Source organism: Nocardia sp. NPDC050175, assembly GCF_044459885.1.
In the GTDB taxonomy this organism is placed as follows: domain Bacteria; phylum Actinomycetota; class Actinomycetes; order Mycobacteriales; family Mycobacteriaceae; genus Nocardia.
Map to the genome: position 1 here is coordinate 450,694 of NZ_JBITJI010000007.1, position 57,671 is coordinate 508,364.

At 67.6% G+C, this 57,671-nt stretch carries 49 protein-coding genes (2 of these 49 only partly in view); 31 read left to right on the plus strand and 18 right to left on the minus strand.

What is annotated here, in order from left to right:
* Positions 1-310: the 5' portion of a glycine cleavage system protein GcvH gene (gene gcvH, locus ACIBK2_RS26110; RefSeq protein ID WP_396970658.1), read on the minus strand. It extends 89 nt beyond the left edge of the window; the window shows 310 of its 399 coding nt (coding positions 1-310); the start codon lies at positions 308-310; its stop codon lies beyond the left edge, outside the window.
* An 82-nt stretch (positions 311-392) separates the two neighbouring features.
* Positions 393-962 (minus strand): CDP-alcohol phosphatidyltransferase family protein, encoded by a 570-nt coding sequence (locus ACIBK2_RS26115; RefSeq protein ID WP_396970830.1) that lies wholly within the window; start codon positions 960-962, stop codon positions 393-395.
* A 246-nt stretch (positions 963-1,208) separates the two neighbouring features.
* On the opposite strand from ACIBK2_RS26115, the gene ACIBK2_RS26120 reads away from it, so the two are divergent.
* The 3 genes from ACIBK2_RS26120 (at position 1,209) to ACIBK2_RS26130 (ending at position 5,382) form a co-directional block, all read left to right on the plus strand.
* On the plus strand, positions 1,209-2,903 hold the full coding sequence (locus tag ACIBK2_RS26120) for a GMC oxidoreductase (protein ID WP_396970659.1): 1,695 nt from the start codon (positions 1,209-1,211) through the stop codon (positions 2,901-2,903).
* An 85-nt stretch (positions 2,904-2,988) separates the two neighbouring features.
* Positions 2,989-4,386, plus strand: coding sequence for a DUF2252 domain-containing protein (locus ACIBK2_RS26125; protein ID WP_396970660.1), 1,398 nt, complete (start codon positions 2,989-2,991; stop codon positions 4,384-4,386).
* Between the two features lie 102 nt (positions 4,387-4,488).
* A complete protein-coding gene (locus tag ACIBK2_RS26130; RefSeq protein ID WP_396970662.1) occupies positions 4,489-5,382 on the plus strand; it encodes a nuclease-related domain-containing protein in 894 nt (297 codons plus the stop codon).
* A gap of 6 nt (positions 5,383-5,388) precedes the next feature.
* Here ACIBK2_RS26130 and ACIBK2_RS26135 read toward each other — a convergent pair whose 3' ends face one another.
* Complete coding sequence (locus tag ACIBK2_RS26135; RefSeq protein WP_396970663.1) at positions 5,389-7,764, minus strand: ATP-binding protein; 2,376 nt, start codon at positions 7,762-7,764, stop codon at positions 5,389-5,391.
* A 300-nt stretch (positions 7,765-8,064) separates the two neighbouring features.
* On the opposite strand from ACIBK2_RS26135, the gene ACIBK2_RS26140 reads away from it, so the two are divergent.
* On the plus strand, positions 8,065-8,724 hold the full coding sequence (locus tag ACIBK2_RS26140) for a phosphatase PAP2 family protein (protein ID WP_396970665.1): 660 nt from the start codon (positions 8,065-8,067) through the stop codon (positions 8,722-8,724).
* Here ACIBK2_RS26140 and ACIBK2_RS26145 read toward each other — a convergent pair.
* Entirely contained in the window at positions 8,659-9,228 is a 570-nt protein-coding gene (locus tag ACIBK2_RS26145; protein ID WP_396970667.1) for a cytochrome b, read from the minus strand. The genes ACIBK2_RS26140 and ACIBK2_RS26145 overlap by 66 nt on opposite strands.
* 172 nt (positions 9,229-9,400) lie before the next feature.
* Here ACIBK2_RS26145 and ACIBK2_RS26150 point away from each other — a divergent pair, with 172 nt between their 5' ends.
* Positions 9,401-10,249, plus strand: coding sequence for an LLM class F420-dependent oxidoreductase (locus ACIBK2_RS26150; RefSeq protein ID WP_396970832.1), 849 nt, complete (start codon positions 9,401-9,403; stop codon positions 10,247-10,249).
* A gap of 59 nt (positions 10,250-10,308) precedes the next feature.
* On the opposite strand, the gene ACIBK2_RS26155 is transcribed toward ACIBK2_RS26150, so the two are convergent.
* Genes ACIBK2_RS26155 through ACIBK2_RS26165 form a run of 3 tightly spaced genes read right to left on the minus strand, consistent with a single transcriptional unit; the run spans position 10,309 to position 13,537 of the window.
* Positions 10,309-11,943: an ABC transporter permease gene (locus ACIBK2_RS26155; RefSeq protein ID WP_396970669.1), complete on the minus strand. Its 1,635-nt coding sequence runs from the start codon at positions 11,941-11,943 to the stop codon at positions 10,309-10,311.
* Positions 11,940-12,884: an ATP-binding cassette domain-containing protein gene (locus tag ACIBK2_RS26160; protein ID WP_396970671.1), complete on the minus strand. Its 945-nt coding sequence runs from the start codon at positions 12,882-12,884 to the stop codon at positions 11,940-11,942. Before ACIBK2_RS26160 ends, ACIBK2_RS26155 begins: the two co-directional genes overlap by 4 nt.
* Positions 12,884-13,537, minus strand: coding sequence for a TetR family transcriptional regulator (locus ACIBK2_RS26165; protein WP_396970673.1), 654 nt, complete (start codon positions 13,535-13,537; stop codon positions 12,884-12,886). The genes ACIBK2_RS26160 and ACIBK2_RS26165 overlap by 1 nt, the downstream gene beginning before the upstream one ends.
* 106 nt (positions 13,538-13,643) lie before the next feature.
* Between ACIBK2_RS26165 and ACIBK2_RS26170 the strand changes: the two genes are divergently transcribed.
* A complete protein-coding gene (locus ACIBK2_RS26170; protein ID WP_396970675.1) occupies positions 13,644-15,575 on the plus strand; it encodes an acyl-CoA dehydrogenase in 1,932 nt (643 codons plus the stop codon).
* A gap of 285 nt (positions 15,576-15,860) precedes the next feature.
* Here the strand turns inward: ACIBK2_RS26170 and ACIBK2_RS26175 are convergent, their stop codons facing one another.
* Together ACIBK2_RS26175 and ACIBK2_RS26180 are read right to left on the minus strand one after the other, a co-directional pair.
* Positions 15,861-16,610, minus strand: coding sequence for an SDR family NAD(P)-dependent oxidoreductase (locus ACIBK2_RS26175; RefSeq protein WP_396970677.1), 750 nt, complete (start codon positions 16,608-16,610; stop codon positions 15,861-15,863).
* A gap of 23 nt (positions 16,611-16,633) precedes the next feature.
* The gene (locus ACIBK2_RS26180) at positions 16,634-17,398 is read right to left on the minus strand and encodes an SDR family oxidoreductase (protein WP_396970679.1); all 765 of its coding nucleotides are present in this window, start codon (positions 17,396-17,398) and stop codon (positions 16,634-16,636) included.
* 103 nt (positions 17,399-17,501) lie between these two features.
* Here ACIBK2_RS26180 and ACIBK2_RS26185 point away from each other — a divergent pair, with 103 nt between their 5' ends.
* The 3 genes from ACIBK2_RS26185 (at position 17,502) to ACIBK2_RS26195 (ending at position 21,831) form a co-directional block, all read left to right on the plus strand.
* Positions 17,502-18,347: a helix-turn-helix transcriptional regulator gene (locus tag ACIBK2_RS26185; RefSeq protein WP_396970681.1), complete on the plus strand. Its 846-nt coding sequence runs from the start codon at positions 17,502-17,504 to the stop codon at positions 18,345-18,347.
* An 85-nt stretch (positions 18,348-18,432) separates the two neighbouring features.
* Positions 18,433-21,273 carry a tetratricopeptide repeat protein gene (locus ACIBK2_RS26190; protein WP_396970683.1) on the plus strand — a complete coding sequence of 947 codons (2,841 nt, stop codon included), beginning with the start codon at positions 18,433-18,435 and terminating at the stop codon, positions 21,271-21,273.
* Positions 21,274-21,378: 105 nt separating this feature from the next.
* Entirely contained in the window at positions 21,379-21,831 is a 453-nt protein-coding gene (locus ACIBK2_RS26195; RefSeq protein ID WP_396970685.1) for a DUF6294 family protein, read from the plus strand.
* A 69-nt stretch (positions 21,832-21,900) separates the two neighbouring features.
* Here the strand turns inward: ACIBK2_RS26195 and ACIBK2_RS26200 are convergent, their stop codons facing one another.
* Together ACIBK2_RS26200 and ACIBK2_RS26205 are read right to left on the minus strand one after the other, a co-directional pair.
* Complete coding sequence (locus tag ACIBK2_RS26200) at positions 21,901-22,158, minus strand: hypothetical protein (RefSeq protein ID WP_396970687.1); 258 nt, start codon at positions 22,156-22,158, stop codon at positions 21,901-21,903.
* Positions 22,159-22,269: 111 nt separating this feature from the next.
* Complete coding sequence (locus ACIBK2_RS26205; RefSeq protein WP_396970688.1) at positions 22,270-23,778, minus strand: ABC transporter substrate-binding protein; 1,509 nt, start codon at positions 23,776-23,778, stop codon at positions 22,270-22,272.
* A 199-nt stretch (positions 23,779-23,977) separates the two neighbouring features.
* Here ACIBK2_RS26205 and ACIBK2_RS26210 point away from each other — a divergent pair, with 199 nt between their 5' ends.
* Positions 23,978-25,327, plus strand: a complete 1,350-nt coding sequence (locus ACIBK2_RS26210; protein WP_396970689.1) for an LVIVD repeat-containing protein — start codon at positions 23,978-23,980, stop codon at positions 25,325-25,327.
* A gap of 9 nt (positions 25,328-25,336) precedes the next feature.
* Here ACIBK2_RS26210 and ACIBK2_RS26215 read toward each other — a convergent pair whose 3' ends face one another.
* The gene (locus ACIBK2_RS26215; RefSeq protein WP_396970691.1) at positions 25,337-25,969 is read right to left on the minus strand and encodes a TetR/AcrR family transcriptional regulator; all 633 of its coding nucleotides are present in this window, start codon (positions 25,967-25,969) and stop codon (positions 25,337-25,339) included.
* A gap of 126 nt (positions 25,970-26,095) precedes the next feature.
* On the opposite strand from ACIBK2_RS26215, the gene ACIBK2_RS26220 reads away from it, so the two are divergent.
* From ACIBK2_RS26220 to ACIBK2_RS26230, 3 genes are all read left to right on the plus strand, one after another.
* A complete protein-coding gene (locus tag ACIBK2_RS26220) occupies positions 26,096-27,733 on the plus strand; it encodes an FAD-dependent oxidoreductase (RefSeq protein WP_396970692.1) in 1,638 nt (545 codons plus the stop codon).
* 132 nt (positions 27,734-27,865) lie between these two features.
* Complete coding sequence (locus tag ACIBK2_RS26225) at positions 27,866-29,392, plus strand: threonine/serine exporter ThrE family protein (RefSeq protein ID WP_396970694.1); 1,527 nt, start codon at positions 27,866-27,868, stop codon at positions 29,390-29,392.
* Positions 29,393-29,498: 106 nt separating this feature from the next.
* Positions 29,499-30,155, plus strand: a complete 657-nt coding sequence (locus ACIBK2_RS26230) for a heme oxygenase (biliverdin-producing) (RefSeq protein ID WP_396970696.1) — start codon at positions 29,499-29,501, stop codon at positions 30,153-30,155.
* On the opposite strand, the gene ACIBK2_RS26235 is transcribed toward ACIBK2_RS26230, so the two are convergent.
* Positions 30,149-31,660 carry a sugar transferase gene (locus tag ACIBK2_RS26235; protein ID WP_396970698.1) on the minus strand — a complete coding sequence of 504 codons (1,512 nt, stop codon included), beginning with the start codon at positions 31,658-31,660 and terminating at the stop codon, positions 30,149-30,151. The two genes, ACIBK2_RS26230 and ACIBK2_RS26235, sit on opposite strands and share 7 nt — an antisense overlap.
* A 493-nt stretch (positions 31,661-32,153) precedes the next feature.
* On the opposite strand from ACIBK2_RS26235, the gene ACIBK2_RS26240 reads away from it, so the two are divergent.
* The 4 genes from ACIBK2_RS26240 to ACIBK2_RS26255 are packed head-to-tail and all read left to right on the plus strand — an operon-like array spanning position 32,154 to position 35,909.
* Complete coding sequence (locus tag ACIBK2_RS26240) at positions 32,154-33,440, plus strand: class I SAM-dependent methyltransferase (RefSeq protein WP_396970700.1); 1,287 nt, start codon at positions 32,154-32,156, stop codon at positions 33,438-33,440.
* The gene (locus tag ACIBK2_RS26245; RefSeq protein WP_396970701.1) at positions 33,437-34,213 is read left to right on the plus strand and encodes a glucose-1-phosphate cytidylyltransferase; all 777 of its coding nucleotides are present in this window, start codon (positions 33,437-33,439) and stop codon (positions 34,211-34,213) included. The genes ACIBK2_RS26240 and ACIBK2_RS26245 overlap by 4 nt, the downstream gene beginning before the upstream one ends.
* Positions 34,210-34,860, plus strand: a complete 651-nt coding sequence (locus ACIBK2_RS26250; protein WP_396970703.1) for a PIG-L deacetylase family protein — start codon at positions 34,210-34,212, stop codon at positions 34,858-34,860. The genes ACIBK2_RS26245 and ACIBK2_RS26250 overlap by 4 nt, the downstream gene beginning before the upstream one ends.
* A 2-nt stretch (positions 34,861-34,862) precedes the next feature.
* Positions 34,863-35,909 carry an NAD-dependent epimerase/dehydratase family protein gene (locus tag ACIBK2_RS26255; RefSeq protein ID WP_396970705.1) on the plus strand — a complete coding sequence of 349 codons (1,047 nt, stop codon included), beginning with the start codon at positions 34,863-34,865 and terminating at the stop codon, positions 35,907-35,909.
* 13 nt (positions 35,910-35,922) lie between these two features.
* On the opposite strand, the gene rfbC is transcribed toward ACIBK2_RS26255, so the two are convergent.
* Positions 35,923-36,474, minus strand: coding sequence for a dTDP-4-dehydrorhamnose 3,5-epimerase (gene rfbC, locus ACIBK2_RS26260; protein ID WP_396970834.1), 552 nt, complete (start codon positions 36,472-36,474; stop codon positions 35,923-35,925).
* 130 nt (positions 36,475-36,604) lie between these two features.
* On the opposite strand from rfbC, the gene ACIBK2_RS26265 reads away from it, so the two are divergent.
* Both ACIBK2_RS26265 and ACIBK2_RS26270 read left to right on the plus strand, forming a co-directional pair.
* Positions 36,605-37,642 carry a transferase gene (locus ACIBK2_RS26265; protein WP_396970836.1) on the plus strand — a complete coding sequence of 346 codons (1,038 nt, stop codon included), beginning with the start codon at positions 36,605-36,607 and terminating at the stop codon, positions 37,640-37,642.
* Between the two features lie 235 nt (positions 37,643-37,877).
* Positions 37,878-38,477: an MspA family porin gene (locus ACIBK2_RS26270; protein ID WP_396970707.1), complete on the plus strand. Its 600-nt coding sequence runs from the start codon at positions 37,878-37,880 to the stop codon at positions 38,475-38,477.
* 55 nt (positions 38,478-38,532) lie between these two features.
* Here ACIBK2_RS26270 and ACIBK2_RS26275 read toward each other — a convergent pair whose 3' ends face one another.
* From ACIBK2_RS26275 to ACIBK2_RS26285, 3 genes are all read right to left on the minus strand, one after another.
* Positions 38,533-39,372: a glycosyltransferase family 2 protein gene (locus tag ACIBK2_RS26275; protein ID WP_379291459.1), complete on the minus strand. Its 840-nt coding sequence runs from the start codon at positions 39,370-39,372 to the stop codon at positions 38,533-38,535.
* 3 nt (positions 39,373-39,375) lie between these two features.
* Positions 39,376-40,755: a polysaccharide pyruvyl transferase family protein gene (locus ACIBK2_RS26280; protein WP_396970710.1), complete on the minus strand. Its 1,380-nt coding sequence runs from the start codon at positions 40,753-40,755 to the stop codon at positions 39,376-39,378.
* A gap of 126 nt (positions 40,756-40,881) precedes the next feature.
* Positions 40,882-41,574 (minus strand): TetR/AcrR family transcriptional regulator, encoded by a 693-nt coding sequence (locus tag ACIBK2_RS26285; RefSeq protein WP_396970712.1) that lies wholly within the window; start codon positions 41,572-41,574, stop codon positions 40,882-40,884.
* 94 nt (positions 41,575-41,668) lie between these two features.
* Between ACIBK2_RS26285 and ACIBK2_RS26290 the strand changes: the two genes are divergently transcribed.
* From ACIBK2_RS26290 to ACIBK2_RS26340, 11 genes are all read left to right on the plus strand, one after another.
* Entirely contained in the window at positions 41,669-43,474 is a 1,806-nt protein-coding gene (locus tag ACIBK2_RS26290) for an FAD-dependent oxidoreductase (RefSeq protein ID WP_396970713.1), read from the plus strand.
* 150 nt (positions 43,475-43,624) lie between these two features.
* Positions 43,625-44,695, plus strand: coding sequence for a glycosyltransferase family 4 protein (locus ACIBK2_RS26295; protein ID WP_396970715.1), 1,071 nt, complete (start codon positions 43,625-43,627; stop codon positions 44,693-44,695).
* On the plus strand, positions 44,692-45,873 hold the full coding sequence (locus tag ACIBK2_RS26300) for a glycosyltransferase family 4 protein (RefSeq protein WP_396970717.1): 1,182 nt from the start codon (positions 44,692-44,694) through the stop codon (positions 45,871-45,873). Before ACIBK2_RS26295 ends, ACIBK2_RS26300 begins: the two co-directional genes overlap by 4 nt.
* Entirely contained in the window at positions 45,866-47,230 is a 1,365-nt protein-coding gene (locus ACIBK2_RS26305) for a lipopolysaccharide biosynthesis protein (protein WP_396970719.1), read from the plus strand. The genes ACIBK2_RS26300 and ACIBK2_RS26305 overlap by 8 nt, the downstream gene beginning before the upstream one ends.
* Positions 47,227-48,231: a glycosyltransferase gene (locus tag ACIBK2_RS26310; RefSeq protein ID WP_396970721.1), complete on the plus strand. Its 1,005-nt coding sequence runs from the start codon at positions 47,227-47,229 to the stop codon at positions 48,229-48,231. Before ACIBK2_RS26305 ends, ACIBK2_RS26310 begins: the two co-directional genes overlap by 4 nt.
* A gap of 9 nt (positions 48,232-48,240) precedes the next feature.
* On the plus strand, positions 48,241-49,641 hold the full coding sequence (locus tag ACIBK2_RS26315; protein WP_396970722.1) for a hypothetical protein: 1,401 nt from the start codon (positions 48,241-48,243) through the stop codon (positions 49,639-49,641).
* A complete protein-coding gene (locus ACIBK2_RS26320) occupies positions 49,632-50,912 on the plus strand; it encodes a GNVR domain-containing protein (RefSeq protein ID WP_396970724.1) in 1,281 nt (426 codons plus the stop codon). The genes ACIBK2_RS26315 and ACIBK2_RS26320 overlap by 10 nt, the downstream gene beginning before the upstream one ends.
* The gene (locus ACIBK2_RS26325) at positions 50,909-52,276 is read left to right on the plus strand and encodes a glycosyl hydrolase family 28-related protein (protein ID WP_396970726.1); all 1,368 of its coding nucleotides are present in this window, start codon (positions 50,909-50,911) and stop codon (positions 52,274-52,276) included. The genes ACIBK2_RS26320 and ACIBK2_RS26325 overlap by 4 nt, the downstream gene beginning before the upstream one ends.
* 5 nt (positions 52,277-52,281) lie before the next feature.
* Positions 52,282-53,652: a GNAT family N-acetyltransferase gene (locus ACIBK2_RS26330; RefSeq protein ID WP_396970728.1), complete on the plus strand. Its 1,371-nt coding sequence runs from the start codon at positions 52,282-52,284 to the stop codon at positions 53,650-53,652.
* Positions 53,653-53,875: 223 nt separating this feature from the next.
* Entirely contained in the window at positions 53,876-55,243 is a 1,368-nt protein-coding gene (locus ACIBK2_RS26335; RefSeq protein WP_396970730.1) for a glutamate-1-semialdehyde 2,1-aminomutase, read from the plus strand.
* Positions 55,240-56,349 carry a glycosyltransferase gene (locus ACIBK2_RS26340; RefSeq protein ID WP_396970732.1) on the plus strand — a complete coding sequence of 370 codons (1,110 nt, stop codon included), beginning with the start codon at positions 55,240-55,242 and terminating at the stop codon, positions 56,347-56,349. The genes ACIBK2_RS26335 and ACIBK2_RS26340 overlap by 4 nt, the downstream gene beginning before the upstream one ends.
* Positions 56,350-56,362: 13 nt before the next feature.
* Here ACIBK2_RS26340 and ACIBK2_RS26345 read toward each other — a convergent pair whose 3' ends face one another.
* On the minus strand, positions 56,363-56,872 hold the full coding sequence (locus ACIBK2_RS26345; protein WP_396970734.1) for a hypothetical protein: 510 nt from the start codon (positions 56,870-56,872) through the stop codon (positions 56,363-56,365).
* A gap of 200 nt (positions 56,873-57,072) precedes the next feature.
* Between ACIBK2_RS26345 and ACIBK2_RS26350 the strand changes: the two genes are divergently transcribed.
* Positions 57,073-57,671, plus strand: the 5' end (the start) of a protein-coding gene (locus ACIBK2_RS26350) for a bifunctional metallophosphatase/5'-nucleotidase (RefSeq protein WP_396970735.1). It continues 1,105 nt past the right edge of the window; the window shows 599 of its 1,704 coding nt (coding positions 1-599); its start codon is at positions 57,073-57,075; its stop codon lies off the right edge, out of view.

The window sequence follows — 57,671 nt, forward strand, 5'->3', positions numbered from 1 at the left end:
CGAACAGCCATCCGTCGCTGTACGGATCGGTGTTCAGCGTCTCCGGCTCCTGCACCAGAACATCGTTCACCGCAACAACTTTCGCCGCGATCGGCGCGTAGATGTCGGACACGCTCTTGGTCGACTCGACCTCCGCGATGCTGTCCCCAACGGCGACGTCCGTATCCGTTTCGGGCAGCTGCACGAACACCACGTCACCGAGTTGGGACTGGGCGTAATCGGTGATGCCTACCCGAACCCGGGTCGGGCTGATCCGCTGCACCCACTCGTGCTCTTCGGTGTAGCGCAGATCTTCGGGGGTCTGGGTCACAGGCCGTCCGTCCTTTCCGTTGTGATCGTGTGCGCGCAACTCTATGCGAGGGTTGAGACAATGTTCGACCCGACGCCGTCGGTCAGGTCGAGCGGTGTGCCACAGCCGGTATAGAGCGAGCGATGGCGATCGCCTTACCGGTGTAGAGCAAGCCGGTCCATACATACACCGCCGTGCCCCAGACCAGTAATGCCCCGCCGAAGGCACGCCCGAAACCGTCCAGCGCCCAATCCATCTCCCCGGCCAGCAGCCAGACGAACGCGGACATCAGCGCGAAGGTCGCCGCCTTGCCCAGATAGATGACCTCGGGCGGCGGTAGGTCGCGGCGTTTGTAGACCGACAGCGTGAGCGTGAGGATCAGGTCGCGACCGACCAGGATCACCGCCACCCACCACGGGATGAGGCCGCGGATCACGAACGCCGCCAGGGTCGTCACCAGGTACAACCGGTCCACGAACGGATCGAGCAGGGCGCCGAGGCGCGAGGACTGATCGAGCAGGCGGGCCAGCTTGCCGTCCAGGAAGTCGGTCAGGCCGCTGGCGAAGGCCAGCACGAACGCCCAGCCGTCGGCATGCTCGACCAGCAGCAGCCACAGGAACACTGGAACGCCAAGCAGGCGCACGAAACTCAGGACATTCGGGACCGTGAGGATGCGGTCGTCGAAGACGCCGCCGGTCGCGCCGTCGGTGTCGGCGCGCTCCTCCGGTTCCGTTGTGCCCGATTCGGTTGTCACGCCCCGTGCTTACCGCACGGACCCCGGTCCACGCCATCCGGGCACGCCGGTTTTCTCGATATCTCCGTGCAAGGATGGTTTGCACCACAGCCGGGCGGTGACAGAATGAGTATGAAATCATCTCATCTGTCGGTACGGTGGACGTCCGGTGAGCGAGAGGAAGTCATGCCCGCATTCGACTACGACGTGGTGGTGATCGGCTCCGGATTCGGCGGCAGCGTGAGCGCGCTCCGGTTGACCGAGAAGGGGTATCGGGTCGGTGTACTCGAGGCGGGCAGGCGCTGGAATGCCGAGGACATCCCGAACACCAATTGGGATGTGCGCAAGTCGATTTGGGCGCCGCGACTGGGTCTGACGGGCCCACAGCGGATCAGCATCCTCGGCAAATGCGCGGTATTCTCCGGCGCGGGCGTCGGCGGCGGCTCACTCATCTACGGCAACACCCTCTACGAGCCCCTGCCGAACTTCTACACCGATAAGCAGTGGGCGCACATCACCGACTGGCGGGCCGAGCTTGCCCCGTATTACGACCAGGCGCAGCGGATGCTCGGCGTGGCGCCGAATCCGCGAATGACCCCGGCCGATGAGGTGATCCGCGAGATCGCCGACGATCTCGGCGTCGCGGACACCTTCCATCCGACGAATGTCGGGGTGTTCTTCAACGAGAGCGATCCAGGCACCGAGGTCGACGACCCGTATTTCGGTGGGGTCGGCCCGCGCAGGAACGGCTGCGTGCACTGCGCGCGTTGTTTCACCGGCTGCCCGAACAACGCCAAGAACACCACCACCACGAACTACCTCTACCTCGCCGAACAGGCCGGCGCCGAGGTGCATCCGCTGACCACCGCGACCGTGGTGCGGCCGCTGCCGGACGGCGGCTACGCGGTGGACACCGAACGCTCGGACCACTGGATCCGCAAGCAGCGCAAGACCTTCACCGCCGAGCAGGTGGTGTTCGCCGGCGCCGCGCTCGGCACCCAGAAGCTGCTGCACAAGATGCGCGACGACGCGGTGCTGCCGCACCTGTCGCCCCGGCTCGGCGAGCTCACCCGCAGCAACTCCGAGGCAATCCTCAATGTGGTGAGCCGCGCGCGCCGCGACTTCGCCGAGGGCATCGCGATCACGTCCTCCATTCATCCGGCCGAGGACACCCATATCGAGGTGTGCCACTACGGCAAGGGGCAGAACGCGCTGTTCCCGATGTCGGTGCCGATCGTGGACGGTGGCGCGTTCCGGTTCCTGCGCTTCCTGCTGGCGATGGTGCTGCACCCGTTGGTCTTCCTGCGCAGCCTCAATGCCAGGCATGCATCGGAGAAGTCGGTGATCCTGCTGGTCATGCAGTCGCTGGACAATTCGCTTACCTCGTTCCGCAGGCGCGGGCTGCTCAAGACGAAACAGGGCACCGGCGAACCGAACCCGACCTGGATCCCGATGGCGCACGAGATCGGACGTCGCTTCGGCGAGAAGGTGCAGGGCGATACGCACGGGCTGGTGATGGATGTGTTCAACATCCCGGCGACCGCGCACTACATCGGCGGCTGTGTCATCGGCGACACCCCGGAAACCGGTGTGGTCGATCCGTATCAGCGGGTGTTCGGCCATCCCGGGCTGCATGTGGCGGACGGATCGGCGGTGACCGCGAACCTGGGCGTCAACCCGTCGCTCACCATCACCGCGCAGGCGGAGCGGGCAATGGCGTTCTGGCCCAACAAGAACGAGGCCGACCCGCGTCCGGAGCTCGGGTCGGCGTACCGGCGCATCGCCCCCGTGGTGCCGAAGCAGCCGACGGTGCCCGCGGCCGCGCCCGGCGCGCTGCGGCTGCCGATCAGCCCGGTCGATCCGCCGGTGCCCGCGAACTGAGACGTCCGGGCGGCATGCCCGGCAACGGTCGAACGTGGCGAATCCGACACCGTCTCAGGCGCTGACACCCGCTAGCGTCGGCAACGTGTCAGACAGTCCTATCGATCTACGCTCCTATACCCCCGCGGCAGACGTGCGCGCCCGCGGCAAGACCCTGCGCGACCGGGTCCCGGTCACCGCTCGCGATCGGGCGGCCGAAGGAGCGCGGCGGCCCGAGGTGCTCGACTTCATCGAGGCGAGCAACGCGGGCCGGCTCCCCCACCTGGTGCCGCTGCGGATGGGCCGGATGATCGCGTCCCCGTTCACTTTCTACCGCGGCGCGGCCGGACTGATGGCCGCCGATCTGGCCGACGGACCCGACACCGGGCTCACCGCGCAGCTCTGCGGCGACGCGCATGCCGCGAATTTCGGCCTGTACGGCACGCCACGCGGCGAAATCATCATGGACATCAATGATTTCGACGAGACCATCGTCGGGCCGTGGGAGTGGGATCTGGACCGGTTGGCGGCCAGCCTGGTGCTCGCGGGCCGGGAAAGCGGTGCGGGCGAGGACGATTGCCGCGCCGCCGCGCACGACGCGGCGCGCGCCTATCGCCTCGCGGCAGCACATCTTGCCGCGCAGCCGTTCCTGGAATCGTGGAGCGCCCTGCCCGACGAGTCGGTGCTCGATCAGGCCGCGGCGCACGACCTGATCGACGACTTCAAGAAGGCCGCGAAAAAGGCGCGCAAGAACACCAGCGCCAAGGTGGTGGCCAAGTGGACCGAACACCTCGAGGACCACCAGACCGGCGTCAAGAAGCACCGATTCATCAGCGACCCACCGATTCTCACCCCGGTCGATGAACAGGTCGCGACGGCGATCACCGACGGGCTACAGCGCTACGCCGACACGCTGCGGGCGTCCCGGCGCAACCTGCTCGCCCGATTCGCGGTGTCCGACATCGCCTTCCGCATCGTCGGCACCGGCAGCGTCGGCCTGCACACCTATGTCGCGCTGCTGCACGGCAACGAGGGTGAGGCCCTGGTGTTGCAGATCAAGCAGGCCAATCCGTCCGCGCTCGCGCCGTACCTGCCCGCGCCGCCGCCGAAGCACGAGGGCAAACGAATCGCGCAGGGCGCCAGGCTGGTTCAGTCGGAGAGCGACATCCTGCTCGGCTGGACCAGTGTCGACCCGACCGGCGGCGGCACCGAATTGCCCTTCATCGTCCGGCAATTCCGCAATCTGAAGGGCAGCATCGACCCGGCCGGGCTGTCCGCCGCCGACCTCGACGACTACGGCAGGCTGGCCGGCGCGCTGCTGGCCCGCGCGCATTCGCGCTCGCTCGATCCGCGCCTGCTCGCGGGCTATCTGGGCGACGACGAGCGGTTCGACGACGCGGTCGCCGACTTCGCGGTCCGCTATGCCGACCGCACCGAATCCGACCACGCCACACTGGTCGACGCGGTCAAGGCGGGCAAGATCGCGGCCGAGCAACCCGAGTAATCCAGCTACCAACACGCCGACTGTTGCCATGAGCGCGGCGAATTCGCCCGAACACCTCGTATCCTGAGCACTGTCGAGTGTCGACGTGAAGGGCGGTCGTTAATGCTCGTGCGAGTGCAGAACGCCGCAGGCACCAATGCCGAGCGGGCGCTGATCGATTGGTTGCGCACCTGGAAGGACGCGGGCAGTCCGAAGGGCGTCGCCACGATCAACTGCAGTCTGTTCCACAAGGATCGGCTGCACCAGTTCGACGCGGTGGTGTGGACGCCGACCAGCTGCGTGGTGATCGAGGCCGAGGCGCTGGTCGCCCGGCAGGACGGTGTGCTGGAGATCCCGCTCAACGGCCAGTGGACGATCAACGGCGACCCGGCCGCGATGGAGGGCCGGGACCGGCGCACGCCGCTGGAGAAGTCCCGCGAGCACACCTTCGCGCTGCAGAACTGGCTGGCCGCGCGCGGCCTCGGGCAGCGCGCGGTGCACGGGCTCGCACTGGTCGTCCCACTGCGTGGGGCCGAACTGAAGATCCAGCAGGCCTGGAGCGACCCCAGCTTCGACGTGATCCTCGGCGACGATCCAGGCAGGCTGCGGCACTACTTCGACGCGCTCGCCGAGGAGGAGAAGCACCTCTGGACGGCCAACGACGTCGCCATCGCCTTCCGCGGCCTCGGCATCCTGCCCTACCTGCCCGCCCCGCAGGAGCTGCTGAACGAGGGCTTCCTCGGCCCGATCGACATCACGCTGTGGCACGGCGGCCCGAACCAGGCGCAGGCCGAGGCCTACGCCGAGGAGCTGGCGCAGGCCGAGCGCGAGGCGCACAAGCCGGTCTACGCGGTCGAGGCGCCGTGGTACAGCCCGTGGAAGCTGTATCCGCGGGAGACCCGCGACATGGATTTCGGTCGCGCGTTCATGCGGATCGCCCTGGCGGCCGGCATGCTGATCGCGTTCGCCTGGGTGCTGTGGTTCGTCATCAGCGCGATCTTGACCTACGGCCCCTGATCCGGCTCAGGCCTTGCGCGCCACGGTGATTCGGGGCAGCTCGGCGGCCGGCTCGTCGAGCACCGGTACGGTCTTGCCGATACTCTCCACCGCGGGCTGCGCGTCGCGTTCCACCAGCAGCGCCACGTGCAGTCGGGAGGGACAGCCGAGCTTGAGCATCACCTGGCGCACGTGATTGACCACGGTCCACTCCGAGATCCCCAACTCGGTGGCGATCATCCGGTTGGTCATGCCGGTGGCGACCAGCCTGGCGATCTCGCGCTGCCGTTTGGTCAGTGCGGCGAGCGGGGATTCGTCCAGGTTGCGCAACGTCGGTCCGGTGCAGGCGTAGGCCACCGTTTCGGCGAGGGTCATCTCCTCTGCCTTCCGCTTGAGCTCGCGAAACTTGCTCTCGCCGACGGTGTTTCGGTGATCCGATACGCTGGGTGCCCGATCGCCCGCACCCAGTTGCGGTATGCCGTGTGTGGCACGTAGCTGCCGGGTTGCGAGCAGCAGCGTCAGCGTCGGTGCGGCGAACTCGGCCCCGGCCGCGTCGTAGGCCATCGCGCAGCCCTCTATCGCGACGATCGCCTGCAGGACTTGGGTTTCCAGATCGGCGTCGGCCAGGTTCTCCCGGTAGAGCGATTGGGCACGATCGGCGGTCTGCGGCCCGATCTGTGTGCGCGCCAGCGTATTCAGTCCGATCAGCCGCGCCGTGCTGTCCAGCCACCTGGCCCGGTCCCGCAGCTTGGCCAGGAGCTCGGCGTCGCGCGTCGGCGGATCGGGGATGCGCAGCAGCATCAGCGCGCCTTGGAACCGGCTCGGCCATGGGCCGCTGAGCTCGTCGGCGTACGGGGCCGCCGCGCTCAGCTGATCCTTGGCACCCGCCCGGTCCCCCAGCGAGATCAACGCCGCGACCAGCACCACGATGACCCGGGTCGCGTCGATATGTCTGTCAGAACTGCGGTACGCGGCAATCGAATTCGTCAGCAGCTCGGCCGCCCGGCGTAACCGCCCCGACCGTGCCGCCCAGGTGCCGAGGACCTCCAGGCACAGTGCCGTCACGTCGCGCGACCCGGTGTCGCGGTCGCTCGTCTCCAGCAGGTTGGCCAGCACCGACTCCAGCTCGGACTGGTAGCCGTGCTGGATCCACGCCGATTCCAGATCGGCCGCGAGGCGGACCGCGCGTTCCAGCCGTCCCGTGTCGATCAGATAGCGCACTGCCGAGCGGTAATCCACGATCTGCTTGCCGGTGGCCGCCATTGCCGCCGCCCGGTGCTCGCGCTCGTCGAATCGGGGGCGGACGAGCGCGGCCAGCTGACACAGCCGGTCCACGTGGTCGTCGCGGATCGCGTTGGCGCGCAACGGATCAGCGGCGAGTACCTGGCGGCAGTAGGCACGCACGGTGGCGAACAGTCGGTAGCCGTGGCCGTGCGCACCGCTGGACATGTGGTCGAGCAGGCTGCGCTGGACCAGCTCCGCCAGCGCGGTGGTGGCCTGTTCCTCGTCGGTCCCGGCTGCGAGGCAGGCGATGTCGGTATCGATCACCGACTCGTACAGCGACAGCCGGAGCAACAGGTCGAGCACCTCGGGGGTGACGTCGTCCAGGCCCCACTCGATCGCGCCGTGCAATGTCCGGTGGCGCTCGGGCACGTCGACATATGAGGGTGACTGCAGGTCCGCGCCCGCTTCGATGCGGTGCAGGGTGCGCACCGGGCCTATCCGGGCGATCGACCCCGCCGCGAGTTCGATCGCCAGCGGCACACCGTCGAGTTCGCGCACGATCTCGTCGAGGACCAACCGGTCGGCCACCGCAGTCGTGCCGCGGTAGTGGCTGTCGATGCTGTCGAGCAGCAGCTGGGTAGCCGAACCCGGGTCGCGGCCGGTGCGCAGCGGCCGCACGCACAGTACGCATTCGCGATACAGGTTGAACGGGACGCGGCTGGTCGTCACGAGGATCAGGTGCGGGCAGTGCTCCAACAGCCGGGTCACATCGACAGAAATCCGCTCGATGACCCGATCACTGTTGTCCAGCAACAGGATTGCTCGACCGGTGCCGATCTTGGCGGCAAGAGCGGCCAAGGCTTCGACCGGGCCGAGACTTTGCGGTGCGGCGTCGAGCGGACGGCGACTTACCTTGTCCAGCACCGCGTTCCATGCGCCCGCTCGATCGGTGCACTCGCCGAGATCGATTACCGCGTCGAGTTCTCCGTGGAACCCGCTGTCCGACAGCACTTCTCGAGCTAGCCTTGATTTACCCACCCCGGCGGTGCCGGTGAGGGTGAGCAGGCGGACCCGAGGATCGACGAGTAATCGGCCGAGCTCGGCCAGTTCGGCCGACCGCCCGACCATCGTCGGAAGCCGATAGGTTCCGGCGAGCGAAAGCTGGACGTCATCGCCCATGGGCACCTCTCAGTCACAGCCACGGCTGAGACGGCCGCATGAACTGCGCCCGAGCCACATTGCATCCAGGCCGACCGAGCCGAGAACAGAAGATCGGTGAACCCGAATGTTCACCGATCTACCTATGACGATACCAAGACCCCGCGGCGTCGCGAGGCATTAACGGATCTCCGAGTTGACCTGGGGCCGCGAAGATTTCGAATGCTCACCCGCTCCGGCCGTGCGCAGTCGAGTGACCATTGACTTCTCCGCCGCCCCTCGGCCGAGTAGCAAGAACTTGTCAGTAGCTATCGTCTACCGGTGGGCGGACTACGGCAAGACACCAGGCTCGAGGGCTTGCTCCGGCTCGGCGGCGTCGCGCTGGGCGGCGCCGTCACGGGCCTGCTGCCCTTGACGTTCCCACCCGACGGCGGCGCGACGGCGTTCGATCGCGCCCTCGCCACATCCATCCACTCGGCGCTCGACTCCCGGCCCGGCGTCTACCAGGCGCTCGTGGTGCCCAGCAACGCCTACATCCTCGTGCCGCTGCTGCTGCTCGCGGGCGCGTGGTTCGGCTATCGCGGTCAGTGGTGGCGGGCCGCCACGATGGTGGTGGTTCCGGAACTCGCGCTCGGCCTCAATAGCGTGCTGTGGAAGCCACTCTGGGATCGGCACCTGCACGACTATCTCGCCTACCCCAGCGGGCACACCGTGCATCTGGTCGCGATCGCGACCGCGTTCATCGTGCTGGTCGATTCGGTGCGGGCGCGGGTCATCGCGTTCGCGGTCGCGGTGCTGGCGCTACTCGCGGCGGCCGTCGGGATGATCGGGCTCGACTACCACCTGCCCACCGACATCATCGGGGGTGCGGCCGTGGCCATCGCGATGGTGCTCGCACTCTGCTGGCCGGCGCAGCTATTCATCAACAGACGCCCGGACCGGAGCGACCCGCTTCCTACCGAACAGCATTCGACTCAGTAGTCCGTCGCGCAGGACGAGCGCATGGAAGGCGATCGCACAGATGTGTGCGGTGAACACCGCCAGCAAGGCGTAACCGAAGTATGTGTGCAGGGGCCGCAGCCGTTCGTACAGCTGCCAGTCGGCGGGCACCAGGGCGGGAAGTTCGACCCCACCCGCTAGTTGCACCTCTCCCCCGGACGCGGAAACCATCGCCCACCCGATCAATGGCTGTGCGAGAAGCAGTGCGTACATGAGGATTTCGGACGCTCCCGCCAACCACCGTTCGACCGGCCCGAGCCGCGCGAACGCACCCGGCCCGCGCCGCAGCACCCGGTTCACCACCCGCACCAACGCGAACACGAGCACGCCGACACCGACCGTCATATGCAACGTCCGCAGCGCCGCGCTCTCGCCCCACCAGTGCACCATGCCCGCCCCCGCGACCAGCGCCGTCACCACGAGCGCCGCCATCAGCCAGTGCACCACCCTGGTCAGCGCGTCGAACCGGACGATCTCGGTGCCCATACGCATTCTCCCGCCACAATCCGGCCCGGAGTTCGCCCGTGACCTCAACAGTCATGACACGAATGCGACGGGCGATCAGTTCAGCGCGGTGGGTCGATGCGTGGCAAACCCTTGGTACCGGTCCGGAAAGGTGGTAGAACTTGTTCTAGTTTAGTGGATGGGAGCGCGTACGGTGCGGTACGGGATTGTGTTGTTCACCAGCGATCGAGGCATCACGCCCCAGGACGCGGCGGTGGCCGCCGAGGGTGCCGGTTTCGACACGTTCTACGTGCCGGAGCACACCCATATCCCGGTGGTGCGGGCGGCTGCGCATCCGCAGACCGGTGATGCGAGCCTGCCGGACGACCGGTATCTGCGCACCCTCGATCCCTGGGTGGCGCTGGCGACCATCGCCGCCGTGACGAGCCGCATCGGCCTGTCCACGGCCGTGGCCTTGCCCGCCGAGCACCATCCGATCACCCTGGCCAAGACCATCGCCTCGCTGGACCACCTGTCCGGCGGCCGGGTCAGCCTCGGCGTCGGATTCGGTTGGAACACCGACGAACTCGCCCACCACGGCGTGCCGCCGGCCAAGCGCCGCACGGTACTGCGCGAACATCTGGACGCGATGCGCGCCATCTGGACCGACGAAGAAGCCAGCTTCGCAGGCGAATTCGTGAATTTCGGCGCCAGCTGGTCGTGGCCCAAGCCGATACAGAAGCGGATCCCGGTGCATCTCGGCGCCGCAGGCACTGAGAAGTCGTTCACTTGGCTGGCCAAGAATGCGGACGGGTGGATCACCACTCCCACCGAGGACGGCGTGGACGACAAGATCGCACTGCTGCACCGGATCTGGCGCGAGCACGGGCGCGAAGGTACACCCGAGGTCATCGCGCTCGCGGGCAAGCCGAACCCGGCGCAGTTGGCGCAATGGGCCGAATCCGGCGTCACCGAGGTCGTTTTCGGCATGCCCGACCGGTCGACGGACGAGGTGCGCGCCTACCTCGACCGGCTCGCCGGAAAGCTCGACCTCACCGCCTAGGCCTGCATACGACAGCGGCCCGCGCGCAAACATCACGCGCGGGCCGTTGTCGTACCTGTTCAGCGCAGGTCGCGCCGCCGAAAGGCGCCGATGCCTACCCCGAGCAGCGCCGCGGCGATCACCAGCAGCCAAAGCACCGGGGCGAGTTGGAATTCCGCACCGGGGACCTTCGGCGGATGGACGAACGGCACGACGTCGACAACCCACTGCGGCAGCCCGTCGAGCGAGCCGATGAAGAAGATGATGATCATGGCGCTCAAGACGCCCCAGGCAACCGGAGTGAATCGGGGGGCGAGACCGAAGATCGCCACGGCGATTCCGGTCACCACCCAGACCGCGGGCACCTGCACCGCCGCCGCGCCGAGCGCTTCTGGCAGTTTCGCACCGAGGTCACCCGAGACCGTGCCATAGACGACGCCGACCGCGGCACCGGACACCAGCAGCGCTATCGCGGGGCCGAGCAGCGCGAAGCTGATGTGGCTCAACGCATATCGGGTACGCCCCACCGATCCGGACAGGGTGGTCTCGGCACGACCGCTCGACTCCTCTTCGTGCAGTCGCAGCGTGGCCGAGATCGAGTACGCGGCGGCAGCGGCAGCGAGCATGGTGACCGCGGCGTTGATGAACGAGTTCTGCAGCATCGACGAACCGCCCATCCTGCCGATCACGTCACGGACCGCCTGACTGCCGTTGAGCATGTCGCCGACGCTGTTCGCGGCGCCGCCGATCAGCATCCCGTACAGGGCGAAGCCGACAGTCCAGGCCAGCAACGTCCCCCGTTGCAACCGCCAGGCGAGCCCGAGCGGCCCGGACAGCGCGGCATCGGCGGCCGGCGGGCCGAGGCGTTCGGCCAGCAGTCCGGACCCGGTGTCGCGGGTACTCAGCAGCCGATAGGCCACGCCTGTCCCGATAACTGCCACCACCACCAAGGGCAGCAGCGTCCACCATCGTTCGGAGGCGAACGGCCGCAGCTGCAGGCACCAGCCGATCGGCGAGAACCAGGACAGCACACCGTTACCCGCGTCACCCACGGCGCGCAGCGCGAAGGCGGCGCCGAGCGCGCCGAAGGCGATGCCGCGCGCGATGCGTGCACCGGAGCTGACCTGGGCGGCGGCCGCGGCGATCGAGGCCCAGACGATACCGGACATGGCGAGCCCGCTACCCAAGGCGAGCGAGCCCGCTCCGGCCAGCTTGTCGCCGTACAGTGAAGCGGCACAGACGATTCCGGCGATCAGGCAGCCCGCGTACGTCAGCACCAACGCTGCGGTCAGACCGGCGTAGCGGCCGATGCTGGTGGCGCCCACCAGTTCCGCGCGCCCGGTTTCCTCTTCGACCCTGGTGTGCCTGATGACGGTGAGCACCGTGGCGATGGCGATAATCGTGTACATGGCACCTGCTTTCCAGGTGCCGATGGAACCGAGCTCGGTGCTGAAGACCGGTCCGTACATGGCAAGCAGCGCCGGACTGTCCGCGGTGGTCTTGGCGAAACTGTCGAGCTCGGCCTGGGTATCGTAGAGGCCCTTGATGCTCGCGACCTGGAACGCGGGCATCACGCCGATCAGCAGCACCCATAGCGGCAGCACGACGCGATCCCGGCGCAGGTACAGCCGCAGCAGCTGCCCGGTACCCGCGAAGTCGCTGGAATCACCGAAAGACGGTGCCGCCGCGGCACGGTCGGCGGTGATCGTGGTCATGCCCCCACCTTCTCGGCCTTGCCTGCGGCGTGCTTCGCCGTGGGTGCCGCGGACTCTCCGTCCACGTGGTAATGCCGCATGAACAGCTCTTCCAACGTCGGCGGCGCGCTGGTCAGGCTGCGCACGCCGGTGTCGCCGAGCAGTCGGATCAGCTCGCCGAGATGTTCGCTGTCCACCTGACAGCGCAGCGTCTTACCGTCCCACTGAATGTCGTCGACGCCGTCGATCCGGCCGAGATCGCCTGGGTCACCGAGCAATTCGGCGGTGATCGAGGTCCGCGACAGGTGCCGCATCTCCGACAGCGAGCCGCTCTCCACGGTGCGGCCGGCCCTGATGATGGTCACCCGGTCGCACAGCGCCTCTACTTCGGACAGGATGTGGCTCGACAGCAGCACCGTGGTGCCGCGCTGCTTGGCCTCCTCGACGCATTCCCGAAACACCTGTTCCATCAACGGATCCAGGCCCGAGGTCGGCTCGTCGAGCAGCAGCAGCCGCACGTCCGAGGCGAGCGCCGAGATCAGTGCGACCTTCTGGCGGTTGCCCTTCGAGTAGGTGCGCGCCTTCTTGCGCGGGTCGAGGTCGAAGCGCTGGATCAGCTCTTCGCGGCGCTCCTTGTTGATGCCGCCACGCATCCTGGCCAGCAGATCGATGGTCTCGCCACCGGACAGCGACGGCCACAGCGTGACATCGCCCGGCACATAAGCGAGTTCGTGATGCAGCGCGACCGCGTCGGCCCATGGATCGCGGCCGAACAGTTCGGCCCGACCGGCGGTGGCGCGCAGGATGCCGAGCAGGACCCGGATGGTCGTCGACTTGCCCGCGCCGTTGGGCCCTAGGAAGCCGTGGATCTCCCCTTCGCTGACAGCGAGATTCAGCCCGTCCAATGCGGCGACATGGCCGAATGTCTTACGGAGATCGTCGATTTGAATGACCTCGGACATCAGTGCTCCTTGATGAAGGTGTCCAAAAGCGTGGGGTCGGTGAGAATGCCCTGGGTGTAGAACTCCAGAGCGGGGGCCGTGAGCTCTTCGGTCAGCTCACGGATGGCCTTACGGAAATCCAGCTTTTCGCCGGGTCGCTGGTTCATCTGCATGTAGAGCAGGGTGGCGCCGACGTTGAGCGTCATCAGATATCTGGCACGCGCCGCCGGGTCGCGGCTCGGCTTGATCACCCCGGACTCGACGCCCTGCTGGATGTAGACCTCGGCGTCTTCGACCATGTGCTCGAACAGCGACCGTGCCATCGGCCCGCCCGCCTGCAGGCTGCGCACCATATAGGCGACCAGCGGTCCATACACCTCGATCTCGGCGAGCGCGGCCAGCATGCCCTTCGCGACGCTGCCCGCGGTGAGCGCCTTGATCTTCTCGTCGCGGATCAACTGCAGCACCCGCTCGTCACAGACGGCGCGCAGGCCGTCCTTGGAGCCGAAGTGATGATTCACCAGCCCCGGCGAAACCCCCGCCGCCTTCGCGATGGCACGCACGCCGACCTGGAAACCCTCGTCGCCGAAGACCTCGATGGCAGCGTCACGGATGCGCGCCGCCGTGGTCAGATCCGTGGCGGGTCCTTGCGATACGGGCTGTTCGTTAAACACATGTTCAATATACTAAACACCCGTTCAATGCACCACAAGAGCCCCGCCCGGAATGTCGTGTCAACAGTCACGGTTTGGTCGGCGCGGCGCGGGCTAATGTCGAGTTATGACTACCGGCATCGCAACGACGGCGGATCACCTACGCGCGGCACTGGATGGGCCGTGGGGCGAGATTCGGGAGCAGGCGCGTACACAGCTGGCGGACGACGCGTTCGCGGGCGACTCATACCTCGATTACAAGGCTGCCCGGGCCCGGGTGCTGGATCAGATGCGGGTCATCGCGACGATGGGCTACGCCGAGCGCGGTTTCCGCAGGGAGAACGGCGGGACCAGCGAACCGGGGGCCGCGGTGACCGGGCTGGAGATGCTCGCGTACGCGGACCTGTCGCTGTGGGTGAAGGCGGGCGTGCAGTGGGGACTGTTCGGTGGTGCGGTGGAGAACCTCGGCACCGAGCGGCATCGCGAGTACATCAAGCGGCTCATCTCGCTCGACCTGCTCGGCTGTTTCGCGATGACCGAGTCCGGGCACGGCAGCGACGTCGCCCACCTCGAGACCACCGCGACCTATGACCCGGCCACGCAGGAGTTCGTGATCCACTCGCCGACGCCGTCGGCGCGGAAGGACTACATCGGCGGTGCCGCCGAACACGCAAGAATGGCAGCGGTTTTCGCGCAGTTGATCACCCAGGGCGAGGGCCGTGGCGTGCACTGCCTGCTGGTGCCGATCCGCGACGAGAACGGCGCCGATCTGCCCGGCGTGACCACCTTCGACGACGGGCTCAAGGGTGGTCTGCCCGGTGTCGACAATGGGCGCATCGTGTTCGACCAGGTGCGCATCCCGCGCGAGAACCTGCTCAACCGGTACGCCGACGTCGAGCCGGAGGGCACCTACAGCTCCGAGATCGAGAACCCGAGCCGCCGCTTCTTCACCACGCTGGGCACGCTCGTGCGCGGGCGGGTCAGCGTGGGGGGCGCCGCCGCGGCGGGCACCAGGGTCGCGCTGAGCATCGCCATTCGATATGCGTTGAAGCGCAGGCAGTTCTCCGATCCGGACAGCGGGCAGGAGACGGTCCTGCTGGACTACCGCAGCCATCAGCGGCGGCTACTTCCCCTCGTCGCCAAGACGTACGCGCTGGCGTTCGCGCAGAACGACCTGGTGCGGCGGATGCACCTCGTGCAGACCGGACAGGATCTCAACCCGAGTTCGCAACGGGCACTGGAGAAGCGGGCGGCCGGCCTGAAGGTCGCGCAGACCCGCCACGCCACCCGCGGCATCCAGGAGTGCCGCGAAGCCTGCGGCGGCGCAGGCTATTTGACCGAGAACCGGCTCGTCACCCTCAAGGCGGACACCGATGTGTTCACCACCTTCGAGGGCGACAACGTGGTGCTCACCCAGCTGGTCGCCAAGGAGCTGCTCACCGCGTACTCCGACGAGGTGCGCGATCTCGACGCGCTGGGCTGGGTGAAGTTCGCCGCCACCATGGCCGGTGACGAGGTTCGCAAGGTGACCGGTGTGCGTCAGCTGATCCAGCGGCTGCGCGACGGCTCGAACGACTCCGTCGACGAGGGCGACCTGGCCCGGCGCGCGGTCCAGCTGCAACTCTTCGCCGACCGCGAGGAATACCTCGTGCGCACGGCCGGTCATCGCCTGCGCGCCCGCGCGAAGGACACCACCCCGTTCGAGGCGTTCAACAACGCCCAGGACCACATCCTCACCGCAGGCACCGCGCACATCGACCGCCTCACCTTGGAGGCGTTCATCGAAGGCATCGAGGGCATCCAGGATCCGGAAGCCCGCGAACTCGCCGAAACCGTCTGCGACCTCTACGTATACGCCACGCTCGAGGAAAACCTGGACTGGTACATCATGCACCGGTTCATGTCGGTCGAGCGGGCCAAGGCGGTCCGGCGCGGGGTCAACGAACTCGTCGATCGCCTGCGGCCCGAAGCCCTCACCCTCGTCGAGGGCATGGGCGTCCCGGAGTCCATGCTGCGCGCGGCCATGCTCGACGATGCGAGCGTTTTCGAGCGGGGGTAGTTCCAAATCCGTTCTGCCAGCTGGCTTTAAGGGCCCCCGCCGACTGGCGGGGACTTCTTTTATCGAGCCACGCTCCTCCGACGACACGGCATCAGTGGACAACTGATCCGACAGAGCAGGTCTGCTGGTGTCCACGGCAGGCCGCGACAGGTCTAGCGCAGTGTGGAAGTAGCTCAGGACGCGGATGCCGATCGGCGCTGGCGTTCATCGACAACTGGCTAACCGGCGGCGACCCGGCCGCGCCTTCCATACCTTCGTCAGCGCGGCCGGGTGGCATTTCGGCTATTACTGATTCGAGCCGCCGTTCATCAGGATGTTCTGGCCGGTGACGAAAGCCGCCTTGGGGTCGGCGAGCAGTTCGGCCACGTCGGCGACGTCGGTGGTGGTGGCCAACCTGCCAAGAGGCACCGACTCGCGCAGGCCGGTCTTGAACGGGTCGTCATCGGGTACCCCGTCGAAGATGCCCGCGTCGTCGATCGCGCCGGGTATCAGCGAGTTGACGGTGACCCCGCGCGGACCGAGTTCCTTAGCGAGCACCTGCACGAGGTAGGTGGGCGCGACCTTGCTGGTGCCGTACAGGCCCATGCCGACGGCGGGGAACTGGGTGGTGCTGGAGGCCACGTTGATGATGCGCCCGCCGTCGGCGATGTGGCGTGCCGCCGCCCGCAGCACCAGGAACGGCCCCTTGGTGTTGACCCGCAACAGCAGGTCGAAGTCCTCCTCGGTGATGTCGGTGACCGGGATATTGACCTTCTCGATGCCGGCGTTGGCGACCACGACGTCCAACCGGCCGAACGTGTCCAGCGCGGTGCGGAACAGGTGCTCGACACCGTCGGAGGTGGAGACGTCGGCCTGCACCGCAACGGCCTTGACGCCGGCGGCGCTCGCCTGCGCCTGGACCTCGCCGGCTGCTGCCGCGTCACGTGCGTAGTTGATGACCAGGTCCGCTCCTTGCTGAGCGAAGCGCAGGGCGATCGCCCTGCCAAGCCCTCGCGACGAGCCGGTGATCAGGGCGACTTTTCCTTGTAGCGTCATCACGTTCTCCTTCCGAGCACTGCTCACTTGCCGTTCGGGTCGCTGTGGTTGAGCGTGGCGACGACCTTCTCGTAGTCACCGCGCGCCTCGCCGTAGCGCAGGAACTTGACGCGTTCGACCTGGATCTCCGTGGCGTCTGGCTGGGACTCGATCAACCCGATCACCTCGGCGACGAACTCGTCGAGGGGCATGGCCCACTCGCTGTTTTCCTGGCCGGGCAGCAGCGGGGTGCGCACCGACGGTGGCTCCAGTTCCATCACCCGCACCGACGTGTCGGCCAGCTGCAACCGCAGCGATTCGCTGAGCATGTGGATGGCGGCCTTGGAGGCGTTGTAGCTCGGGGTGACCGTGAGCGGGGCGAACGCTAGCCCCGAGGACACGGTCATGATCGTGGCGTCGGGCCGGCTGCGCAACTGCTCGATGAACGCGGCGATCAGCCGGATCGGGCCGAGGACGTTGGTGGTCACGATGGACTCGGCGGAGGCGAGGAACGTCTCGGGCTGGTGCCAATCCTCGACGTTCATGATGCCGGCCATGGTCACCAGCACGTTGAGCTCGGGGTGCTGGTCGAGCACCAGCTTGGCGGCGGCTTCGATGCTGGCGGGGTCGGCCGTGTCGACCTGCACGGTGTGCATGCCGGGGTGCTCGACCGCGATCCGCTCGAGCAGCGCGGTGCGCCGGCCGCCGACGATGACGGTGTTGCCCCTCGCCTGCAACTCGACCGCGAGTGCGAGGCCGATTCCGCTGGTGGCGCCGGGGACGAAGATGGTGTTTCCAGTAATGTTCATGCCCTGATCGTGCCCACCGCGGCGGGTGGGATACAGAGAGCGCTTATCGGGGGATCGGCAATCCCTGGCTACCGAATGGCAACCCTGCCGATACTCTGGTCGCATGGACCGTGTGGCACTGGCGTCCTTCCTGCGCACCCGGCGCGAGACCATGCGCCCCGAGGACATCGGGCTGCCGCCCGGCCCGCGCCGGCGGGCGCCGGGACTGCGGCGCGAGGAGGTGGCCTCGCGCGCGGCCATGTCCACCGACTACTACACGCGCCTCGAGCAGGGGCGTGGAACGCAGCCCAGCGAGCAGATGTTGTCCTCGCTGGCCCGTGCGCTCGGGTTGTCCACCGACGAGAGCCGGTATCTGTTCCAGATGGCCGGTCGCAACAGCCCGTCAACGGTGCCGACCGCGACGCACGTGCCGCCCGCGCTGTTGCGGGTGCTCGACCGCCTCGAGGACACGCCATCGCTGATCCTGTCCAACCTGGGTGAGGCGCTGGCGATGAACCGGATGGCCAAGGCGTTGTTGGGTGACTGGACCGCGCACACCGGCCTTGCCCGCAGTGAGGTCTACCGGTGGTTCACCCAGCCCGCCGAGCGGCTGCGCTATCCCGAGCACGACCACGACCGGGTGAGCCGGGCCCAGGTCGCCAGCCTGCGCGCCGCGTACGGGTCGATGGGTGCGCGGTCGCGTGCCGGTGAACTCGTTCGCGCGCTGTGCGAGTCCAGCGTGGAGTTCGCCGAGCTGTGGGAGCGCCAGCAGGTCGCCCGCCGCTTCGAGGAGCACAAAGTGCTGCTGCACCCCGAATTGGGTCCGATCGAGGTGGACTGCCAAGTGCTGCTCACCGAGGACCAGTCGCTGGCGCTGCTGGTATTGACCGCGGCCCCGCACACCGAGGGCTACGAGAAACTGCAGCTGCTGGGAGTGCTTGGCAACGAGCGCTTCCCCACCGACGTGTGAGACGGGCCAGCTGAGAACAGGACGCGGAATCGTCCTCGGCGTGCCACCGGTTGTGCCGCGCCCCGCGCTCGCCGATAGTTCTTGCATGGCTGAAAGGTTGGCTCTGGTAATCGCTTCCGAGTGCGTGGAATTTCCGCGGCTCGGGTTCACCGGCGAGCTGGCCACGGGGCTGTACGCGACCTTCACCACGGCCGGTCATTGGCTCCCGATCGGGGACGGCCCGGTACTCGACCCGACCATCACCGAACTCAAGCGCAGCATCAAGGCCGCGTTCGGCCGGGCCGACGAGCTGGGTGCGACGCTGTTGATCGCCTTCATCGGCCACGGGTTCACCACCAACGACGACGATTTCTATCTGCTTGCCGCCGATTCGACCATGCCACTGGACTCGGATTCCGGATTCCATCTGGTCAATGCCGTCGCCGAACAACTGAGCAACACGCGATCGCTGGACGGCCTGATCGTCCTCGTCGACGCGTGCGAGGCAGGAACGGGTGCGCTCGGCGCGGGAAACCGCTGGGTACGGATGCTGGAAAAGTCAGCGGGCCGGATGGAATTGCTCGTCGCGTCCGATTACGGCAATGCCTACGACGGCTGCTTCAGTCGAACGTTGTTGCGCACCTTCGATACCGGCCTGCCGGGTAGCGGAACGAACCTGCTGTGCGCCGACCTCACACCCGAGCTGAACAGCGCGTGTCAGCAGCAGACCCCTCGACACCTGTCGTTCAACGGGACCCAGGTGCGCCACGGCGACCAAGGACTCTGGTTGGTGCCCAATCGATCCCGATCACGGGACGCGGTAACCGGCAGGCCTGCAACAGGCTTGGTCGATCACCTGGTGCGCAGCGTCTCACTGACCGCCGGCGTGCAGGAGACCCTCATCGACATCGTGGAGGCGAGCGGCGATCGATTGCAGGCGTTGATCGGACCGGCCGGTGCCGGGAAATCCACGCTGATGTCGCTGCTCATCCGGCCGGGCCTGGTCGATACGCTAGGTGCGCTGACCGCCGAATTCATCACGGCAGCAGTGTTTCTGGATGTCACCAGCACCATCGAGTCGGTCCTCATCGAACTGCGGGACCAGCTCGGCGCGCGATTCAGCGCCGAGTTCACGGCGGCGCAGCAGGCGGTACAGGCCGAGCTCACCGACCGGGAGCGGTTCAGCGCCTTCGAGATCGAGATCGTCCGGCCCCTGCATCGGCTCCGGGCGGCAGGCCGACGGATCCGCATCCTGATCGACGGCCTCGATCAACCGGACGAGGGCTGCCGCACCAGCGTCGTGGCCGCCATTGCCACCCTCACCACCGATGAGCGGTTGGCCCATGTGCGGGTGATCGTCGGCATCCGCTCGGGGACCGACGTGGTAGACCATCCGGATATCGCGCACGCGCGCCGCGTCCATCTGCAACCGCCGTCCGTACGGGAGGTGCTGCGGGAGCTGACCAGCACGGTGGGCGCCCTGCCCGATGGGCTCGATCAGGCCATGCACGAACTGCCCGACGATGTGCGCGGCGGCTGGTTGATACCCCGGTTGATCACCGAGATCGCGTGGGGAGAAACGAGTCTCGACGGCACCGACCTGGATAGCCTGGTAGCCAAGCGATTCCACACGACCCGGCAACGCCCCGTGCACGCCGATCTCGCACTGCCCGTCGGCGCACTGCTCGCGGCGGTCGGCGTCGGCCCGACCGCCCCCTTGTCGCTGATCCACGAGGCTCTCCGCCGACTCGGCCGCCCGGTGGCGCTGCCGCAGCTCCGCGATGCGGTGGTCGACCTCGGTGTGCTGGTCGCCCGCGGCCTTCCCGGTCAGGACAATGAACGAATCGGGCTGTCCCACGCGGCATTCACCGGATCGCTGCAGCAGATCGTCTGCGCGCAATGGCCGAGCGCACTGTTCGATGCGCACGCCGCACTCGCCGCCGCATTCGACACTGTGACCGGCCCTGACATCGATACCTATGCACACACGGCGGCGCCACGGCACTATCTGTCCAGCGAAAACCCCGCTCGCGCACTGGCATTCCTGGACGCGGCGGACACCAGGCGGCGGCCGATCGACAATCGAGCCTCCTGGGCGAACTGGCTGGTGGCCTTCCAGGACACGCTGCCACCCGAACACCCCGACCTGCTGGCCGCACGCGACCGCTTCGCGCGCTGGACCGGCGAGGCAGGCGAGCCGTTCGCGGCCCGCGCGATGTTCGCCGGGCTGGTCGAGGACTGCACCGCGATGTTCGGCCGCGATCATCCGCTGACGCTGCTGCCGCGAGTGCAACTCGCCAACTGGCACATCCAGACCGACGGCGCCGAGAAAGCGGTGACGATGCTCACCGAGCTGCTGGACCTGGAGCAGGACGAACGGGAGAAGCTGCGGATCCGCGCCGATCTCGGCTTCGCGACCGGGCAGACCGGCGACATCGTCGGCGCGCGCGATCAGTACGCCGCCTTTCTGCCGCCGCTCGAACGTTTGCTCGGCCCAACGTATCCCGACGTGCTGCACTCCCGCGACCAGTACGCGCGCTGGATCGGCGAAGCGGGTGACCCGGAGCGGGCGCGACAGCAGTCGCTCGAGCTCGTGCCGCTGTGCGAGAGCGCGCTCGGACCTGAGCACAGCACCACGATGTGGGCCAAGGACAGCCTCGCGAGGTGGACCGCAGCCTGCGGTGACCCTGATGGCGCCGCGCGCATGTATCGCGAAGTGCTCGCGACGCGCGAGAGGGTTTCCGGCGTCGAGCACCCATTCACACTCATGACGAGACAGAATCTGGCCCGCTTCTACGCCGGGCATGGCGATTACGCCGCCGCACTCGATCTCGGCGCGGATCTACCCGCGATCTGGGTGCGCCTCTACGGTCCCCAGGACCGCGGCACGCTGGACATCACCCGAGATGTTGCCGAATGGACGGCACTGGCTGAACGCGCGAAGTGATCGAACACATTTGAAGGCGTGGCGCGTTGACAATGCATTGACGCGTCGCTATAAGGACGCCGACAATACTGGTCAGCAGAATTGTCATCCCCGGGGGAACACATCATGACCACCTTTCGTCGCACCTTGGTTCGGCTTGCCGTCTGTATCGGACTGGCTACCGCAACCGCCCTCACCACCATGCCCGTCGGACATGCCGATCCCGACAAGGTTTTCACCTGGGGCGACATAAAAGTGGGCGACTGCACGATGTTCCAAGGCGCGCGCTGGGTCTTGCACAGCGACGGCTACGCCGAGTTCAACGCCCTGGTCACCAGCGGTTCCGACAATGACGCGTGGCTCATGCACGCTGCGCTGTTCGATGCGAGCCACCGGTATCTCGGCAATATCGTCAACAATTGGGCGACCGGCGGCGATCTCGGCAAGTTCGTCCTCAACCTGCCGTCCTCGGCCCAGCGATACCACTGGGATTTGGACAAGGTCAACAACGCCCAGAAAACCTATCCGGCCGAAGCATTTCGAACCGTGACCAGGATCGAGCTGCAGAACCACTGCTAGCGGCGACAGGTCACGACGGCGGACCCGGATCCCCTTAGTTTCCAGGTCCGCCGACGGTTTCCCGCAGGACTATTGCGGGCGCGGGCAAGGGTTGCCGTTGTAATCGGACGGCGGCGGCAACGGCCGGCCGTCGGGACCCGACGGCGGCGGCAACGGCCTGCCGTCCAGACCGCGCGGCGGAATCGGGCACCCATTGCCGTCTACCTGCACGTCGCCCGGAACCGGCGGCCCGGCGATGGCGGTAGTTGCCGCGGCCGAACCGGCGGCGATCAGGCTCGAGCCCATGAGCGCGGCGAACGACAGGACGATGGCAGTGCGAAGTTTCATGTGATTCCCCTCCGGAATTCTGTTGTCTGTCAGGTCTATAGACGTACAAGATCGCGTCCGGTTCCCTCGGAGATCAACTGTGTCCGACGTCACATACAGGCCACAGACAGCTCACACCGAAATCGAGGCGAGGTCTATCCCTTGCAACGGTGCCGTCGTCACCTCGTGCACGCGCGCCGCCCAGACCGCATGACCGTGGCCGGACCACAGGGGCGCTACCGGAAGATCGCGGAGCAACTGGTTTTCGGCCAACCGATACAGCTGACCGCTATCCGCTGACGCGCCAATGGAATCGGCGGACGCCAGCAGTTGCGCGAAGCCGTCGTCGGCGTACCCGGCGGACTTCGCGAGTGCGGCAAGGACCTCGTACGGGCTCGACGTACTCAGCGCACGGGTCACCAAGAACGGACCGTCGCCGGGCGCATTCGCCTCGTCGCCACGCTGTCTCGCAGTCACCTCGACCGCGAGCGCGGTGCCGATCTGATCGGCGAGTGTCCGTGCCCATTGTTCTTGTCCGGCACCGAAGTACAGCGTGACCGGGCCGGCGAAGGCGACCTGACCGAGGAATGACTTCGCCGCGGCCTGGTCGTGCAGGCACGGGCGGCAGGTACCGGAGCGTTCCCCCGGTGCGACACCGGGTGGCAGGATCGCGCGCGCCGGGTCTACCTGGTGCGCAAGGGGATCCGCCGCCAATGCCGCGCGGTCCACCGCCATGGCGAAGGCGTACCGTACCGCCGCGTCCTCGAACCGCTTGTCGGACAAGGGGAACGCGAGATAGCCGGCTTCGGGCAGCGGCCACATCGCGTGCCGGTCGGCGAAATCATGGTGCATGGCGTCGTGTCGCTCGCCGGGGACCTCGCTGGCCAGATCGAGCGACCCCGCCTTCACCTGGTCGTACTGCGCGGCGGAAGCACCGACCCGGAACTGGATCTCGCGTGCCTTACCCGCTGCTTCGACGACTCGTGAGATCCGACCGCCCGCCCCTCTTCGCCACGGCTCCGCCATCCGGAACGGGCCGTTGCCGATGGGGTCGGCGGCGAAACCCGCCCAGTCCCGGGACGCCAGCACCGACGCCGGAAGGGGAAGCAGCGCAGGCGAAGCCAACACCGCTGGCACCTGACCGAAAGGACGGTCGAGCACGATCCGCACGGTGTGCTCGTCCGGCGCGGTGATCGCCACGGGCCGCAAGACCTCGGTGAGCGCACCGGAGCCCGCCCACCGCTCGTCCGCGACCGTATGCCAGGTGTCCACATAGGATCTCGCGGTGACCGGCGTTCCGTCGTGGAACCGGCCGTCCGCGCGCAGCTTGATCTCCCACGTCAACTGGTCCGTGCTGGAGACCGATTCCGCCGCTCGCGGGGTGCTCTTCCCGGTTGCCGCGTCGTAGTCGACCAGCGGCGTCCACAGCGCCCCGACGAGCATGCGCCCCGCCTGATCGCGAAGGTCCGCGGGCAGCAGGCTGGCCGGTTCACGGACACCGACCGTGAGCACGCCGGGCTTCGCGGGCTCCGACGATTCGGCGCAGCCGGTGATGCCGAGCAAGAGTACGGCGAGCACGACGATGAGGCGCGTGCGGCCTGCGGCAACTGGCCAGTGCTTGTGTCGCGGAACACCCTGCATATCAACATCATTAACTTTCCACGGCGTGAAAAACACCGCACGACCGAACATCACGCGGTCCACCACGCGAAAGCCGTTCCCCAGTTCGAGTTATCGCGATATGGGGATCGTGCGCCGCGGCATCGCACTTACAGTGAGGTCAACTCGACGATCAGGAATCCCTGGTCACCTAGCGTTCGCGTCTCGCCGGGAGGTAGTTGTGCGCCGCTTGTTGCTCCGGTCGTCCCTACTGTTGGTCACCGTCACGGCGACGCTCGCCGCCACCGCACTGCCCGCCGCCGCCTGCGGGGAAGAGGACGGCCCGCACGGCGCCGCTCCGACACTCACCGGGACACCCGGCGCGGAGAAGAACGTCAAAGCGGTCGGCAACCTCCCCGACGCGCAGGGCGCGATCTCGCTGCAGTTCCTCCAGTACGGCCCCAGGGACGTCATGGTCGTCTCCGGCGAATTCGGCTTGAAGACCTACGATCTCACCGCCAACCCGGCCGCGCCGAAGCTGATCGGCCAGCTCAACATGCCCGGCATGTGGGAAACCGAGGACACCGAGGTCGACCCGGTGCGCAAGCGGGTCTTCCTGTCCCGCGACCCCCGCGCCTTCGGCGGCAATGTGCACAACGGCGAATCCGGTATCTATGTGGTCGATTTGGCCAAGCCGGAGAAGCCGACCGTGCTCAGCTACGTCAAAGTCCCAGCGGGCCACACCACCACGTGCATCAACGACTGCCAGTACCTGTGGACCGGCGGCCCGGCCAAGGCGGACAACATGCCCGCCGAATGGGGCGGTCGCCCGATCTGGGTCACCGACGTCAGGGATCCCCGCAAGCCGAAGGTCTCCCCCAACCCAATAGAGTTGGCGCGCAACGACGGTCAGACCGACTACGTGCACGACGTGCAGGTGGACGAGTCCGGCGTGGCCTGGGCGTCCGGCCGCGGCGGCGTGCGCGGCTACTGGACCGCGGGCATGCACAAGGATCCGGTCACCGGCAAGCTCCGGCCGGCCTCACCTACCGACCCGGTCCCCTACGCGGGCGGCGGTATCAAGGAAACGGCCGCGCCATCCAAGTTCATGCACAACAGCTTCCGCCCGATCGGCGCCCGCTCGAAAGACGGTGGCGGCACCGGACATTGGGACAACGGCAACCTCATCTACGCCACCGAGGAGAGCTTCGTCGACGGTTGCGCGGGCGACGGCGTCCTCGTCATCGCCTCCCTGGAAGGCTCCTACGGCGGCGAAGGCTGGCGCTCCACCCCGCAAAAACCGTACCGCCTCAACACCGTTGGCACTTGGGGCGTGGCCGGCCAGGAAGGCAGCGACCCAGCCTCCGCCGACTGCTCCGCCCACTACTTCGACGTCCAAGACAAGATCCTGGTCCAATCCTTCTACGCCCAAGGCACCAGATTCCTCGACGTCAGCGACCCCACCAACCCCAAACAAATCGCCTACTACCGCCCCGCCGACGCAGCCGCCTGGGCCCCGTACTGGCACCGCGGCTTCGCCTACGTAGCCGACAACAACCGAGGCATCGACATCCTGAAGCTCACCGCCTGACCTCGCGCGCTATTCGCCTGCCCGCCCGAGTATTTGGACGAGCAGGGCGACCTGCTCGGCGAAGTGGTCGATGAATTCCGGTGCGCGCGGGTCGGTTCCACAGACGCCCTCGATGACGTGCGGGAGCGTGGTGGGGGCCATCGCGGCGGCCATCAGCATGACCAGCAGGGTGGCCGGGTCGAGTTCGGCGGGAAGGCGGCCTGCGGCCTGGAGGGCGCGGAGTTCCTCCACGCTGTGCTCGAGCATTTTCGCGCGGGGCGCGTGGTCGGGATCACTGTCGGGGCCGGTGTATTCGAGGCCGCCCCAGGCCATCAGGCGGACGCCGTCGGGGTTGCGGGTGGCCTCGAGGGCGTAGCGGCGGAACTGTTCGGGCAGTGGGGTTTCCGGCGGGACGAGGTTGCGGCGGCGTTCCTGCCAGCGCTGCGACATGGCCTGGTGCAGGCCCACTTTTCCGTCGAAGTAGTAGGAGATCAGCTGCTGGTTGACCCCGGCGCGGGTGGCGATGGAGGCGGTGCGCGCGCCCTGGAAGCCATGCGCGGCGAACTCGGCTTCGGCGGCGTCCAGGATGAGCTGGCGGGTGCGCTCGGGGTCGCGCTGGCGCTCCTGCGGCTTGGGTGACCTGCGAGGTTTCGACGACGGCACGACGCCATTCTACATACGCATAGCAGTTTCAGGCAGTGGGCAAAGTTAATCAATCAGACGATTGACAGAGCAGTGCAATCGATTGAATGATGAGTGGACCGTCCCGTCACTCAGGAGCAGCTCGCCGTGCACACACCGTCAGATATCCAGCAGACCAAGGTCCTCATCGTCGGAGGCGGCATCACCGGCCTGTCCACCGCGTTGTTCCTGGCCAGGGCGGGCATCCGCCCCACCCTCGTCGAACGACACTCGTCCACCGCGCTGCAACCGCAGGCCCGCGCGTTCAACCCGCGCTCGATGGAGATCTATCGGGCCCTCGGCCTCGAGCGGGCGATCCGCGACCGGACCTCGATCCTGGCCGACTTCCCCGAGATGATCGGCGCGGACACCTTGGCGGGCCAGGAACGTTTCCGCGTCGACATCCTCAGCCGGGTCCGGCCGCCCGCCACCCTCAGCCCCACCGACTGGACCATGATCGACCAGGACGAACTCGAACGCGTCATACGCGCCCACGCCGAAAACTACGGCGCGGAAATCCGCTTCGGCACCGAGTTGATCTCCGTCGATGCCACCCCGGACGGCGCGACCGCCCTGGTCCGCGATCTCGCGAGCGGCGCCGAGCGACGCATCCACGCCGACTACCTGGTGGCCGCCGACGGCAATCGCGCGGGCATCCGCACCAAGCTCGGCATCGGCGCGGAAGGACCGGGCGAACTGATCAACGCCGCAGGCTTCGTCTTCGACGCTGATCTCACCGGCCCGCTGCGCGACCGTCGATTCCTGCTCGCCTACTTCGACCAGCCGACGACAGGCACCGCACTGGTTCCCGGCCGCGAGTTCGGCCGCTGGTCGCTCGGCATCCCCTTCGGCCCCGACTCCGGCGAGACCGCAGCCGACTTCACCGAGCAACGCTGCATCGAACTGGCCCGCCGCGCGATCGGCGACCCGAACCTCGAACTCACCCTCGTGCCGCTGATGACCGGATCGGACCAGAAGGTCGCCACCACCCGCATGGGCGCGTGGGTCGCGGACCGGTACCGGGTCGGCCGGATCTTCTTCGTCGGCGACGCCGCCCACGTCTTCCCACCCACCGGTTCCTTCGGCGCGAACACCGGCATCGCCGACGCCGACAACCTCGCCTGGAAACTCGCCGCGGTCCTCAAAGGGCAAGCGGGCCAGTCGCTTCTGGATAGCTATCAGGACGAGCGCCGACCTGTCGCATTCGTCACACTCGATCAGGCGATGCAGCGACTGCAGGGCAGGCACAGCGGCACCGGCGACGACGCGGCCACCATCGATGACCTCACCATGATCCTCGGCTACCGGTATCAGTCGGCGGCCATCCATTCCGAGACCGGCACTCCGGACGGCCCCGTCGAAGACCCTCGCCACCCAAGCGGCCGCCCCGGTCTGCGCGCACCACACCTCTGGCTGCGCCAGGACGAAACGACACTGTCCACCATCGACCTGTTCGACGGCGCGTTCACCCTGCTCATCGGCGCAGCCGGTGCGGAATGGCTCGCTGCGGCGGAAACGGTTTCCGCCGCAATGGATCTCGATTTCGGCACCTATCGCATCGGCACCGACTTCCACGACGTCGACGACCAGTTCCACAAGGCCTACGGCATCACCGACACCGGCGCGACCCTCGTCCGCCCGGACGGATTCGTCGCCTGGCGCGCCACCGATCTGCCCGAGCAGCCGGACCACGAACTCCTGCTTGCGCTGACCCGACTGCTCGCCCGCGAAGACAGCCACGCCTGACGAATTCGGACCCGGGCGGCAACCAACCGTCGCCCGGGCCGACCGTCACCCCGCACCGCCCGACACGCGATCGGCGGGCCGTTGTGCCAGCCCGGATGCGAAGGTCGCCGGAAGGTGACTACGTTCGCGTGCATGGATGCAGACACGCTGCCGGGAGGCGACAGCACGGACACGCGGGTCGATCATCTCGGTCGACGGCGGCTGTTCCGGCGCGGACGACGGATCCCGGTGGTGAGTCAGGCGGTCGGCAAGCTGGTCGCCGATCGGCCCGCGACCGCGGACACGATCGTCGCGGCACCCTCACCGCTGCAACCGATCGACCTGACCGACGACGCGGCGGTCGCCGAGGTGCTCGATCTCGCGGTCCGGGTCGGCGAGGTGGTGCTGGCCTCCGGCACCGGCGTGATCGACACGACCACCCAGGTCCGCTTCATCGCCGCCACCTACGGACTGGTCCGCTGCGATGTCGACGTCACCTACGACACCATCAGGATCTGGACCGACCGCGGCCCGCGGCTCGCGCCGGCCAGCAGCATGCGCATCGTGCGCTACCGATCATTGGACTTCACCCGGCTCGCCGCCGTCGACCGGCTCACCAGGCGTATTCGCAACGAGGTCGTCGCACCGGAGGACGCGCGCGCCGCCCTGGACACCATCACCAAGGCGCCGCATCCCTACCACCGCTGGACGGCCACCTTCGGCTGGTCGCTGCTGGCCGCGTCGATCGCCGCGCTGCTCGGCGGCGGAATCGTCGTCGCGGCAGTCAGTTTCGCGACCACGCTCGCCATCGACCGGTCGAACCGCGTGCTCAACCGCTACGGCCTGCCCTTCTTCTTCCAGCACATGGTGGGTGGCGTGATCGCCGCGACGCCCGCCATCGTGCTCGCCACGCTGGCGGGCCCACTCGGTATCGACGTGGATCCGTCACTGATCATCGCGGCCGGAATCACCGTGCTGCTCAGTGGATTACAACTGGTCGGCGCGGTCCAGGACGGGATAACCGGGGCACCGATCACCGCGACCGCCCGCATGCTCGAGGTCATGATGATGACCGGCGGCATCATCGCGGGCATCGCGATCGCGTTGCGCGTCGGCTACATGGTGAACGCCACCGTGCCGCCGTTCCTCTTGCCGACGGGCGACATCACCGATCTCCCGGTCAAGATCGTCGCCGGTGCCGTGGCCGCGCTCGCGTTCGCGCTGGCCTGCTACGCGGAGAAGCGGGCGCTCGCCGCGGCGGCGGGCAGCGGCGCGGCGGGCACCATCTGCTTCCTGATGGTGCAGGAGGCGGGCTTCGGCCCGGTGCTCTCCTCGGGCGTCGCGGCGACGGTGATCGGTATGGCCGGTGGTCTGATGGCCCGGCGGGCGCTGACTCCCCCGTTGGTCGTCGCGGTCGCTGGTATCACCCCGCTGCTGCCTGGTCTCAAGCTTTACCGCGGTCTCAACGCGTTGCTCAACGATCAGTTGGTGATCGGCGCCAACCAGTTGCTTGCCGCGTTCGGCGTCGGCTGCGCGCTGGCCGCGGGCGTCACCCTCGGCGAATGGTTCGACCGTACCGTTCGGCGGCCACGCATCATGCGCCGCTTCGGTTCGCTGCGCCGCCCGATCGTGCGGCGGATCCGGCCGCGGGGTTGGCGCAGGCCGCCGCCCATTCAGTGAACCAAGTGGGTGCGTCCCACACGCGAAACCTGTATCGTCGGACGAGTAGTTAGGGTAGCCATACTTGAAGGCGACCCGCCGGCGATACAGGTGAGGTGGTTCGGATATGTCAGAGGCAGCACCGTTCTCGAAGCAGATCCGCAGTGCCACCGAGGAGCAGCACAACGACGCCCGCAGCTCGCGGTTCATCACCGACATGCTCGGCGGCGCGCTCGGCATCGACTCGTATCAGCGCTACACCGGCCAACTCTGGTTCGTCTACCGCGCGCTCGAGGCCCGCTGGGACAGCCTCGCCGCCGACCCGATCGCCGGACCGTTCATCCGCACCGAGCTGGCCCGCACCGCCGAACTCGAGCGCGACCTGGCCCACCTCATCGGCCCGCGCTGGCGCGACGAGCTCGCGCCGCTGCCCGCGACCGTCGCCTACACCGACCGCATCGATGAGTGCGCCCGCGACTGGCCCGCCGGTTACATCGCCCACCACTACACCCGCTACATGGGCGACCTGTCGGGCGGGCAGATCGTCCGCGACACCGCCGAGCGGCTGTGGAATCTGCCGCACCGCGGCGACGGTGTCCGGTTCTACGTCTTCGACGCCGTCGCCAACCCGGCCGCGTTCAAGCGCGAATACCGCGCCCTGCTCGACGGGCTGCCGCTCGACGATCTCGAACGCCGCCGCGTACTCGACGAGGGTCAGCGCGCCTACTCCATGAACACCGCGGTGTTCATGGAGTTGGCCGAGGAGTTTCCGGCGGCTCAGTAGGCGCCTGCCCCGCGCGTCACCGCCCCGATCGTCCTGGCGATGAGTAGCAGATCCAGCACCATGGACCAGTTCTCCACGTACGAAAGATCAAGTCGCACCGAGTCTTCCAGCGATAGATCCGATCGTCCGCTGACCTGCCACAGCCCGGTGACTCCCGGCTTGACCAGCAGCCTGCGCCGCATCTCGCCGTCGTAGCTGTCCACTTCGCGCTGCACCTGTGGTCGCGGGCCGACCACGCTCATCTCGCCGCGCAGCACGTTGAAGAACTGCGGTAGCTCGTCCAGGCTGAACTTGCGGATCACCTTGCCGACCGGCGTGATCCGCGGGTCGTCCTTCATCTTGAAGAAGACCGGGTTGCCGCCGTTGCGCGCGATGAGTGCGTCGACGCCGGCCTCCGCCTCGGTGTACATGCTGCGGAACTTGATCATCCGGAACGGCTTGCCGCCCCGCCCGATTCGCTCCGACAGATAGAACACCGGACCGGGGCTGGTGAGCTTCACCGCCAGCGCGATGGCCAGCATGGTCGGCGCGATCGCCACCAGCACCGCGGCCGCGAAGCAGACGTCGAACACCGCCTTGCCGGCCGACTTGGCGCGATCGTATTGCGGTTTCGCGATGTGCAGCATCGGAACTCCGGCGACGAAGCGATTCGTCAACCGGGTGCCCGCGATGTCCACCACGCCGGGCGCGACGATCAGCTCGACCCCGATCGGGTCGAGTTCCCAGGCCATCCGGCGCAATTCGATCGGCCCGAGATGATCCGTCGCGGTGACCGCGACGGTGTCGGCGCCGCTGCGGCGCACCGCGTCGAGCACGGTGCGGTCGCTGCCGACCACCGAGAACGTGTGCCCCGAGGGTTCCCGGATGTACTCGGTGATCTCGTTGAGCCCGTTGGGAATACACACACCGACCACCCGGTATCCGGAGGCCGGGTCGCCCGCGAAGGCATTGGCCATCGCCTGGGCCGCCTCCGCGCAGCCGACCACGAGCACCGAGGTCCGGTACTCCCCCCGCCCGCGTAGTTGTCGCGCGTGGATCCGCCAGAGCCATCTGCTCAGCATCAAACCGAACAGACCGAGCGGTAGTGCAATAGCCAAATAGCCACGAGCGAACTCGATCTGGAAAACCAGCGACACGATCGCGAGCACGCCGAACAGTCGCAGCGTCGCCGAGACCAGTCGCCGGTACTCCTCGCTGCCGCTGCCGACCACCTGCGGCGATCGGGTGTGCCCGATCGCGAGGAACGCGGCCCAGGCCAGCGCCAGCGCGCCGGAGACGACCGTGTACCCGATCTCATAGGGCAGATGCCACGCCAGCGGTGGCGCGGCGGGTCCGCCGAATCGGATGACCTGGGCGAGCACCATCGCCGCCACGATCACACCGAAATCCGTTGCGCCTAAGCGCCTTACATATTCGCCCTGCCATCGTTCGCGCTCGGAGCGCGGCAGGGGGTTCGGCGATCGGCGATAGTCCAGATCGTCGTCGTCGGCGAGCTCGAAGCTCATGGAAACGCACCTCCCCATGGGAGAGAAGAAAACTAGCCCCCCGATCTGCACTGATCGGTCCCCACGGCACCAACATGACCGCCTCGGGTGTCCCGTCCTTCGGCGGCCAGAAGCCGATTGTTACAGAACACAATCCGTTTCACATGTCGAATCATCGGGGCCGCAAAGTGTTCCACGCGGTAGCCGATAAGGGAACGGTCGGTTTGCCGCCCCGGTCTGTTTTCGACCCCGGCCACCGCATGAGGCCAGGTCCCGAACTTTCGCTACCCGCAGGCGAATTCGTCCCATGAGCGGGAACCACCAACACGCTCGGTAGCGGAGCGGAAGCTACCCGTCGGAAACGGTTGAAAAGTACCGGAAATTACTTCCCGGGCAGCTGATTTCGGCTACGACACGCGGGGGTTTCGTTGTAACGTCTCACTGGATCGGGTCGACGTCAGGGGTGCGCCGGCAATGCGCCGGAGGTACGACTCTAGGCAGAAGGTGGGCTGCGTTGCTGTGTCGACTGTGTGATTCCGAACGATTGACGAGTGTGCTCGATTTGGGGGCAACACCACCGTGCGAGAAGTTCCTCGCGCCAGACGAACTCGATCTTCCGGAATCAACGTACCCGCTGCACCTGCGGCTGTGTGCGGACTGTCTGCTGTTGCAGATTCCAGCGTTGATCACTCCAGAGGAGACGTTCACCGAGTACGCGTACTTCTCGTCCTACTCCGACAGCTGGGTCCGGCACGCGGAAACCTTTGTCGCACAAGCGATCGAGCGGCTCAGCCTCGACGCGGACTCGTTCGTCGTAGAGGTGGCGAGCAACGACGGTTACCTGCTCCGGCACGCCGTGGCAGCGGGTATCCCCTGCCTCGGTGTCGAACCGTCGGTGAACGTCGGAAACGCCGCCAGGGAGGCGGGCGTGCCTACCGAGACCGCCTTCCTCGACGAGGAATCCGCGGCGAAGATCCGCGCGACGCACCGACCAGCCGACCTGGTGGTGGCCAACAACGTCTACGCCCACGTGCCCGACCTACGCGGCTTCACCAGGTCGCTGCGCACGCTGATGGCCGACGACGGCTGGCTGTCCATCGAGGTGCATCACGCGCTGAACCTGATGCGGCTGGGCCAGTTCGACACCATCTACCACGAACACTTCCAGTATTACACCGTGCACTCCGCGCAGCGTGCGCTCGCGACGGCGAATCTGTCCGTCGTCGACGTGGAACTGCTGGACACACACGGTGGTTCGATCCGGCTGTGGGCCAGGCCGGCCGAAGTGGGCGCGGTCCCCAGTAGCCGAGTCGCCGAAGTGCTTCGGCTGGAACAGGATGCGGGCCTGCATCAGGTCGAGGGCTACCGCCAGCTACGGACGCGCACCGAGGCGGTCCGCCACGACCTGCTCCGGTTCCTGCTCGACCAGCGCGCCGCGGGCAAGCGCGTCGTCGGCTACGGCGCACCGGGCAAGGGCAACACCCTGCTCAACTACTGCGGCATCCGGACCGACCTGCTCGAGTACACCGTCGACCGAAACCCGTACAAGCACGGACGATTCACCCCGGGCACCCGGATCCCGATCTACTCGCCCGACCGGATCGACCTGGATCGACCCGACGTCGTGCTGGTGCTGCCGTGGAATCTCGAGGCCGAGATCACCGAGCAGCTCCGCCACATCGCCTCGTGGGGCGGCCAACTGGTCTACCCACTGCCTGCACTGCACAGTGCCGATCTCACCAGTCACAACGACGTGAACAGCGCTCCAGATAAAGAAATGACAGGGAGGGGAGCACGATGAAGGTTGTGCTGTTCTGCGGCGGATATGGCATGCGGATGCGTGATGGCACCGATGACATGATCCCGAAACCCATGCAACTGGTCGGTCCACGACCGCTCCTGTGGCACGTCATGCGCTACTACGCGCACTACGGCCACAAGGAATTCGTCCTGTGCCTCGGCTACGGCGGCCTGCACATCAAGAACTTCTTCCTGACCTACCAGGAGTCGGTGTCCAACGACTTCGTCATCCGCGACGGCCGGGTCGAGATGCTGCGCTCCGACATCAGCGACTGGAAGATCACCTTCGTCGACACCGGCCTGGAATCCCCCATCGGCGAGCGGCTGCGCCGGGTCCGCGAGCACGTCGCGGGCGACGAGCCGTTCCTGGCCAACTACGCCGACGTGCTCACCGACGCACCGCTGGACGAAATGATCGACAAGTTCACCGAATCCGGCGCGGCGGCCTCGATGATGGTGGTGCCGCCGCAGTCCTCGTTCCACTGCGTCGACATGAAACCGACCGGTGAGGTCAAGGAGATCATGCCGGTGTCCCGAATGCCGCTGTGGGAGAACGGCGGCTACTTCGTGCTCAACCAGGAGATCTTCGACCTGCTGCCGCCCGGCGGCGACCTGGTCGCCGACGCGTGCGGCACGCTGGCCGGGCAGGGCAGGCTGTTCGGTTACCAGCACCTCGGCTTCTGGAAGCCCGCCGACACCTTCAAGGAGCGGGCCGAACTCGACGCCGGCTACCAGTCCGGCAAACGCCCCTGGATGGTCTGGGAAAACGCGTGATCCGGCTGAACGTCGGGGCGGTCGCCGAGATCGCCGTGCTCGGTGCGCATTGCGACGACATCGCCATCGGGATGGGGGCCACGCTGCTGACCCTGGCCCGCGCGCACCCGGGTCTGCGGGTGCGCGCCCTGGTGCTGTCCGGCGGCGGCACGGCCCGGGCAGACGAGGAAAGCCTTGCGCTGGACGCGTTCTGCCCCGGCGCCGAAGTCGACCTCACCGTGCTCGACCTGCCCGACGGCCGAGCGCCCGCGCACTGGGACCGAATCAAGCACGAACTCAACATCTTTCGGGCCCGCGTCGATCCCGATCTCGTCTTCGCGCCACAGCGCGGCGACGCGCATCAGGATCACCGGCTGCTCGCCGAGCTGGTGCCGACCGAGTTCCGCGATCATCTCGTACTCGGTTACGAAATCCTCAAGTGGGAGAGCGACACTCCCGCCGCCAGCGTGTACCACCGGCTCACCGCCGAACTCGCCGAGGAGAAGTCGCGACTACTGCTGAAGCACTATCCGTCCCAAGCCCACCGGGACTGGTTCGACGAGCAGGCCTTCACCGCCCTCACCCGGCTGCGGGGCGTGCAGAGCCACAGCCCGCACGCCGAGGCGTTCCTGCTCGACAAGGCTGTCATCGACTTCGGAGGTTCCTAGCCATGCGGGTTCTGCTCACCGGTCACCAGGGGTACCTCGGCACCGTCATGGCGCCGATCCTGCGCGCCAATGCGCACGAGGTGGTCGGTCTCGACGCAGGCTTCTTCGCCGACTGTGTGCTCGGCGACCTGCCCGGCGATCCGCCCGGGTTGACCATGGATCTGCGCGACGTGACCGTCGAGGAGCTGCGCGGCTTCGATGCGGTCATCCATCTCGCCGCGCTGTCCAACGATCCGCTCGGCGCGCTGGCGCCCGAGATCACCTACGCCATCAATCATCACGCGTCGGTGCGGCTGGCTCGACTCGCCAAAGAGGCGGGCGTGCGGCGGTTCCTGTACGCCTCCACCTGCTCGGTCTACGGTGCCGCGGGCGCGGATCTGGTCACCGAGGACGCGCCGCTGCGTCCGATCACCCCGTACGCGGAGAGCAAGGTGCGGGTGGAGGACGACGTCGCCGTGCTGGCCGACTCCGGCTTCTCCCCCGTATTCCTGCGCAACGCAACGGCTTTCGGCTTCTCGCCACGGTTACGGGCCGACATCGTGCTCAACAATCTGGTCGGGTACGCCGCGCTGACCGGCGAGGTGAAGGTGCTCTCCGACGGCACGCCGTGGCGGCCGCTGGTGCACGCCCGCGATATCGCGTGGGCGTTCGCCAACTGCCTCACCGCGCCGCCCGCGGCAATTCACTGCCGCGCCTTCAATATCGGCACCGAGGCCAACAACCTGACCGTCGCCGACATCGCCCGCGCGGTGGTGGAGGCGGTGCCCGGCTCCCGGCTGAACATCACCGGCGAGAGCGGCGCCGACCCGCGCTCCTATCGGGTCGACTTCTCGGCGGCCCGCTCCGCCATCGGGTTTCGCGCGCTGTGGACCGTGCAGGCCGGGGCGGACGAGCTGTTCCAGGAGTACACCGCGCGCGGCCTCACCTACGACGACTTCTTCCAGAAGTTCACCCGGTTGCCGCACCTGGAGCGGCTGCGCGACTCCGGAGTGCTCGATGAGTCGATGCGCCGGGTACAGCCCGGAACCGCCCGTGTTCCGGCTACCTAGGCACTGGCCGCCGTCACAACGCCGCGAGCAGCTGCTGCCAGCTGCCCGCGGCGGCGTCACGTGCGGACACCAGCGTGACCGGCAGCGGCCAGTCGATAGCGAGGTCGGGGTCGTGGTACGCCACGCCGATGTCCTCGGTGGGGTCGTGCGGGCGGTCGATGCGGTAGCAGACGTCGGCGATGTCGCTGAGCGCCTGGAAGCCGTGCAGGAATCCAGGCGGCACGTAGAGGTGCCGGAACGTCTCGTCGTCGAGCAGGAACGCCTGCTGCCGACCGAACGTCGGCGAGTCACGCCGCAGGTCGACCAGCACGTCGTGCACCGCGCCGTGCGCGCAGCGGACCAGCTTGGCCTCACCGCGCCCGGATCGCCCGTGCATGCCGCGGATAACCCCACCGGCGGAACGGGATTGGGAATCCTGCTGGAATGTGGCCGAGGCACCCGGGGTGCCGAGGTAGGTGTCGAACTCCGCCGCGTCGAACGTTCTGGTGAACAGGCCGCGGTCGTCGCGGAACGGTTCGGGTACCAGTACGAGGACGTCGGCGAGCTCGGTCTGCTCGATGCGCACCACGCCATGGTGCCACGGGTGGCCGTCGCGTCGGCTCGCAACGAAGGGGCGCACCGTGGATCCCGTCGCTAGCGCGCGTCGCTGCCGAGGTTGCGGGAGCATCGATCTCAGCCCGGTACTCGATCTCGGCATGGTCCCCGCCGCCGACTACTTTCCGCCAGCCACCTCCCCGGTCGGCCTCGCCGAGACGGCCCATCCGCTGCGAATGGACCGGTGCACGCCCTGCGGCCTCGCGCAGCTGGCCGAGGACGACACCCGCGCCGAGGAGCCGCGCGGCATCGAACCGGCGGCGCTGCGCGATCAAGCCGCCGACGCGGTCGCCAGGGTCGCGAAAGCCGGTCTGCTGCAGGGCAAGACGGTGCGCGAGTTCGGCAGCCCGCACGGCGGCACCTGGGTGCCGCTGCTGACCGAGCGCGGGTTCGCCGCCACCGACGGTATCGGCGATGTGGTGCTCGATTGCTTCGGTCTCATGCACGAGCCGGATCAGCGCGCGGCCGTCGCCGAGCGGGCCGCGGCGACCGCGCCGGACGGTCTGCTGTTGATCCAGTTCCATTCGCTGGCAACCATCGTCACGGGCGGTCAGTGGAACGCGTTGCGGCACGGCCACTTCGCCTACTACTCGCTGTCCGCGCTACGCCGGTTGCTGGCCGCCGCGGGCATGAGCATCACCACCGCGTGGCAGTTCGACCTGTACGGCGGCACCGTGCTCGTCGCCGCGCGGCACGGCACGCATCCGCTCGATGACGCGGCACGCGAGATCCTTTCGCGGGAAACCGAATACACCGAGTACGCTGCCGTCCGCAGCCTGCAGCAGGCAGCGGACGGGCATGCCGAGGTGTTGCGCCGCTGGCTGACCAGGCATGCGGCACAGGGTGATCGGGTCTTCGCGTACGGCGCCGCATCCCGCGCGGTGGCGCTGTTCAGTCTGGCGGGCGTCGATCGCGGGCTGATCGCCGCCGTCGCCGACGCCTCGCCGGCCAAGCAGGGTCGCCGGATGCCGGGCACCGATGTGCCCATCATCGCGCCCGCCGAACTCGTCGCGGCCCGACCGGATCTCGTGCTGCTGACGCTGCCCGATCTGCTGCCGGAGGTCCGCGCCCGCTATCCGGAACTCGACGGTTGCTGGATTGTCGACGACCCGGCCGACTCGACCGTCAAGGGAGGATGACCTTGCCGCGCATACGCTGTCCCCCAGCGCATTTGTTGCCCGTTTGCTCTATGCGCTTGATCTGACATGATTTCGTTGACCGAACACCTGCTAGCCCCAGATGATCGATGAGGTTCTTCGCTCCCGCGCGGCCGGGGAGCGGGCGTCGAGCGAACTACCCCGCTCGGCCAGGTGTGTGTGCAGAGGGGACAACCTGATGAGGGAAAATACGCAGCAATGCGGCCGAAGTGTCCGTATGTTCGCGATCGCCACGGTGGTGGCGTCGGGACTGGTCTTCGGAACCGGCACCGCGGGAGCGGTCGTCGACAGTAGTAGCTCGATCGTCGATCAGCAGGAACGATCGATCGAGGCGATCCAGTCCGACACGAGGATCGATTTCGTGCCGCCGCTGGACGGAAATCCGTTCACCCGGGAGTGGTTTCACACCGGCGAGGCCGCTTACAAGGTCACCGGTCCGAGCGCCGGTGACTGGCGCGGGCACATCACCGTCGGCTATCAGGTCGGCTATCCGGCGACGCTGACCGGGCGGCTGAAGTTCGGCTACTCGACCCCGGATCTCGGGCTCGATCTCGGCGGCGACAGCGGCGCGCTGCTCAAGCTGAACGGGCTGATCCCGCGGGCAGGCATCGAGTTGGAGGTGGGCCTCGGCCCTGGCATCCAGACGGTCGAATTCGCGGGTGGCGACGTTTCCGGCGCCGCGGGCCTCATCCGGATCGGCGGTTACCACGCCACGGTCACTGGCGTGATCGGGCAGACCACGATACGGCCGTTCGTCAAGGTGGTCACGGCCAACGGCGACACCGTGTACACCTACGGGCGGCTCTGGTCCATCTGAAGACCGTCCAACGCATCGAAGCCGCCCTGATGGGGCGGCTTCGATGTTTGCGCGGTCAGACCAGTAGATCCGGCCGGTTCCGTACGGTCGCCACGGTGCGAACTCGCAAGCGGTACAACGCCGCCCGCGCCAGCCGGGTATCGCCGGCCAGCACGTCGCCGCGGCTCACCAGGTGCGGGTAGTCGCCCGCGATCCGGTGATGGAACCGGTACATGTCGGTCAGCTTGCTCACCGTCGAGGTGCGGCTGCACAGGTTGAACGACGAATTGCGCCATGCGGCCAGGATTTCCGACATGCCGAAGAACACTCCGAAGGACGAGACCCTGGCGAACAGGTCCACGTCCATCGGGAACACCAGGTCGCCGCGCAGCCCGCCGACCAGATCGAAGTGCTTGCGGTAGAACATCGCCGCCGCGGTCGGCCCGAAATCGGCGGGACCGCGCCGCACGATGACCCTGGCCAGCGCCCGCGGGCTCTGCCTGCCGAGCAGTCCGGCCAGACCGAGCCCGCTCTCCAGCAGCGCGCCGTCCTCGTCGATCACCTCGAACCGGCTCGACGAGATGGCGATCGACGGGTCGCCGACCATCACCGCGAGCTGGGTGGCCAGCGCGTCCGGCCGCAGCACATCGTCGGCGCAGACGACCTTGATCAGGTCGCCGGTCGACGCGGCGATCACCTTGTTCCAGTTGTCCCCGATCGGCAGCACGGTGTCGTTGCGCAGCACCCGGATTCGCGGATCGTCGATCGCGCGCGCGATGGCGCCCGTCTCGTCGGTGCTCGCGTTGTCGAGCACCACGAGTTCGAAGTCCACGTCCTGGTCCAGCACCGAGCGCAGCGTCGTGGCCAGTGTGCGCCCCGAGTTGTAGGCGGGAACGCAAACCGACAGTCGTGTCATGACCTATCCCCCTAGCTGATGGGCCGGTCGCACCGGTCCGCTTTCCACCAGGCGGAAGACCCGTTCGAGCCCGGCCCGGCTGGCTTCGATCTGTTCGATGGCCTTCTGTTGCAACGCTTCTCGCACCACCGGCGCCTCAGCCCACGACTCGCGCACGGCCTCGGTGAGCGTCTTGTCCAGTGCCGGGTCGTTGAGGTGCACGATCCGTAGTCCGGTGCCGAACATCTGCAGCAATCCGTGGAACTTGTCGTCGTAGTACTCCGAGGCGGTGATGCCGACCGCCGGAATCCCTTGGGAGAGTGCAAACACCGCGAGATGGTAGGCGCTGGTGACCAGCACCCGGCAGCCCGCGACCTGACGGGCGACATCGTGTGGCGTGCCACCCCGTCCTACCGCGGGCCGAGCGTTTGGCGCGCCCGCCAGCAGCGGCAGTGTGGAAAGCCGATCCTCGGAGGCATATTCGGAGATGATCAACGGCACCACACCGGCGTCGAGCTGCTCCGCGCTGGCACGGACCACCCGGCCCAGCGTCGCCTGCGCGGACGCACTGACGCGCGAGTAGTCCGCCACCCGTAGGCACAGCCCGATGTCCGAGCCGATCTTGGCCTGGCGCAGGCGATAACCGAATTCGACGGCGTCGTCACCGGTGACCAGCACCCGCTCGGGCGCGACGCCGAACCGCGACAGCAGTTCCGGGCCGCGCCGCCCTTCGCGCAGCGCCAGGAAGTCCACGTCCGGCAGCACCTCGGCGGCGCGGCGCATCAGGGCCGGGTCGCGCAGCGGGCCGAGGCCCTGGCCGACCAGTGCCGTCGGGATGCCGCGCGAGCGCGCGTGCTCGAGCAGGTTCAGCGTGCGGTGCGCCTGGTAGCGGTCGACGTCGGTCATGTACCCGCCGCCGAGCGCGAGCACCAGCGACGCCTGTTCGACGGCGGCCGGGATCTCGACCGGGAATTCGGTCTCCTCCGGCGTCGCGACATGTTCGGTGATGCCGGGACCGGCCGACCGTCGCCGCGCCGCGGAGCGCAGTGCCCGCAGCCGGTCTTTCGGTCCGTCGGTGGCCGCCCGCCAGCGCAGCGCGGCCGGACCCACCAATCTTGTTCCGGCAGAACGGCTTAACCGTCCGGACCAGCCGTCGCGGCCCCAGCTCCAGTCGGGTCCGCAGAGCGGCTCCGCCTCGGGCAGCAGCGCCTGCAGAATGCCGGGTTGGTGCGTGAGCACCCCGATCCTGGCGCGCGGCCAGCGTGCCCGCAGCCGTTCGACCGTCACGGCCATCATCGCGATATCGCCGCGGTTACGCAGCCAATACTCGCCGTTTTCGACGAGCACCCTGATATCGCCCTCTGCGACATCGGCGCGCTCGGCCTCGGAACCTACGGTCCCCACTGTCCATACCCTCCCGCCAGTCCCCCCGCGGGTCGGTCCGTGCCGAGCACGAACTCGATCTGAAATCTACCCCACGCTATGCATCGCGGCTACCGCGCGGAGAGTTACCCGACAGCTCCGAGCAACTTACTCCGTTGCGCGCGAAGATACTTCGTGCCGACCGGATTGTTTGGTTATCCGCCCGGTGTACAAGGCACCGAGCGATGCACCGGCGAATGCCGTGCAATAGTCCACGAGTTCGGCCATCGGGACATCCAACCGCCCGCCCTGTTTCTCGACCAGAACGCGCTCGAGCATGCCGACGACCGACAGCGCGTAGATGTCGACTAGTTCGGTCGGCGGGCGTGTCTCGGGCCGCGCGTCGGTGGCGGTCGCGGCGACCAGCCGGGCGAAACGCCACAGCGCCTCCCGCATGCGGTGTTCCGCGCCGGCCCCGGTGGGTTCGACGAACACGATCCGCAGGGTGCGCGGATCCTCGCCCAGCGCCATGAGAAACGTGCCGATGCCCGCGCGCAGCTTGCGGGTTCCCTCGGCCTGCTCGGCGTCCACGGCAACGGCCACCTCCGCGAACAGCTCGTCGATGACCTTGTCGAACACGGCGGCGAACAATTCTTTGGTGCCGCCGAACGATTCGTAGAAGTACCGATCGGTCAGTCCGGCCGCGCGGCACAGGTCCTTGACCCCGGTCACCGCGTAGCCCCGCGTCCCGAACAGCTCCAGGCCGGCGTCCAGCAGCTTGCTCCGCCGCGCCGCGACCCGATCCGCCGCGCCGACCCCGCCGTAGGGCCGCACCGGACGTCGCTTGGCATCACCGGTCATCGCTGGTCCTCATCTCCGCATTGTCTCCCATCGCGAGCGGCCGTCTGCTAAATATGACTATCAGGATAGTCAGAAATGTGAACGGGGTCGTGCAGTGACAGCTCAATATCGGGACAGCGCGGTCAGCAGGCGATCGGTGCTGCGTGGCACGGCGGGTTTGGCCGGTGCCGCCGCGTTGGCAGCGACCGCGGGTCCGGCGGCGGCACAGGTAGCACGCAGGCGAAACGGCCCTCCCCGCAACACGGTTGCGGTGCTCGGCGCGGGCATCGGCGGACTCACCGCGGCACATGAGCTAGCCGAGCGTGGCTTCGAGGTGACCGTGTTCGACCGCAAGGAGCTGGGCGGCAAGTCGCGCACCATCCCGCTGCCCGGAACCGGCAGCGACGGGCGGGCACCGCTACCCGGCGAGCACGGCGCGCGCGGCTTCACCTCGTTCTATCACCACGTGCACGACACCATGCGCCGCATCCCGCTACCGGGCTCTCGGAATACAGTGCACGACAACCTGATTCCGTTCTCGGTCAACGACCCACGCTATCCGCGCGCCAACAATCTGCCGGACGGCTTCCCTCTCATGTTCGGTTTCTACTTCGATCCACGCGAGGCGCTCACGCCCGAAGGGTTGCAGCGCATCCTGATCGAGGGATTCGTCAAGAACAACCTCATCCCGCTGCCCGAGGCGATCCACATGGCCGGGCGGGTCGTCACCTATCTGACCTCCAGCGAGGATCGCCGCTTCGGCCAGTGGGAGCACGTCAGCTGGTGGGACTTCGTCGGTGCCGCGACCCGGTCGCCGCAGTTCCAGGCCCTCGCCGCAACGGGTTTGACGCGTGCGCTGGTCGCCGCGAAGGAGTACGTCGCCAGCACCAGGACCATGGGCAACATGATGGAGGGCTTCTTCCTCGCCCTGCTGCAGGAGCTCACCGGCGGACCCAAGGTCTACGAGGTGCTCAACGGCCCGACCAACGAGGCGTGGCTGGACCCGTGGCTCACCATGCTGCGGGACATGGGCGTTCAGTTCCAGCCCGGCCACGCGCTCGACGGCTTCGAGGTGGCGGGCGATCAGATCGGCGGCGCGCGAATCCGCAAGCCCGACGGCTCGATTCAGTCGTACCAAGCCGACTGGTACGTCTGTGCGGTGCCGACGGATCGCGCGCGGGGCCTCTGGTCGCCCGAAATCCGCAGTCTCGACCCAGGACTCGCGCGGATGGACGAACTCACCGTCGACTGGATGAGCGGCATGCAGATGTTCGTCACCGAAAAGCTGGAACTCGGCGCGGGTTACAACATCTATCTCGACGCGCCGTGGCGGCTGACCTCCTACTCGCAGCGCGCGTTCTGGGACGTCGACTACGCCGCGAAGTACGGCGACGGCACCATCAACGACGGCCTCACCATCGACATCTCCGACTGGGACACCCCGGGCATCCTGTTCGGCAAGACCGCCAAACACTGCACCCGCGAGGAGATCTACCAGGAGACCTGGGCGCAGCTGGCCGCCGCGCTCAACGACGATGGCAAGATTCAGCTGAAAGACGGCATCGTCAAGGACTGGCTGCTCGACCCAGGCATCAGCTGGCAAAACGGCCAGAACCAGAGTGATGAACCGTTGCTGATCAACACGATCGGCTCCTGGGCGGCCCGGCCCACCGCGCACACCAACATCCCCAATCTGTTCCTCGCCGCCGACTACGTGCAGACCAACTTCGACCTGGCGACCATGGAGGGCGCCAACGAGGCGGGCCGCACCGCGGTCAACGCGCTGCTCGACGCCGCGGGCTCCCCCGCCGCGCGGGTCCAGCTGTTCACCCGCGAGTCGATTCCCGCGTTCGAGCCACTGCGCCAAATGGACGCCGCGCGCTTCCGGGCGGGGCAGCCGAATCTGTTCGATCTGGGGTGACCCATCGGTAGCTCGCCGACTGCCCGACCAGAAGTGCCCCTGTCCCCTAGACTTTTGCGGGAGAGGCGAGTTCACCGATAGCGGCTCGTCCGCCATCTTCGCCAGTAGGGGGCATGGGTGACGGGTAGTTCCGAGACGGTTCGGGTCCACATGACGGGATCCGAATGGTTCGCGTCCGCGCCCGGTGGGCTCAATCGGTACTTCACCGAGCTCTTCCACGCGCTCGCCAGGCAACCCGGTGCGGCGGTGTCCGCCGCGGCGTTCGGTGCCGACTCCACCGCGACTGCCGGAGCCCAATCATGGGGCGGCTTAGGCGGTTCCACGCTGCAACGGGCCCGCACCGCGTTCCTGGATCGCGCCGAATTACACCGCGACACCGTGCTCGACCGGCACTTCTGCCTCTACGGTCCGGCCGCCATCGCCCGGCGCGGACGACTACCGCTCGTCATCCATTTCCATGGACCGTGGGCAGCGGAGAGCCGACTCACCGGCCAGAGTGAAACGGCGGTGCGCGCGAAGTATCTGCTCGAACGCGTTCGATACTCGGGCGCGGACCGATTCGTGGTGCTGTCCAATCACTTTCGCGACGTACTACATACCGACTACCGGGTTTCCTTGGATCGCATCGCGGTAATCCCGCCCGGTGTCGACCTGGATCGCTTCCACGCGTCCCCAGTTCCCTCTGAGTCCGACAGCCGAACCGTGCTGTGTGTGCGCAGGCTAGAACGCCGGATGGGCATCGATACGCTGCTACGCGCCTGGCCCGCTGTCCACGCCGAGCATCCGACGGCCCGCCTGGTGATCGTCGGCACCGGCGCGGCTGGGGACGAATTGCGCTCCGCGGCAAGATCACTCGGTGATACCGTCGAATTCGCCGGGCACGTCGACGACGAACGCCTCACCGACCTCTACGAACAGGCGGAGCTGACCGTCGTGCCGACCACCGCCCTCGAAGGATTCGGGCTGATCGCGCTCGAATCGCTGGCCGCGGGCCGCCCGCCCATCGTCACCGACTGCGGCGGCCTACCGGATTCGGTCCGCGGGCTGGACCCCTCGCTCATCGTGCCCGCCGGTGACGCCGACGCGCTCGGCGCACGCATCACCGCCGCGCTGCACGGCACCGTGCCGACACCGGCGCAATGCCGCGCTCATGCGGAAACCTTCTCCTGGGATGTCACAGCGGAGCGGCATCTCGCGATGTACCGGGCAATCAGGCAATGAGCAGGGCCCTGTTTCTCGCGCACACCGCGGCGCCGTCCGGCGCCGAGTTGGCCACGCTGCGGCTGGTGTCGGCCTTACGCGACCAGGGACGGCTAGGTGTCGCCATGGTCTACACGGAGGACGGCCCGATGGTCGAGCGAATGCGTGCGCGCGGGGTCGAAACCCGGGTGCTGCGCGGCCGATTCGACAGCCGGGCGATGACCATCGACTCGGGGCCGCTGGGGCTGGTCGCCGGGTTCCTCCGGCTGCTGCGGCTCGGCTGGTCCCTCGGTGCGACCGCTCAGGAGCTCGGCGCGCACGTCGTGGTGGCGGAGAGCAGCAAGGCGCTGGTGATGGGCGCGGTCGCCGCCCGCCGTGCCCGCATTCCGCTGGTCTGGCAGGTGCACGACCGCATTTCGGCGGACTACTTCGGCCGACTGCCCACCATCGTGTTGCGGCTACTCGGCCGGCTCTTCAGTCGCGGCTACCTCGCCAACAGCCGAACAACCCTGCGCACGTTGCCGATCGGACGCAGGCCCGCGCTAGTCGCCTATCCGGGTGTCGAACTCGGCACCGACCTGCCGCGTGCCGACCAGCGTCCGCCCGCCGAGACCGTGGTCGCCGTGGTCGGCCGGTTGTCCCCGTGGAAGGGCCAGGATGTGCTGCTCCGCGCGCTCGCGGCCACGAAAGTGCGTCCACGCCAAGTCTTTCTGATCGGCGGCACGTTCTTCGACGAGGAGCCGTACCGCGCCGAACTCGAACGCCTCGCCGCCGAACTGGGCTTGCCGGTCACCTGCACGGGCCACGTCGACGATCCCGCCGAATACTTGCGCGACACCGATATTCTGGTGCACAGCTCGGTGCTGCCCGAACCGTTCGGCCAGGTCGTGGTGGAGGGCATGCACGCGGGCTGCGCCGTGATCGCCTCGGTGCCAGGCGGTCCCGCCGAGATCATCGAGCCGGGCGTCGACGGACTGCTCGTCCACAGTGGCGACGAACACCAACTCACCACCGCACTCGACACCCTCATCGGCGACCCGGCACTGCGCAGCAGGCTGGCCATGGCGGCCCGCCTGCGCGCCAAGGACTTCGACATCACCGAAACGGCGCGCACGGTCGCCGCCTTCCTCGACGACATCGCACAACGCAACGACGCTGCGGGCACACCACATTCACCGGAGAGAGCCCCGCATGGCTGACGACACAGCCCCGAACGCCCCGGTCCAGCCGCAAGCGCCCGGCGGAACGCACCGCCGAAATCCCCAGCACCGCATCGGATTTCTCGGCATCATCCGCGATATCGGCTACGTCAGCTTCGGCAAGTACGGACAGTACGTCGTCACGATAGTGACCGTGCCGCTGACGGCCAGGGTGCTCGGCACGCACGGCCTCGGCCTGCTCGCGATCGGCATGTCGGCCTACTTCATCGGCTCGCTGCTCGTCGATCTCGGCATCACCTCGTATCTGGCCGCCCGGGTACACGACGCCAGTCTGGGCGGGGACCGCCTCCAGCACATCAACCAGTTGCGCGGCGACTACCTGGCCATCCGCGCGAGCTCCCTCGGCCTCCTCGGGGCCGCGCTGCTGCTCAGCTACGCACTTGGCGCACCCGACCATCTCGAGATGATCCTGCTCGGCCTGTTCGCGGGCGGTTTCTGGTCGGCCTCCGAAGACTGGTTGCTCATCGGACAGGGCCGCTTCGGCGCCTCCACCGCCTACCAGGGCGTCGGGCGAATCGGGTACCTCGTGCTGCTGGTCGCGGTGCTGCCGCGAATGCCCAACGCCCAGGTCGCGGTGCTGTGCCTGCTGGTGTCGTCCATTCCTACCGTCGTGCTGACCTGGTGGGATTCGCTGCGCACCTTCGGGCCGCCGACGCGGCCGCGCGGCGTGAAGACCGTATTGCGTAACGGCGCACCGGTTTTCATCTCCCGGCTGTTGGTGACGACGTACGGGCAGGGCGCGGCGGCGGTCTACTCGGCGGTGTTGGACGCGGTGTCGCTCGGTCTGTATTCCGCCGGGGATCGCCTGGTCCGTGCCATCCAATCCACCCTCGACCCCATCGGTTTCGCGCTGCTACCGCGGATGGCGCGCAAGAGCGCCGACGACAACTTCTGGCGGCACGCGTTACAGGCGCTGTTCGCCTGCGTCTGCGTAGCGACGGTGGCGGCCGCGGCGGTGTGGCTGACCGCGCCCCTGCTGATCCACCTGGTGTTCGGCGAGGACTTCGCCGCCGCGATCGGGCTGCTGCGGGTGGAGATCTTCGTGCTGCCCGCGACGGCGATCACCTCGTTCGTCACCACCGCCGTGCTGCCGGTCCGCCAGGACACCACCGGTGTGCTGATCGGCGCGGTGCTCGGTACCTGTGTGGCCGCCGTGGCGCTGGTCATCGCGTTTCGCACGCACTCGGTGTGGACACTGGTCTATGGCACCGTGGTCGTCGAATTCACCGTCGCCTCTTGGTATCTGCTCAGAATCCGCACGTTGATCAACCGCGAGCGAGTAACACCACCCCCTGGTCCCGCGATTGTGCTGATGCGGGAGGAGGGCGGGTCATGAGAATTCTCTACCTGGGCGACGACTGGGTCGGCAGCAATGCCCACTCGCTCGCCGACGGCTTCCGGCAGGCCGGGCACGACGTGGCGGTCATCGACACCACCCGAGTCACCTTGCCCCCCAGACTGTCTCCACCATGGGTCTATTCGAAGCTCGCACGACGCCGTGCGCCATGGAATGTCGCCGGACTGCACGCCGAAATCGACCGCGCCGCCGCCGAATTCCGGCCGGACATGGTGTTCGCGTTCAAGGGCATCCACCTCGACCAGCGCAGGCTGCTCGACATCCCCGCCCGGTTACACGTGCACTACAGCCCCGACGATGTGGCCAACCCCGAGAACACCAGCGCGGAATACCTTGCGCACGAATCGGAATGGGACCACATCGTCACCACCAAGCGACACAACGTCGCCGAGTTGCGCGATCGTGGCGCCCGCGCGGTCACCTTCGTGCGCAGCGCCTACGACCCGGCCTGGCATCATCCCACCGCGCGGCGCGGGACCCGGCAGTTCCTGGTCGGCTTCATCGGCGTGTGCCGCCCGGACCGGCGGGCCGACATGATCGGGCTTGCCCGCACACACGGCTCCCGCATGCTGGTGCGCGGACCGGGCTGGCGCCGGGTGCCCGAATTGCGTTCCACCGGAGCAGAAGTCGGTGGCGCGGTCTACGGTGAGCGGTATTCGGAGGTAGTCGCCAGCGTTACCGCCAATCTGGTGCTGCTCAACTCCGACAACCGCGATACCCACACCTGCCGCACCTTCGAAGTGCCTGCGGCGGGTGGCCTTTTCGTCGGTGAACGCACCGACGAGCACGCCGAACTGTTGCAGGACACCAGCGAATGCTTCCTGTTCTCCGACGCCGATGAGCTCTTCGCCGTCCTCGACTGGTGCGCGGCGCATCCCGACAAGGCCGCCGCCGTGGCCGAGGCCGGATATCAACGCATCCTCGCGGGCAACCATCGCTATGTGGACCGGGCGCGGGAGATCATCCATGACATCACCTGAGCCTGCGTTATGACCGCCACCACCGAGGTGCTGCTGATCGCCCTCGCGCTCGCCACCATCGCGGTGGCGGCCGGCACCATTCCCGGCGTCGCCCGGGTGTTCCTCATCGCGCAGGCGGCGTTCTGGTCGCTGTCGTACGTGGCGCGGCCCGTGGTACTGCTGTGGGTGCAGCCGGAACCGCGCTTCGGCGACAATGTGCCGGACCCGCGGCTGGCCCAGCTCGGCTACGACCACGGCATCGCGCTGGTGCTGCAGCACATCGTCTTCGGACTGTGGGTCTACGCGGGATTCGTTGTCGCCTATTCCTTTTGGGCACGGCGGCACCCGCCGGTCAAGCTGCCGTCGCTGACCGGTGACCCGGATTTCGTGCCGACGCTGGTCGCGATGTACGGCGTCGGCCTGCTCGGCCGGGCCGCGTCCTACGCCTCCGGTTCCATCGGCAGCGCGGGCGATGTGGAGAGCGCCAATCCGATCCTGGCCTTCGTCGCCATCCTGGCCACCATCGCCGCGCTCGGGTTGATCATTTTCTACCGCTCGGAAAGCACGCAGATGACCTGGCTGGTCATCGGCGGGTTGCTGCTCGGCGAGCTGGCCTGGACCGCGATCGTCGAATCGAAGACGCCGATCATCGGCGCGGCGATGGCCATCGCGGTCCGCTTCGCCATCCTCGGCTGGACCAAGCGCAAGGCGGTCTCCGTCGCGGCCATCGCGGTGCTCGGCATCGGCGGGTTCGGCTGGCTGCAGTCACTGAAGCAGACCCAGTACGCGAAAGCGGAGTCGGCGCTGACGGATTCGAGCTATCCGCCGGTCGTGCAGCCGTTCCTCAGTATCCTGCGGCGGTTCGATCTGCTCGAGGCCGCGACCGACGCCTACTACCACCAGCCCGGCTTCTGGCTGACACCCGCCGAGGCGCTGCAACATGCCGTATACAGCCTCATTCCCAGCCAGCTGCTCGGCACAACCAAGTTCCAATCCGGCACCGAGTGGGCCAATGAAGTACGCGGCTCCTCGGTCGATATGACCAAGGTGTCGGTGTCGCTGGCCGAGGGCAATCTCAACGAGGGCTTCGTACTCGGCGGCTATCCGGGTGTGGTCGTCTGCGCCGCGTTCACCTTCCTGCTGTTGCTCGCCTGGGCCAAGGCGCTGTACTCGCGCTTCTTCCCGGTCGTGGTACTCGGGCTCGCGATGACCGGCGCCTCCGCGCTGTTCGAACGCGGAATCCTCGGCAGCATGGAGAATCTCGGCAAATTCCTGCAGGCCGCCGTGCTCGCCTGGCTCATCTCGCTGCTGGTCCGCGAGTACCGGCGGCGCACTCGAACCGAACCACCGTCCGCCGCAAGGACATCTCTTGCGGAACCTGTATTCGTCGGGGCATCCACCATCGAAAAGAGAGAATCCCCATGGGATTGATCGACTATTGGCATATCGCGCGCCGACGCTGGGTCATTATCGTCGCGGTGGTGGTGTTGTGCCTAGGCGCATCGGCCGGATATCTGAGCACCCTGCCGACCACCTATGTCTCCTCGAGCAGCATGTACGTGTCGATGGCGACCGGAACCTCGGTCAACGACTCCTACCAGGGTGGGCTCGCCGCCCAGCAGCGCGTCCGCTCCTACCTGGACCTGGCCACCAGCGCGACCGTCGCCAAGCGCGTCATCGACGACCTCGGGCTGAAGATGTCGGTCGGCGAGGTACAGAGCAAGATCAAGGCGTTCTCCCCGCCCGCGACCACGAACATCATCCTCACCGTGCAATCCTCGACCGCCGAGGGCGCGCGCGACCTGGCCAACTCGGTCACCGCCCAATTCCGAAGGCTGGTAGACGAATTGGAGACCATCGAGCGCGACGCGGCGCCGGCCGCGCGGATCACCGTGGTCGACCGCGCCGAGGTGCCCGCCGGGCCGAGCGGGCCGCAGTCGAAACGCATTCTGGCCCTTGGCCTGCTGGCCGGACTCGCGCTCGGCTGCGCGGGCGCCCTCGTCCGCGACCGCACCGACCGGACGCTGCGCACCTCCAATAGTCTGGAAGCCATTCTGCCGGTGCCGATCCTTGGCATCATCGACGCGGGCCGTCCCGGCGCACCGGGCGAGACCCGCAGGCTACGCACCCGGCTACTGCGCGAAGGCGAGGCAGGCAGCATTCTGCTGACCAGCCTTTCGCCGCGCTCGGAGTCCGAAGTGGCTGTCGCACTGGCGAAATCGTTCGCCGACATGGGGAGCAAGGTGGTGCTCATCGACGCCGACACCTCGGGTCAGGGGAGCTCGCATGTCGTCGCGCACACGGGCGTCGGTCTGGCGGCAGTGCTGCAAGGTGCCACACCCGTGCACGAGGTGTTGACCGCGTGGCCGGACACCGGCGTCACCGTGCTGCCCCTCGGCGAGGCCGACGACAAGACGCCCGATCTGCTCGCCTCGGACCGATTCGCGGCCATCGTCGCGAAATTGACCACCGACTACGACCACGTGGTGGTACAGGCCGCGCCGATCGCGCACGCCGCCGACGCCATCGCCGTGGCGCCGCTGTGCGACCAGACCATCGCCGTCGTACTGCTGGGCGAGACCACCGCGCCGCAATTACGTGGTGCCCTAGCCACATTCGGCGACAACAAGCTGACCGGCGCGGTAGCGTACAGCGAGCCGGGCAACCGGCTGCAGCGACTTACCGGGAGGCTGCGGCGATGACCAACGAAACGGTCGGTCGGCGGCGGATGCTCGCCGCGGCGCTCGGCGCGGCGGGTGCCGTGCCGGTGCTCGCGGCCTGCGGCGCCGAGACAACGGCAAAGCCCAGCATCGAATTTCGTTCGCCACACGTCACCGACGCACCGGCGGCGCGCAACGTCCGTGACTTCGGCGCGGTCGGCGACGGTGTCGCCGACGACACGGCGGCGATCGCCGCGGCGGCCGCGGTGCCCGGCGGCGTACCGCTGGTGATGTATCTGCCTGCGGGCCACTACAACGTGACGGCATGGCCCGACCTCGGCGACTACGCCACGGTGCTCGGCGACGGCGGTGATGTCAGCGTGGTGAACTGCATGGTCGACACCACCCTCATCGCCCTGCGCAAGCGCAGCCGGGTGCGGTTCGCCCGCCTCGGCTTCTACCTGGCCGGGCCGAAGGCGACGGCGGTCCTGCTGTCCGAATGCTTCCGGTGCTCCTTCGATTCGGTGGTGATCCGCGGCAACCACATCGCCGAGAACCATCCGCGCTTTCTCGAGCAGCGCGGCGTGGTGATGGAGGGCAACACCGGTGGCACCGCGTTCCTCAACTGCGACATCAACAATTTCGGCTACGGCATCGTCACCTCCTGTATCCAGAACTACGTCACCTCGTCCAAACTCACCAGCAACTACATCGGGGTACTCGGCACCGGCAACGACCACAACGCCGGATTGGCGCTCACCAACGTCGAATTCGTGTCCGACGCCGACCCGAAGACCACCGACAAGCACATCCTCATCGATGGCGCGGCGAACGACTGGTGGCTCACCAACGTCTGGTTCGAGGGCGCCGACATCGCACTGTCGATCGGCCGGGCCGACCGCGGCGGGCCCGCGCAGTTCGGCATGATCAACTGCAAGGTCGCCGCGCGCACGGTCGGCGTGGACATGATCTATTGCCGTCAGCCGTATCTCGCCAATGTCCAGTTCGACAAGGATCTGGACAAGCCGCCGATCGAGCTACGGATCGATCCGGCGAACTGCCCCGAGGGCACCGCGGTGAACCTGATCTCCACCGCGGCAGACGATCTCAACCCCGCACTGTTCCCGCCACGCTGGCATGTGCTCGGCCGCACCAGCACGCACGCGCCGCAGTTCACCGGGACCATCGTCGCCAAGGCCGGGCGCGGCGACGGCGACGTGTTCCAGGCGCAGTCGGCCGACGGCGCGCTGCGTTCGGCCGTACTAGCCAGCGGCACTTGGCTTTCCGAGCAGACCGAGGGCGGAATCGTGCTCAAAGACGCATCCGGGACATACTGGCGGCTGTCCGTCTCCACCGAGGGCGTGCTCAAAACGATGTCGCTGGGCAAGACCCGACCGCGCGAGTAGGCGCCATGTCGAGTCCGAAATCGTTGGCGCGCATCAGTCTCGGTCCTGTGTCGCTGCACGGCAACGCCGTCGTGCTGCGCCAGGCCCGGATCGCGGACTACCCACACTGGCGTCGTATTCGGCTGCGGGACCGGCGCTATATCGAGCCGTTCTGGTACAGCTCGACGCTCGACTGGGCGGCGCGACATTGCGGAACCCATTGGGTGCGTGAATGTTTGACAAGTCGTGCCGAAGCAAGGGCTGGCCGCCGGCTGTCCACGGCGATCGAGGTCGACGGCCGGTTCGCCGGTCAGGTCGAGCTCGGCTCGATCGACACCGCCACCGGCGCCGCGGAACTGGGCATCTGGGTGGACGCCGAGGTGGCCAGGCACGGGATCGGCGGCATCGCGGCGGCGCTGCTGCTGGACTACGGCCTCGAACAGATCGGCTTGGAGCGGATCACCGCGCCGATCTCGCCCGAGAATGTCGCCGCCGCGCACGGTGCCGCCGAGCTCGGGTTCCAGCGGGAAGCCTTGATGGGTCGCTACTTCGACGTGGGCGGTTCCCGCCGTGACCACGAGTTGTGGTCGGTCACCAGGGCGGATGTGCCGCCGAACGGGTTCGTGGGCTCCTGGCTCGACCGCTACGACGCCCGGCCACCGCAGCCACCGGCCGAGGACGTGACCGGCGGTTCGTTCCCCAGGAGCGCGGTGCTCGCAGCGGCCGCGCGCTTCTATGCGGGGCGAGTACTGCATCTACTCGATCCATTGCAGGCCGCCCGGCCTGTCCGGCTCGCCGATCCGGAACGCCGGGGGGTGGTCGTCCGTAGCCGGCGACTGTCGGACTGGAGTCGGTGGCGCGCCGCCCGCTTGCGCAGTCGGGCGGCGCTGGAGCCGGATTCATTGGTCGCCGACGAAGTATGGGCGCGCCAGCACAGCCGACTGCGCTGGCTGCGCCAATTCCTCTATGCCCGACCGGGTTTGCGTGCGCAGAGCGGTCTGGTGCTGGCGATCGAGGTCGACGGCGCGTACGTCGGCGAGGCCAGGCTGTTCGACCTCGACATGTTCGACCGCAATGCGCGCATGTTCGTCTGGACCGAGCCCGGTCACGGCGACGACGTCCGGACCGCGGCCACGCGGCTGCTGCTTACCTACGCCTTCGGCCCGCTCGGCCTGTGCCGGGTTTCGACGGCGGTCGAGCCCGCGGACGGCCGGTCCGCCGATATCGCCGCGCGGGTCGGCATGACTCGCGAGGGGCGCATGCGCTGTTACGTAGGCGCCACTGGACACCGCGGCGACCACGACCTGTGGGCCGTTACCATCGGGCCGGTGGTCGAACCGGACGTGGAATCCTCGGCACCGTCCGCGAGACGAACGATCGGTCCCGATCACCCATGACGACTCGAGATGGCGGGATCACCGGATGACCTACGGCGGAACAGCTTCCGCCGAAACGGCACAAAAGCGACAGGCTGTATATCAAACGACCGACAGGTGACACTGTTGCGCGGACAAGCCGATCCCGCCGACGTACAGTAATGCGCAGAACCGGTGCGCGCAGGGAGGATTCGCGCAGGCTGTCTGCCGTGCGTGTGCGACCCGACTCTTCAGGAGCCCGACCATGGAGTCTATTTCCGCGGATCCGGCGGTACCCCGCCGCTTCACCCGCAGCAACGAGTTGCAGGCCCGGCTGCACGATCTGGTCCCGGGCGGCGCGCACACCTACGCCAGGGGCGCGGACCAGTATCCCGAGTTCATGGCGCCGATCCTGGTGCGCGGCAGCGGCTGCCGGGTCTGGGACGCCGACGGCAACAGCTACATCGAGTACGGCATGGGCCTGCGTTCGGTCACCCTCGGCCACGGCTGCCAGCCGGTGCTCGACGCGGTGCACCGCGCCATCGCCGACGGCATCAGTTTCAGCCGCCCCACCGAGCTGGAACTGCTTGCCGCGCAAGACTTCCTGACCCTCGTGCCGGGCGCCGACATGGTGAAGTTCGCCAAGAACGGGTCCGACGCCACCACCGCCGCGGTCCGGCTGGCCAGAGCCGCCACCGGCCGCACCGCCATCGCGGTCTGCGATCAACCGTTCTTCTCGGTGGACGACTGGTTCATCGGCACCACCGCGATGGACAGCGGCATCCCCGCCGAAACCGCGGCGGGCACCGTGCGGTTCCGCTACAACGATCTGCCCTCGCTCGCCGCCGTGCTGGATTCCGGCGCAGTGGCCGCGGTCGTGATGGAGGCCGCCACCGCGTTGTACGAACCGGAGCCCGGCTTCCTCGCGGGCGTTCGAGACCTGTGCGACCGCCACGGCGCGTTGCTCATCTTCGACGAGATGATCACCGGCTTTCGCTGGTCGGCGGGCGGCGCGCAGGCGGTGTATGGCGTACGGCCCGACCTGTCCTGTTGGGGCAAGGCCATGGGCAACGGCTTCCCGCTGTCCGCGCTCGCCGGTAAACGCGAGTTCATGGAGCTCGGTGGCCTGCGCACCGACCAGGACCGGGTCTTCCTGCTGTCCACCACGCACGGCCCGGAATCGGGTTCGCTCGCCGCGTTTCGCGCGGTCGTGCACGAGTACCGCACCGGCGAGCCCATCGCCAAGATGGAGCACGCGGGTCGCCGCCTCGCGGACGGGGTCAACGCGGTGGCCACCGAGCTCGGCATCGCCGACTACCTCCAGGTGCTCGGCCGACCGTCCTGCCTGATCTTCGTTACCCGTGACCTCAACGGTCAGCCCTCCCAAGAGTTCCGCACGCTCTTCCTGCAGGAGTTGCTGCACCGGGGTGTGCTCGGTCAATCCTTCGTCACCTCGGCCGCGCACACCGACGCCGATATCGACGAGACGATCGCGGCCTGCCGGGAAGCGGCCGCCGTCTACCGCAAGGCGATCGAGCAGGGCAGCGTCGACGGTCTCCTCGAAGGCCGCCCGGTCGCTCCCGCCATCCGCCGCCGCGCGGCACCGCGCCAGATTTCGCCGGTGCACGAATGACACAGCCTCGTATCGCGATCGTGCACGAGCGGTTCACCGAATTCGGTGGTTCCGAAGCGGTGGTCGGTGAACTCTCCGAAACATGGCCGGGCGCCGAGGTTTTCGCGCCCATCGTCGATCCCGCCGGTGTTCGCCCGCCGCTGACCACGGTCCACGACACCTGGCTCAGCCGCGCCTACGCCGCCTCCGGCCGTCGCTCACACGCGCCGCTGCTGCCCTTCGTCCCCCGCGCGCTGCGCCGCCTCCCGCTCGGAAGTCGTTACGACGCCGTCGTTGTCAGCCATCACGCCTTCGCCACCCAGGCGGCCTTCGCCACCGACGCTCCCGTCATCGCCTACGTGCACAGCCCGGCACGATGGGCCTGGGACAAGGACTTCCGCGCCCAGGAGGCGGGCGGCCGCGCGGGCCAACTCGCACTCGCCGCACTGGGCCGACTGGCTCGCAGCGGTGAATTACGTGCCGCCCCAAAGCTTTCCCACATCGTCGCGAACTCCCGCGCCGTCGCCGCCCGCGTCAACGACTGGTGGGGACTACCTGCAACGGTCACCTATCCCCCGGTCCAGATCGACCGCTTCACCCCCGAGCCCACCATCCCCCGCGACGACTTCTTCCTCTTCGCAGGCAGACTCGTTCCCTACAAGCGCCCCGACTTGGCCATCCTCGCCGCCCAGCGCGCGGGCTGCCGCCTGGTCATCCTCGGCGACGGCCGCTTCCGCGCCCACCTCGAAACCCTCGCAGGCCGGGAAACCACCTTTCTCGGCGCAACATCCCACGACGTCCTACTGGACACCTACCGCCGCTGCCGAGCCCTGCTCATGCCCGGCGTCGAAGACTTCGGCATCGTCCCGGTAGAGGCAATGGCCTGCGGCACACCAATTCTCGCCGTAAACCAAGGCGGTGCCCTCGACACCGTCAACCCGGGCAGCACCGGCGAACATATCCCGCACGGCCCCGATGACGCCGTCATCGACCACCTGGCCAAAGCGATGCTCGACTTCGACCCCGCGACCTACAACTCCGCAACCATCCGAGCCCACGCCGAAACCTTCTCCCCCACCGCTTTCCGCTCCCAAATGGCCGCCACGGTCGCCCAGTTCCTCCGCTGACCCAAGGCGCGGCTCAGGCCGAGCAGGTGGGGGCGGGGGGCTTAGGTGCGTTCCAGTCGTTGGCGGCGATCCAGTGGAAGACGGCGAGGCGGCGGTCGATGAAGCGTTGCAGGCCAGCGGTGGTGCCGCAGTCCGGTAGCAGGTTTCCCTGCTTGTAGTACTTGGTGATCAACTCTTTGAGTTTCTCGTTATAGGGGTCCTCCTTTTCACACGTTGCCTTCCGTGTGTCCGGGACGAACGCCGGATTCTGAAACAGTTCGGCGCGGGTTTCGCTGTGCACCGGTTTGTCGAAGATGGCGGGTGAGAGCTCCAACCATTCGCCGACCTCTTGATACCAGCGGTCGTCGTGGTCTTTACCGTCGCAAATCTGCTGCTCTACCTCCGGCGCGACGCCGAACAGCGAACCAGCGGCGTGAGCTGGCGATCCGGGCAGCGCGAACGTGGTAGCGAGCGCGCACGTCACCACCCAGGTTTTGGCTGAGGATTTCAAAGACCGAGCCCTCCATGTGGTCGTGAATTTCACATGCCTGTCCCTTTGACTAGGCAGTATGTCACTCACCGTCCCCTAAAACGGGGCATCCCCGCGCCTATCGGTGTGCCGCATTGAAATTGCGCTCGCCCGCATCGGAATACGCGGTGAACTCGACACGATCACCGCACGAACACCGGCGACGACGGGCGTGTGCGGTGGCAGCGGCAGGCCGCGCGTGGGACAGTCTGAGCATGAACGCGCGCCGTCGCATTGCCGCTGTTGTTGCCGGGGTCATGAGCATCGCATTGGTCGCAGGGTGCGGCACTGCCAGTGAAAAGAGCAGTGGTCCGACGACGTCGACCGCGGCCGGTGTCATTCCCCTGGTTTCGACGAATGATCTACCCGCAGCCAAGCCCGACGAGGTGCACCTGTTCGGGCTCAACGATCTGCACGGCAACCTGGAGCCGCCGGCCGGCTCGACCGGCAAGGTGTCCGGCTACGACGCGGGCGGCGCGGCCTACCTGGCGACGCATCTGGCACGGTTGAAGGCGGCGTATCCGGCGAGCGCGGTGGTCGCGGCGGGCGACGACGTCGGGGCCAGTCCGCTGGTGTCGGGCCTGTTCCACGACGAGCCGACCATCACGTTCATGAACAACATCGGCGTCGCCGCGTCCTCGGTCGGCAATCACGAATTCGACCACGGTGTAATCGAATTGGCGCGCTTGCAGCAGGGCGGCTGCGCGCCGGACGGGTGTTCGCCCGGAGAACCGTTCACCGGGGCCAAGTTTCCGTACCTGGCCGCGAACGTCACCGATGCCGAGGGCAAGCTGCCGCCCTCGCTGAAGCCGTG

Excerpts from the sequence above, each read along its gene's own strand:
- ACIBK2_RS26120 (WP_396970659.1), top strand. The coding sequence starts at position 1,209 with ATGCCCGCATTCGACTACGACGTGGTGGTGATCGGCTCCGGATTCGGC.
- ACIBK2_RS26130 (WP_396970662.1), top strand. The coding sequence starts at position 4,489 with ATGCTCGTGCGAGTGCAGAACGCCGCAGGCACCAATGCCGAGCGGGCG.
- ACIBK2_RS26135 (WP_396970663.1), bottom strand. The coding sequence starts at position 7,764 with ATGGGCGATGACGTCCAGCTTTCGCTCGCCGGAACCTATCGGCTTCCG.
- ACIBK2_RS26145 (WP_396970667.1), bottom strand. The coding sequence starts at position 9,228 with ATGGGCACCGAGATCGTCCGGTTCGACGCGCTGACCAGGGTGGTGCAC.
- ACIBK2_RS26155 (WP_396970669.1), bottom strand. The coding sequence starts at position 11,943 with ATGACCACGATCACCGCCGACCGTGCCGCGGCGGCACCGTCTTTCGGT.
- ACIBK2_RS26160 (WP_396970671.1), bottom strand. The coding sequence starts at position 12,884 with ATGTCCGAGGTCATTCAAATCGACGATCTCCGTAAGACATTCGGCCAT.
- ACIBK2_RS26170 (WP_396970675.1), top strand. The coding sequence starts at position 13,644 with ATGACTACCGGCATCGCAACGACGGCGGATCACCTACGCGCGGCACTG.
- ACIBK2_RS26175 (WP_396970677.1), bottom strand. The coding sequence starts at position 16,610 with ATGACGCTACAAGGAAAAGTCGCCCTGATCACCGGCTCGTCGCGAGGG.
- ACIBK2_RS26180 (WP_396970679.1), bottom strand. The coding sequence starts at position 17,398 with ATGAACATTACTGGAAACACCATCTTCGTCCCCGGCGCCACCAGCGGA.
- ACIBK2_RS26185 (WP_396970681.1), top strand. The coding sequence starts at position 17,502 with ATGGACCGTGTGGCACTGGCGTCCTTCCTGCGCACCCGGCGCGAGACC.
- ACIBK2_RS26190 (WP_396970683.1), top strand. The coding sequence starts at position 18,433 with ATGGCTGAAAGGTTGGCTCTGGTAATCGCTTCCGAGTGCGTGGAATTT.
- ACIBK2_RS26195 (WP_396970685.1), top strand. The coding sequence starts at position 21,379 with ATGACCACCTTTCGTCGCACCTTGGTTCGGCTTGCCGTCTGTATCGGA.
- ACIBK2_RS26200 (WP_396970687.1), bottom strand. The coding sequence starts at position 22,158 with ATGAAACTTCGCACTGCCATCGTCCTGTCGTTCGCCGCGCTCATGGGC.
- ACIBK2_RS26205 (WP_396970688.1), bottom strand. The coding sequence starts at position 23,778 with ATGCAGGGTGTTCCGCGACACAAGCACTGGCCAGTTGCCGCAGGCCGC.
- ACIBK2_RS26225 (WP_396970694.1), top strand. The coding sequence starts at position 27,866 with ATGGATGCAGACACGCTGCCGGGAGGCGACAGCACGGACACGCGGGTC.
- ACIBK2_RS26230 (WP_396970696.1), top strand. The coding sequence starts at position 29,499 with ATGTCAGAGGCAGCACCGTTCTCGAAGCAGATCCGCAGTGCCACCGAG.
- ACIBK2_RS26235 (WP_396970698.1), bottom strand. The coding sequence starts at position 31,660 with ATGAGCTTCGAGCTCGCCGACGACGACGATCTGGACTATCGCCGATCG.
- ACIBK2_RS26245 (WP_396970701.1), top strand. The coding sequence starts at position 33,437 with ATGAAGGTTGTGCTGTTCTGCGGCGGATATGGCATGCGGATGCGTGAT.
- ACIBK2_RS26255 (WP_396970705.1), top strand. The coding sequence starts at position 34,863 with ATGCGGGTTCTGCTCACCGGTCACCAGGGGTACCTCGGCACCGTCATG.
- ACIBK2_RS26265 (WP_396970836.1), top strand. The coding sequence starts at position 36,605 with ATGGTCCCCGCCGCCGACTACTTTCCGCCAGCCACCTCCCCGGTCGGC.
- ACIBK2_RS26270 (WP_396970707.1), top strand. The coding sequence starts at position 37,878 with ATGTTCGCGATCGCCACGGTGGTGGCGTCGGGACTGGTCTTCGGAACC.
- ACIBK2_RS26275 (WP_379291459.1), bottom strand. The coding sequence starts at position 39,372 with ATGACACGACTGTCGGTTTGCGTTCCCGCCTACAACTCGGGGCGCACA.
- ACIBK2_RS26285 (WP_396970712.1), bottom strand. The coding sequence starts at position 41,574 with ATGACCGGTGATGCCAAGCGACGTCCGGTGCGGCCCTACGGCGGGGTC.
- ACIBK2_RS26295 (WP_396970715.1), top strand. The coding sequence starts at position 43,625 with ATGACGGGATCCGAATGGTTCGCGTCCGCGCCCGGTGGGCTCAATCGG.
- ACIBK2_RS26300 (WP_396970717.1), top strand. The coding sequence starts at position 44,692 with ATGAGCAGGGCCCTGTTTCTCGCGCACACCGCGGCGCCGTCCGGCGCC.
- ACIBK2_RS26305 (WP_396970719.1), top strand. The coding sequence starts at position 45,866 with ATGGCTGACGACACAGCCCCGAACGCCCCGGTCCAGCCGCAAGCGCCC.
- ACIBK2_RS26310 (WP_396970721.1), top strand. The coding sequence starts at position 47,227 with ATGAGAATTCTCTACCTGGGCGACGACTGGGTCGGCAGCAATGCCCAC.
- ACIBK2_RS26315 (WP_396970722.1), top strand. The coding sequence starts at position 48,241 with ATGACCGCCACCACCGAGGTGCTGCTGATCGCCCTCGCGCTCGCCACC.
- ACIBK2_RS26320 (WP_396970724.1), top strand. The coding sequence starts at position 49,632 with ATGGGATTGATCGACTATTGGCATATCGCGCGCCGACGCTGGGTCATT.
- ACIBK2_RS26325 (WP_396970726.1), top strand. The coding sequence starts at position 50,909 with ATGACCAACGAAACGGTCGGTCGGCGGCGGATGCTCGCCGCGGCGCTC.
- ACIBK2_RS26330 (WP_396970728.1), top strand. The coding sequence starts at position 52,282 with ATGTCGAGTCCGAAATCGTTGGCGCGCATCAGTCTCGGTCCTGTGTCG.
- ACIBK2_RS26335 (WP_396970730.1), top strand. The coding sequence starts at position 53,876 with ATGGAGTCTATTTCCGCGGATCCGGCGGTACCCCGCCGCTTCACCCGC.
- ACIBK2_RS26340 (WP_396970732.1), top strand. The coding sequence starts at position 55,240 with ATGACACAGCCTCGTATCGCGATCGTGCACGAGCGGTTCACCGAATTC.